This window comes from Butyricimonas sp. Marseille-P2440 (assembly GCF_900091675.1).
Lineage (GTDB): Bacteria > Bacteroidota > Bacteroidia > Bacteroidales > Marinifilaceae > Butyricimonas > Butyricimonas synergistica.
The window spans coordinates 57,672-115,342 of the sequence record NZ_LT594610.1; the positions used below are offsets into that span (position 1 = coordinate 57,672).

The window sequence follows — 57,671 nt, forward strand, 5'->3', positions numbered from 1 at the left end:
CACATAAAGGGGATATGCATATCGATCATGGAGAAGTGGCTAAGGCTGCAATGGTTGCTTTAAGACCCATTGAAAACCCTCAGCTAAAAGAAATTTACGTATATGAAACTTTATCTGAAACGGAGTGGAATATACCAACAGTCGATAATGTGTTTATACCTAATTGTTATAATGATATTTCAGGTTTTATTACATTGAAGAAGCAGGCAATGGAATGTTTTAAATCTCAATTAAAGGAATTTCCCCATCCTAGATCTTTAGAAGCAATAGAGTTTTTATCTCAATTGCGGGGATCTACTATTGGTGTGGCAAATGCGGAAAGTTTTATGTTGATTCGAAAAAGAATGTGATCGGATTTTTTGTTCATTGCTATTAATGGAATATAATTGTTAGAAGATGTTGGGAAAAACCAGTATTAGATTATTCAATGAACGTGATATTCCATGTAAGGTCCGATGGATAAACGATAGCGGGAATAATAAGTTTTTACATTATGACCTTCCTTTGGATGAGGATAAGACTAGAGTTTGGTTTCATAAGAATGAGGGTAGGTCGGATCGCTATGATGCCGTTATTGAATATGGTGATAAGCCCGTGGGTATAATAGGGTTATTGTCTATAATGGATGGACGGGCAGAATATTATATTACATTGGGAGAGAGCCAGTATAAGGGAAAAGGTATAGCACGGGATGCGAGTATCTTGTTGTTGAAATATGCTTTTGAGGAATTGAAATTGCGAGAAGTGTATTTATACACGGAAGTGGATAATATCCCAGCTCAAAGATTATTCGAGAAATGTGGTTTCGTGAAATATCGTTTGGATAAAAACTCTGCTGTTAATAGAGGAAAATCTGTGGACAGGTATTATTACGTTATTACAGCTTCTGAATTTCGTGAAAATTAATGAAGGAAAATAATATGACTCCTTTATATTTTTTGGTTGGAGATGCCAATAGGAACAATATTTATATAAAGCGTGATGATCTGCTTCCTATTTCCTTTGGTGGGAATAAAGCGAGGAAAGCTATAAACTTTTTTAGAGAAATAGATCAGGGTGGGTTTGATTGTGTTGTCACGTATGGAAGTAGCAGTTCCAATCATTGTCGAATTGTCTCGAATATGGCAGTTTCTAGAAAATTGCCTTGTTATATTATATCCCCGGAGGAATCGTCTTTGCCCACGTTTAATAGCAGGATGATGGAGTCGTTTGGTTCTTGTTTTACAATTGTTCCTGTAGATGACGTACATGATACGATCGAAAGATTATTGGCAACGTTAAAAGGAAATGGCAAGAATCCTTATTTTATCGCAGGTGGTGGACATGGTAATCTTGGAACGCAAGCTTATGTAGATTGTTACGAGGAAATTAAGGAATATGAACATGAAAATAAAATTCATTTCGATTCTATTTTTTTGGCATCCGGAACGGGAACAACTCAAGCTGGATTAATCTGTGGGCAATTGATAAATCGGGATACACGAAAGATTATCGGTATTAGTATCGCCCGGAAAAATCCCAGGGGAAAACAAGTGGTGTTGGATAGTTCTTGTGAATATTTGGCGAGTCGGGGAATACAAATATCAAGGGAGTCGTTAGAAAATGCCCTTGTTTTCGTTGATGATTATGTCGGATCGGGGTATGGAATGAAATCCCAGCGTGTGGATGACACAATTCATGACGTGTTGGTAAATTTTGGAATCCCGATGGATTCCACTTACACGGCAAAAGCATATACCGGTATGATGGGGTATATAAAAGAAAACCATGTGGCAGGAGAAAACATCCTGTTTATTCACACGGGAGGAACTCCTCTGTTTTTTGATGATTTGGTGAGATTAAAAAATATAATTTAGAAATGGGGATTAATATATTAATCTTAAGTGTCGGGACAAGGAATAAAATAGTCCGGTATTTTAAAAAAGCTTTAACGGGTCAAGACGGGAGTCGTCTCGGGTCCGTGATTGCTACAGATATGAGTAGCATTGCTCCCGCGATATATGAGGCTGATAAATGTTATCAAGTTCCTCGAATGACAGCTCCGGATTATATAGAGGTTATTTTTGATATCTGTAAAAAGGAAAAAATAACGGCTGTATTGAGTTTGATCGATCCGGAATTGAGTTTGTTGGCTAAATATCGGGAGAAATTTGCGGCTCTTGGTGTTACGGTAATCGGTTCTGATTATGCTTTGTGCGAGATGAGCCTCGATAAAATGCAGATGTATGAATGGCTGATAAGGCATGGCTACAGGACTGCCAGAAGTTACACGGATAAGGCGGCCTTTTTCTCGGATGTCGAATCGGGGAAGATTTCTTACCCGGTATTTGTGAAACCCGTTCGTGGCAGTGCCTCAATCGCTATAAGTAAGGTTTGGGACAAAGAGACGGTAGATTTACTTTTTGCCCATACTGATCATTTGATGATTCAAGAATTTTTGGATGGCCAAGAAATCGGGGCGGATGTTTATATCGATATGTTGAGCGGTGAAGTCGTTTCTGTTTTCACGAAAAGAAAAATAGTCATGAGGGCGGGTGAAACAGACAAGTCCGTTTCTTTTAAAGATGAGAAACTATTTTGTTTGATCGAGAAGTTCGTGAAAGAGGCCGGATACAGAGGGCAAATAGATATTGATATTTTCGAGATAGGAGGGGAGTATTATATATCGGAAGTTAATCCCCGGTTCGGGGGAGGTTATCCTCATGCTTATGAATGTGGGTGTAATCACATGGATTTGATCGTGAATAATTTGAAGGGTAAATCCAATCCGGTGAATATCGGGGGTTATTCAGAGGGTATTCATATGATGAAATATAACGAGGTGATGATTCGATAAGGCGAAAAAATGGAGTAGATATGAGAAGTGGCATACGTAAAAAATGGGATAACCTGAATTTTAAGGTCGAGTCTATTTACCGGAAATACGAGTATAGGAAGAAAGCCAAGATTCGTTTAAAGCGGATGAATGGCGGGTACAAGTGTACCAAAGAATATAATGAGATTGTTGTTCCTTTTTGGAAAAAATACGGATTGAAGCCGAATAAGATGTGGTATCAGATTTTTTGGGATCGAACTCATGAACCGGATCCGCGCTATATTCCGGATGATTTGTGGTATGGGGTTATCGTCCCGTATTTCAGTAATTCACAATTTCGGCGTTTGGGTGAGGATAAATGTTTACATGATGTTTTTTTCAAAGATTTGATTCGACCGGAAACGATCGTGAAAAATATAGCCGGAGTCTTTTATGATACGGATATGCATATCATTACCAAAGAACAGGCGGTAGAGAGATGTATAGCGTATCAGGGTGAGTTTTTGATTAAGCCGTCAATAGATAGTGGAGAAGGAAGATTGATAAGTTTTTTTGACTCCCGGGCGGTGGATCAAAAGTCATTATTATCGGCTATGAATGGATTGAAGGCGAACTTTATTGTTCAAGAGGCAGTGAAGCAGCATCCGGTGTTAGCTACCTTGAATCCTTCTTCGTTGAATACGATTCGTGTTGTGTCGTTTTTATTTGAAGGTACGGTTTATATTTTATCTTCTATTTTGCGTATGGGGGCGAGTGGACATAAGGTGGATAATATCGGTGCGGGAGGATTCGCTTGTCCGATTCAGGCAGATGGTCGGTTGACAGAGAAAGGTGTTAACCGGAAAGCCGAGTGGGTTACGGAAAACCAGCATGGTATTCGTTTCGCGGATGTTATAGTGCCTTCTTACGATAAAATCATCGCAGAGGTGAAAGAACAGCATTTGAAATTGGCTCATTTCAAGTTGATTGGTTGGGATTTTTCCGTGAATGAGAGTGGAGAGCCTGTTTTTATCGAATATAATGTTTGCCCGGGATCCAATCAGATTACTTGTGGTCCAACTTTCGGAGATTTGACAGAACGTGTGTTGGAGGAAGTCTTCGTGAAGAAGACCTTGAAATATGCCCAGAATTAAATGAATATACAATAATTTAGGTAAAGGAAATTAGATATGAAAATTGCTATTTTAGGAGCAGGAAATGCAGGATGTGCGGTTGCGGCTGATTTGACATTGAAAGGCCATGAAGTCACGTTGATTAAAACATCCCACGCGATGCATGATGATAATTTCGAGTATTTACAAACGCATCATGGAGAAATGACTTTGAATGAGTTTGGAGAAGTATCAACCGCCTATATTCACCGGGTTACGCGTGATGTGAAAGAACTGCAAGGCACCGAAATCGTAATTATATATATTCAGACGAATTTTCATGAACAGTTAATAGAACGAATTGCTCCATATTTACAAAAAGATCAGATTCTTTTGATTAATCCCGGCTATTTATCCACGGCGTATGTGCTTAAATATTGTCAGGACAAACCGATTATCGTGGCAGAAGCGCAAAGTTCTTTTATTGATGGTCGTATTATGGAACCCGGGCAATTTAAAGTTGGTTTTCGTAATGTAAGGAATCCGATCGGGATTTATCCTTCGTCGAGAAGGGAAGAAGCAATAGAAAAGTTGGATCAATTACAAGAGCGATTTGTTTATCTGGATTCCGTGGTAGAGGCTGCTCTTCATAATCCTAATTTGGTAGTGCATACCGTGGGATCTGTGATGAGCATACCTCGTATAGAGAAATCTCATGGTGATTTTTGCATGTATCATGAAGCGTACACGCGGGATAATCCTGCAACTTGGAGAGTTTTGGAGGCGATGGATGCGGAAAAGATGAATGTTTTGGAAAAATTAGGTTTTGCAAGGTTAAGCTACGTGGAAGCTTGTAAATACCGGAATTCTCTGGATGACGATAAAGATGCGAAAGAGGTTTTCTTGGATTATGCGGAGATGGATACGCGTGCTAAAGGACCCACCAAAATAGATTCCAGATATATTTCGGAAGACGTACCTCAAGGATTAGTGATGTTAGAGGCTTTAGGTAAATCACTTGATGTTGCTACTCCTATTGTTTCCGGTTTGATTGAAATAGCGAGTGCCGCTTTGGGGCGTGACCTTCGTGCGGAGGGAAGAACTCCGGAGAAGTTGGGTAGGGAGAATATAAAGAGAATACTGGAGGACTGTTGATCCAACGAGAAATTATGAAAGAAAGTATTTTGCAGAAATTTATTCGTTTGTTTCGAGATATTGATAATGAAGTTCTTCCTAAAGCGAGTCTTTTAGAACGAGTTAGAATAGTTTTCGATTTTTTGTGGGAAAAAATAAGATATGATATTGAATTGATAGATTATGTTCAATATCGTTTTTATTTTAAAAAGAGAATTGAAAGGAATCGATTTATCACGCATGGGAAATTGTTGAAGATCATTAGAATATGTAATGATTCGAAATCAAGAATATTTTTTGACCAAAAGCCATTGTTTAATCAGGAATTTAAAGACTATTTAGGAAGAGATTGGCTTGATACGAAGATTTGCTCAAAAGAAGAATTCTTTTCTTTCTGTAAAAGAAATCCCGTACTTTTCTGTAAATCTCCTGACGGAATGTTTGGAAAAGGGATTAATATAGTTCATTTGGCGGATATAAGTAATTTGGACCTTTTCTATGATACATGTAAAAAGGATAAGCTTTTACTAGAAGAAGTGTTGGTGCAAAATAGTGAGTTAGCAGCATTTAATGATACTGCTGTGAACACACTTCGTATCGTAACGTTGATTTGTGCGGATGATACTGTTCGAATTATGGCTGCAGTTTTACGATTGAGCAGAAAAGGTAAATTTGCCGATAATTTCCACCATGATGGAATTGCTTCGTTGATAGACATAGAAACCGGAATTGTTAATACTGTAGGTGTGGATCGTAAATGGAACCGATATACGGTGCATCCAGATTCAGGAAAACCGATTGTAGGATTTCAAATTCCTAAGTGGATTGAAATTATAGATACGGTAAAAAAAGCCGCTAAAGTCCATCCTGAAGTTAGGTATGTGGGATGGGATGTAACCATAAAAAATAATGGAGAAATCGTTTTGATAGAAGGTAATCCGGGTGCAGATCCTGATGTGACGCAAATTGAAGATCAGATTGGGAAATGGCCATTGTATGAACCTTTGTTATTTGAAATAGCGAATTGTAAAAAATGATTTGAACCTATCATTATCATGCATAAAATTACTTTTATTGGAGATATTACTTGTGATAGACCCTTATTGAATGCTGCACATAATCGAGATATTGGCAATTATAACTTCTCTCCTGTTTTTGGAAAAGTTAAAAGATTGTTTGCAGATTCTGATTATGTGATAGGCAATTTTGAAACAGTATGTGCGGGAGATAAGAGTGGGTTTCAAAATCAGTATATGTTATGTAATGCTCCGGATGAATTGATACAAGCCATGGTGCAAGGTGGAATCAATTGTGTCACTACGGCCAATAATCATTGTTTAGACCAAGGAATCAAGGGACTTATTCGTACAATCGATGAATTAGACAAAAATAAAGTTTTACATACGGGTACGTTTAAATGCGAAGATGCTTCAAACCGGATTTTATATTTAGATTTAGATGATATTGTTGTCGCTATAATATCGAATACTTATTCGACGAATGAGTCTAATACAGGGATCGTTCTGAGTGATCGAAATGACTATCACGTGAATCTGCTCAAGAAGCCATGTGAATTGATCCTTGTTGGCAAAAGGAAGTGGGCTAAAAGGCTTTTTTTTAAATTCATTAGTGCGAGGAATCGGAGAGCTATAAATCGAATTGTGGCAAGACTGAAACTGAGGAAAGGGAAAGTATTTTTAAAACCAAGAGTTGATGTTATTATGGATGGCGATACTGATAATAAATATTTAAGTTCGCTGGTTGAAGATTTGAAAGTCGCCAAAAATAAAGCTGATTATGTGATAGTCTGTCCACATATCGGGGGGCAATTTAATGAAATTCCTGGGTCATATAGTACATTTATGGCTGATTTTGTTTTAAAACATGGAGCTGATATGTTAATCGGGAATCATCCGCATGTTATCCAGAAAGTTGAAATAGATAAGGGAAAAGTTGTCGCTTATTCTTTGGGTAGTTTCAATCAATCTCCGAGTGCTGATTATATTATTCATGATGCTTTACCAGAGTATTCATTGGCTGTTCATGTTTATTTTTCGAAAAATCAAGATAAAGAGATAAAAAGGATCACATTTTCTATTTTGAAAGCGGTGGAAGATACTAACAAGATGCTTGTTGTTTATCCCATTGATGAATTATATGGGGAATTGGATGAAGAGCAACGAGTCCAATTGGAGGAAGATGTGAAGGTTGTTTACAAAAGAATCACGGGGAATGTGATTCTCAAGGATGTGATACAACGTGAATATGTATTAAAGTAATACGATGGAAGATTATTATAAGATAAGCTTTACCGGAGATATCATGTGTGAGCTTCCTTTACTGAAAGCTTCAAAACGTGATAAAATATATGATTTTGAATTTGTTTTTCATGGCGTAAAAGATAAATTGTCAGAGTCTGATATTGTTATCGGTAATTTAGAAACTGTATTTGCGGGAGAAACAGCTGGATATACGAATGATGTATATTCTTTTAATACCCCGGATAGTTTTGTGTCTGCGATGAAAAAAGCGGGGATTAATTATGTGAGTACCGCAAATAATCATTGCCTTGACCGTGGCATCGGAGGAATGGTTAGGACATTAGACTTGTTAGATCAATGTGGGATAAAGTATTTTGGAACTTATAGGAGTAAAGAAGAAAGGATACCCTATGAACTTTTAGAGATTGGTGATAAGAAAATAGCCTTAATTGCTTATACGTATGGAACAAATGTCGTGGAGAATGGAATTGTCTTTAAAGATGATGAAGAGTTCTATGTTAATCTTTTGAAATCTCAAAAACATGAATGGTTGAAATTTGAGAAAACTCTAAATACACCGGGTATTCGTAGTAAACTCTCACGATATATACGAAAAGTGACCACTTTGGAACAACGAATGCGACTCAAAAAACGACTTGGAATGTTGAAAAACACTCCTAAATTGGATGAGTTGTTAGAAGGTGATCTCTATCCGCAATATTTAGAACGACTTAAATCTGATGTGGAGAAAGCCAAAAGTGAAACGGATTATGTTTTTGTTTGTTTGCATTCCGGTGGTTTATTTAATATTAAGGTGGGGGCATACACGGAGTATATTGTGGATTTTATCGCTCGTGCGGGAGCGGATTTTATTGTGGGTAATCATCCGCATGTTGTTCAAAAATTTGCAGACAAAGGTTGTTTGGTTGCTTATTCGTTAGGTAATTTTAGTATATCTCCCAGTTCACTTTACTTGGTGAGAGAAAATTTACCTGAGTATTCAATCTTGTTACATTTCTATTTTGACAAGGGTGATCAATCGCTTCGTAAAGTGACATTCTCTATATTAAAGATTGTGGAATCTCGAAATGGAAGTTTAAGTGTATATCCAGTTAATGTGTTGTATGACAAGTGTATTATTGCTAGTGAACGAGATCAATTGATGAAAGATTGTACAAGAGTGTATAATATTTTTACTGATAAACAGGAGATGTCGATAGACATCTTGGATGAGTATGTGTGCTTTAAAAGAAATTAAGAACGTATTATGAAAGTTTGTTTTTTTGCGCATTACAGTTTTACCAATAGTGATGGGGCAACTCTTTCGATGTATAATATCATTGATGAAATGATGCGTCGGGGAATAGAGGTTGTCGTCGTTTTAGCGAATACGAGAAATTTAGAAGATAGAATCGCTGAAGGAAGAATCAAGTTTATAATCGCTCCTTTATATGGGATGAGGATGGATTTGAATAGGAGTACTCCGATGACAAAAGTAAAATTCTTCATGAAAAGTATCTGCAATTCTATACATAAAAGAAAAATAGAAAAGGTGCTTAAATTGGAAAATATTGATATTATTCATATAAATGGACTTGACAGTAGTATCGGTGCTGAAATCGCACAAAAATTGAAAATTCCATATGTTTGGCATATTCGCCAATTTATGGAGGTTGATTTGGGTAAGAAATTATTTCGAGAAAAATACGTGTACAGGTTGGTTGCCAAGGCTTCTTCTGTTATAGCGATATCTAAAGATGTGCAAAATAAATTTGAGCCGATTTTAGGGCGCAAAATGGACCTTGTATATAATGGGGTCCCTATTGAAAAATATAGAATTGAGGATGTCTCTAGATTTGAAGCTCCGATAACCCGTATCCTTTTAGCGGGAAGGATCTCTGTACAAAAAGGTCAAATGGATGCCGTTAAAGCTGTAGAGTTATTAATACAGCGTGGTATTGATAATATTTTCTTGACATTGGTAGGGCAAGGAGAAACAAGGGAGTATTTGGAATACGTGAAATCGTATATAAAAGAGCATGGACTTGAAGAAAAGATTTGTATTCAAGAACATTTGGATGATTTGAGGGAATTGCGAAGGCAATGTGATATCGGTTTGACGTGTTCTAAAAAGGAAGCGTTTGGACGGGTTACCGTGGAGAATATGTTGGCTAAAATGCTTGTTATTGGGGCTAATACAGGAGGTACCGCAGAGATTATCAATGATGGTGATAATGGTTTGTTGTACGAGGAGGGGAATCCGAAAAGTTTAGCCGATCAAATAGAATATGCCGTGTCGCATAGAGATAAGGCTCAACAAATGATAGAACAAGGGTTTATTCAAGCTATAGAAGATTATTCCATAAGGAGAGTTGTAGATCAAATATTGAATTTGTATAAATTAATTGATAATCGTTTTACCATTTGATATAAGTAAATATGCAGTTGCCAATAATAATTGTCATACTATCTCTCGTGGGAGGTGTATTTTTCTGGAGAAAAAGAAGGGATTTGTGGAATCCGGCTTCTGTATTTTTATTTCTATGGGCCTTGGTCGTTTATTTGGCTTCCTTGCGATTGTATAATCTGATTGACATTAGTACGAAAGCATATGTTTTTGTATTGATTGGAGTTGTTTCTTTTTTTATTGGTTCTTTGTTTGGAGATAATTTACGATTGAGTAAAAAAAGAGTAAATCAATGGTATGAAATAAACTACAATCGAATGAATATAGCATCAATTATTATAATTGTGTTTAGTTTATTCCGAATATTATTTATTCTTAAATTGTTGTCTGGTGGTTATTCTTGGTGGGAGATTCGGTTAATGTCAACCTCGGAAGAAGGAGGTCTAGGAACTTTGAAAGGTGGAAACGTGTCGATGTTTGTGCATGATTGCATAATTGCTCCGTTAATGTATTTGATAGTTCCTACGTTATTTGCAGAATTGTTAGTCGGTGCTAGAAATAAGAAGTTTATGATTTTAGCTGTAGCTGCAATGACCTGTTATTCTATATCGACTGTTTCAAGAGCTGTATGGGCTTTTTCTATTTTGTATATATTGTTTATTGTTCTCCTGTATAGGAGAGAATATAGATTTTCAAAGAAAGTGAAACGAATGATGAAATATGGTATTTTTGTTGTTTTTCTTCTTTGTATTATAATATACAGGATTACCTTGATGCGTAATGTTGAGGCTGATGTTCTTACAAATATGTATTCGTATATAACAGGATGTATGCCTTTGTTAACACTTCATTTGGAGGAAATGACATCCTCGATAAGAACTTATGGTGCTATGTCATTAAATGGCTTTTTATATCCAATATTTTTTGTTTGTAATTACTTGCATATATTCCCTTATCCCGAGGCTTTTGTTGATGCTCAGTTCGTTAAGAATTCATTAGAAGTTTTTATGCCTTTATCTCCTCATATTACAATGAATGCGTATGTAACATTGTTCTATTATTTCTATATTGATTTCGGGTATTTCGGGATTTTCTTAGGTTCCTTTACTTTTGGATATTTGTGTATGAAATCTTATAAATGTTTCAAACGGGATGGAGATATAAGAAGTCTTGTTCTTTATTTGATATTAATGCAATTTATTGTGTTCTCTGTAGCCAGAATATATACAGGACTTTCAACGAGGGCTTTATCTTTAGTTTGGATTATGTTTATGTTTTATGAAGTACGAGTTAAGATGTCTAAAAAAAGCGGTGAGGTGATTGTTTAGTTGCGATATAAGTGCGAATTATATTTAACATGTTGTATTTGCTGTTGATGAATAGAAGTCTATGGGAATAATAAAGAAAAATTTGATATATAACGTTACTTATCAAATATTGGTAATAATACTTCCATTTATTACCGCTCCATATATATCAAGAGTGTTAGGGGCTCATGATGTAGGAGTTTATTCTTACACCCAAGCATTTGCAAATTATTTTTATCTTTTTGCAATGTTAGGTGTAATGAATTATGGTAATAGAACTATTGCGGCAGTCAGAGATAACTCGGATGTGTTGAGAAAAACTTTTTGGGAGATTTTCTCTTTTCAGTTTTTTGTGGGGATGTTAGTTTCCGTGGCGTATATTTTTTATTGTATATATTTTGTGGAAGAAGACAAGCTTATATATTATATGCAGTTTTTCTATGTGATCTCTGGTGTTTTTGATATTAATTGGGCTTGTTTTGGATTGGAGAAATTTAAATTAACAACTATTCGTAGTGTTGTGGTGCGTTTGGGAATGGTAGTTGCTATTTTCTTATTTGTGAAAGAACGATCTGATTTAGCTGTTTATACAGGAATTCTTTCTGTTGGAAACTTAATTGCAGCATTTGCGGTATGGCCATTTGTGCTAAAACGTATAGGATTTAAGATGCCAACATTAGAGGGTATATTGAAACATCTTAAACCAAATCTTATTTTGTTTTTTCCTGTAATTGCTGTTAGTATATATCATCTTATGGCAAGATTAATGCTTGGAGGGCTCAGTACAGAAGAAGAAGTTGGTTTCTATACTTATGCGGAGCGGATTACTCAAATACCAAATACTTTAATTTTGGCATTGAATTCTGTAGTTATGCCAAGAATGGCGAATTTATATGCTAAGAATGATCAGAGTACCACAAGAAATCTTATGGATAAGGTGATGTTGTTTGCTATGTTTATGAGCGCATTAATGGCGTTTGGGTTAGCAGGTGTGGCCCCAATTTTTGCCCCTTGGTTTTATGGTAATGAATTTACTCGATGTGGTTTATTTATAGTACTACTTTGTCCAATTATTATATTTAAAGGATGGGCAGGAGTGTTGAGAACCCAATATATTATACCTAAAGGGAGAGATAAGGTTTACATTATCTCTTTAACTACAGGTGCTATTGTTAGTTTGCTTCTTAATTTCTTATTGATACCTAAATATTGTGGTACTGGGGCTGTTATGGGAACATTAGGTGCTGAGTTATCTGTTTGTTTGGTTCAATTTGCGTTGATACGAAGAGAAATTCCATTTGCAATGTATTTGAGAGATGGTTTGGTATTTTGTGGTTTTGGTATTGTAATGTATCTTGTGATAAGTTATATGAGTCGCATCGAAATGTCTCCATTTTTCTTAATGCTTATGCAAATTGTAACAGGAACTTTGATTTTTGTTATTCCCGCAGTTTTTTATTGCGTCAAGGTAAAAAGATTTGATTTTAAAATGTTAAAGAGAGTGTTCTAAATAAATTGTTAAAATGAACAAGCAATACAAAATAGCAGTAGCCGGTACCGGCTACGTCGGTTTATCAATGGCCACTTTGTTGTCGCAACATCATGAGGTGGTCGCCTTGGATATTATTCCGGAAAAAGTGGATTTGATTAATAATAAGAAATCACCTATTCAGGACGATTATATTGAGGAGTATCTGGTTAATCGTAAGTTGAATTTGAAAGCCACGTTAGATGCGGAAATGGCTTATAAAGATGCTGATTTTGTCGTGATAGCGGCTCCGACAAATTATGATAGCCAGAGGAATTTCTTTGATACATCTGCGGTTGAGGCGGTGATAGAGCAAGTTCTTCGTTATAATCCCGACGCATTTATGATTATTAAAAGTACGATCCCGGTAGGTTATACGGTTTCTGCGCGTGAGAGGTATAACATGAAGCGTATTCTTTTTAGTCCGGAATTTTTGCGGGAGTCTAAGGCTTTGTATGATAATTTGTATCCAAGCCGGATCATCGTGGGTGTAGACTTATCAGATGAGGAATTAGTGGAAGCTGCTCATGTTTTTGCAGGGTTGTTGCAAGAAGGGGCTATAAAAGAAAATATAGATACTTTGTTCATGGGATTTACGGAGGCGGAGGCTGTAAAATTATTCGCAAATACATATCTCGCTTTGCGTGTTTCTTATTTTAATGAGTTGGATACGTATGCGGAAATGAAGGGGTTGGATACCCAAGCAATCATCAATGGCGTGTGTCTGGATCCCCGGATCGGGAATTATTATAATAATCCTTCTTTTGGTTATGGAGGGTATTGTTTGCCGAAGGATACGAAACAATTACTCGCTAATTACGCGGATGTACCCGAAAATTTGATAGAGGCGATCGTGGAAAGTAACCGGACAAGGAAAGATTTCATAGCGGATCAAGTGCTTCGTTTAGCGGGTTATTATGCTTACGGGGAGGAAAATGAATGGAGTAGCGTGCGGGAACATCCCGTTACAATCGGTGTGTACCGGTTGACAATGAAGTCTAATTCAGACAATTTTAGGCAGTCTTCTATTCAAGGGGTAATGAAACGAGTGAAAGCAAAAGGGGCTACTGTAATTGTTTATGAACCGGCGTTACCGGGTAACACGACATTCTTTGGATCGGAGGTCGTGAATGATTTGAAGCTCTTTAAAGAACGTAGTATGGCTATTGTTGCCAATCGATATGATGTGGAGTTGGATGACGTGAAGGATAGGGTATATACACGAGATGTGTATAGAAGGGATTGATCGTATGTAATTTTAAGAGAAGGGTATTTCGAGAGGAAAGGCGTTTGAAATTTGGGAATGTTTGTGTATCTTTGTTCGTGAATTCATGATTAATTTTTATTGGAGATGAAAGAAAAAGATCTACTTAAAATCAAAGCTGTTCTTCTATACTTGCTCAAAAAGTTTGGTAAAGAGGTTGATTATATTAAGATCTTTAAGTTATTATATCTTGCCCAAAAAGAACATTTAAAACTTTTTGGACTGCCTTTATTCAAAGATGATTTTTATGCTTTTGTTGCAGGTCCCGCTCCTAGTGTGACTTATAATATTTGTAAAGTCGCTGAAGGTAGTCTACATGAGCCTGATTTAGACTTAATCGCGGCTTCAATACATGTTCAAGAGAAAAAAATTGGCAATAATCGAATTAAATATGTAAGTGCATTGGAGGAGCCAGAAATGATTCGGTTATCTAAATCAAATATTAAAGTATTGGATATCATATTTGATAAATATCACTCGTATTATTCAAGTAGATTATCAAATATCACCCATAATGATAATGCTTGGAAATATGCCAGGGAAAAAGGGAATGGTAAAGTTGAAAAAATGCCTTTAACTGAAATAGCTAAAACTGCTAATATTCCCCAGGAAATGATGGAATACGTGAATGAAATGATCATGATGAACGGAATGGCATAGTATAATGAAGAAATCGGGTCCATCATCTGTATCGTCAGCGTCTAACGCTTTGCAAATCGCGAAAGAAAAATTAATGCTTGAATATGGATGTATTCATCTTATAAAGATGGATGAGAAGGATGGATTAGTTCTGCCTAAAGGTAAAGAGTTTCATAAGAAGTTTGTTGTAATTATAGGAAATACAGCAGATAATATTTGTTACGGGGCGGTGTTAATTCAGTCTAAACCGAACTCTTGGATGATTTCGTCCGAGCATATAAAAAATGATTTTCATCCATTATATCGGGAGGATTATGATTTTATTAAGGATGAAGAACATAGTCCCTCGTACGTGGATTGTGGGCAAATATTTTCTTTTGACCGGGATAGAATAATTTCAGAAAATGCTTACAAGGGGAAATTGCAAGAGGTCGATTTACAAGCTGTTGTTGCTAAAATAAAATCATCAGAAAGAATAGATGAAATTGATAAAATAGAATATGGATTGGTAGATTATCAATAGTCCTTCCTTGTAATAAAGTTGTATTTATGTAAAATATTTCCGACGGGGTAGTTCTGCCGGGTTGATGTTATATTAATTTCCGATTTATGAAAGATAGAATTTGGCTTTCTCTCGCTCACATGGGTGGACGGGAGCAGGAGTTTATACGTGAAGCGTTTGAAACGAATTGGGTGGTTCCGCTGGGACCGAACGTGAACGCTTTTGAAAAATCTCTTCGAGATTTTTTAATTGAAGATGGAAAATTGAAAGTTGAAAATGAAGGGAAGCAGGTGGTGGCGTTGAGTGCCGGGACGGCGGCGTTGCATTTGGGGTTGATACTTTTAGGTGTAGGTGAGGGGGATGAGGTGATTTGCCAGAGTTTCACGTTTTCGGCTTCGGCGAACCCGATTGTTTACCAGGGGGCGACACCCGTGTTCGTGGATAGCGAGGCGCAAACTTGGAACATGGACCCGGTGCTGCTGGAGGAGGCGATCAAGGATAGATTGGAGAAAACGGGGCGGTTGCCCAAGGCGATTATCCCGGTGCACTTGTACGGGATGCCGGGAAAACTGGACGAGATTTTGGAGGTTGCCTCGAGATACAAAATACCCGTGCTGGAGGATTCGGCAGAGGCGTTGGGTTCGGAGTATAAGGGACGGATGTGCGGGACGTTCGGGGAGTACGCGGCGTTGTCGTTTAACGGGAACAAGATCATCACGACGTCGGGTGGCGGGGCTTTGGTTTGCCCTTGTGAAGAACGGGCGAAACGGGCTTTGTTTTACGCCACGCAGGCGAGGGAACAGGCGCCGCATTACCAGCACGAGAAGATCGGGTATAATTACCGGATGAGTAATATATGCGCTGGGATTGGGCGGGGACAGATGCTCGTGCTGGAAGAGCACGTGAGGAGAAGGCGGGAGATTCATGATTTGTACGTGCGGTTGTTGAAGGGCGTGAAGGGAGTACGGGTGATGTGCCAGCCGGGGGGAGGAGATTTTAACTCGAACTACTGGTTGACGTGTATCACGGTGGAGCCGGGAGAGGCGGGGTTCACGCGGGAAGACGTGAGGCTGGTGTTGGAGGCGAATAATATAGAGAGCCGCCCGTTGTGGAAGCCGATGCACTTGCAGCCGGTGTTCAAGGATGCGCCGTTTTACGGGAACGGGACGAGCGAACGGTTGTTCGAGGTGGGGTTGTGCTTGCCATCGGGACCGATGTTGACGGATCAGGATATTGAACGGGTGGCGCAAGTCATTAAACAATTGAAAATTGAGGGTTGAAAATTGGAAATGATGAAAGTTGAGGATATGCCCCGGGCAGAGTGTGCCCGGGGCTTTTTGTTTTATAATATTAATTGAAATTTTTATGATTGAAAAGTTAGAAAACGCGAGATTGTTCTCTTGGTTAGAGGATACTCGTGGCGAAATGGCAAGAGCCGAAATTGAGGCAATGGTGCGGGAGTTCATGATGGATTTGAAGGGCTGGATTCGTGAGGAACAGGATTACGAGGTGGTGTGTCGAGGGTTGGAGAGTGTTCATATCCGGTTACAAGTTTTGGACGAGGTGATTCGAACTACTGGCGTGACGGGGAAAAAAAGAAGTAGCGGGTTGGTGCGTGCGTGCCGTATTGTGGTACGTGGAGGTCGAGATCCGGCTGGTTCACAAGAGATTGGTGCATCCGGAATGGTTCGTCCGGCGTTCGGATGATTTTCCACTTGTTATCTGGAGATCGGGGAATGCTAAAATGGAAATCGCCGAGATGGCGTTAGGAATTTGTTTGGCAAAAGTGCTGTGGACTCCAAAGGGGATGTTGATGGAGTATAACGACATAATTCGGCTTGCAGAACAGATTTTTGGGATAAAGCTTCCGAATCACGGTGAATTGAAACGGGATGTGTTAAAGAGAAAAAAGGATTTAGTGGTGTTTCTAAATAGATTGATATTTTTGATAGAACAGGCACGAGATGAAAAAGATGCTTGATAAGCGTTAGCGTTTAGGTGGAGCAATGATTTAAATACATTTGTTCCACCTTTTTTTGATCAGAAAAGGTGGATTGATAATCAGTGCCTTATTTTTTATTTTGTCCATATGTGTGGAGTGTGTAGTAAAGGAATTTCGCGGGTGCAGTAATTTTGTTGCCGAAAACGAGAGAGAATTGAACGTTAGTATTCATTTAAAATGTAAGCTTATGGCAATAGTAAGAAATTATTTAGGAATTAGAGGACGAATCGGTGGTTTTGTCTTGTATCGCTTGGGTGATAAAACTTTTTTAAGAAAGTGGGTGAGGAGGAATAAATCCAGTACCGAGGAGCAACAAGCGGTGAGGGCGAGGTTCCGGGCGGCTGTCCGGTTTTACCAGAAAGTGCAGGATACTCCTTTGAAGAGGATGTTGGACATTTCGGCTCAAGGGATTTGTGTTAGCGGGTATGCTTTTCACATGAAGGTGAATTTGAAAGCCTTCCGCCCGGACGGGAAGATCGGGGATTTTTCACAACTTCAATTTACGGCAGGGAAACGAGAGCAGGGGTATAATTGGAAGGGGTGGATTGACAAGCAGGGTGAGGTGGCATTGGAATGGGAAAATAGTGTGAAAGGCAATTTGAAGGGACGGCGGGATCGGTTGATGGTCGCGGTGTTGCACGAGGGGCGTTCGTTTTCGCCCGTGTTGGCGGATGAGGTGAATGCCCGGCGAAAGGATGGGAAAGCTACGTTCAGGGTGCGGCGTGTGAAGAGGGAGAAAGTGCACGCGTATTGTTTCTTTATGTCCCCGGACGAGAAACAGTTGTCGGTAAGCCAATATGTTTGCCTGGAGGAGAGGGAATGAAACCGGTGACAGATGTGGTTAACGCGGTCGGCGAGTTGATCGGTCGGTTGACTCTCCCGGGGAGGGAGAAGAAAGAGTTGGAGGCGGAGATTTTGAAACTGGTGTACGATCGGGAACGGGAGATGGCAGAAGCACAGGCAAGCGTGTTGCGGGAGGAGGCGGCCGGTAATTGGTTGCAGAGGTCGTGGCGACCGTTGGTGATGTTGACGTTCGCGGTGATTGTCCTGGCGGGGGCGTTTACAAGTTTGCCGATCCTGGAGGATTCTTCCCGGTTTTGGGATTTGCTGGAAATCGGGTTGGGCGGATATATTGTCGGGAGAAGCGGGGAGAAAATGTTGTGGGCTATCGCACAAAAACGACGCTAATTTAGTGATTTACGATTTATTAATTTAAAGATTTTGGTTATGGCATTTTCAATTGAGAATGATTGGTTAGAGGGTGACGGGGTGGTTCACCTGAGTTGCGTGAAGAATACGCGGGCTATTGTCGGACCGGACATGATTATTTTGCATTACACGGCAGGAGCGGGTTGCATGTCGTCTGCTTATTACCTGACCCGACCGGATGTGGCGGCTTCGGCTCACCTCGTGATCGGAAGGGCGGGGGAGGTGGTTCAACTGGTGCCGTTTAACATTGAGGCTTGGCATGCCGGCAGAAGCTGGTACGCGGGACGGGGAGAGTTGAATCATTATTCTATCGGGATCGAATTGGATAACCTGGGGCAACTTCGTTTGGAAGGAGGAAAGTTTGTGGCGGAGTGTGGAAGGGTGGTTCCTTTCAAGGAGGTGTACATGGATGATTCCGGGGAAGGACTTACTTACTGGCACAGGTACACGGAAGTACAAATGGAGGTGTTACGGTATGTGTGCCGGTTACTGAAGAAGCGTTACCCGATAAAGTACGTGGTGGGGCATTCGGACGTGACGGTGAGGAAGGTGGACCCGGGACCGGCGTTACAATTTAGTGATTTATGATTTATGATTGGGGCGGTGCGCAACGCTTCAATCGAGAGAGTGAGTTTTTTATTTATTAACTATTTAAATTTTGTTGTTATGGCAATATTTGATTCTAATTTACTGGGAAAAGTAACGAAGTCCGTTGGGAACGTGACGATGTGTTACACGAATAAGAAGAATATCGCGAAAGCGAAGGTCTTCAAGAGGAAAGATAAACCAACTTCGGAGATATTGGATCAGCGGGCACGGATGAAGGTGTTGGTGCAGTTGGCTCGTCGGTTGTTAGCGGTTATCCGGAAAGGATTTGAAGGTACCGGGAACGGTACGACTTCCAATGCTTTTGTCAAGGAGAACATGGGTGCCGTGAGCGTGGCAGAAGGACACGTGGCGACGATAGAGTTCGAGCAGTTGAAGGTGGCATCGGGGATACTTCGTGTGCCGGAAGTTACGGCAACGTACAGTGCGGAGACGAGCAAATATCTGTTCGAGCAGGCGGGAGATGAAGACGAGGATGCTTTTTCGTTGGTGAATGATAAGGTGTATGCCGTGTTGTTCGAGACCGCGTTGAAACGGCTGAAGATTGTCGCGTTGAGGGACAGAGGCGAGAGTGGCAGTACCAGTTTCCCTCTTCCGAAAAATTGGGATACGACGAAAGTGGTGGCATATTGTTTTGCCACGTCGAAGAACGGCAAGTTGGTATCGGATAGTGACTACTTGAGTATCGAGTGATTTAATGATTTCCGATGAAGTGATTTATGATGGGCGCTTATTTCACGCAACTGGCAGATAATTTGGTGGTGGAAATTTTGAGTGTAGTGGGAGGTGTGATCAGCTCGGTAGTGGTGGTTTGGTGCAAGTGCCGATGGGAACGGAAGCGTTCCGGGAGGTGAGAAAAGGAGGTAGCTACGGCTACCTCTTTTATTTTAAAGTGGCTATCTTGAAATAAGTTTTCAGTATGATGAAAATTTATGGCTGATTGGGGAAAAGTTTTCATTATAATGAAAATGGAGCCCGTTACAGGCTCCATTTTTTATTAGTTTTATTTTTTCAATCGCTCTGTGAGAAGAGGGACAATCTTGCGGACATCACCAACGATACCCAAGTCTGCCACGTTGAAGATGGGGGCGAACTTGTCTTTGTTGATGGCGATGATGTAGTCGGATTCTTCCATACCGGCAAGGTGTTGGATCGCTCCGGAGATACCCATGGCGAAGTACAAGTCGGGACGTACGGTTTTACCGGTTTGTCCCACCTGGCGTTCGTGACCGAGTACGCCGGCATCCACCATTGCACGGGATGCGGATACTTCCGCACCAATGGCGCCTGCCATTTCGCGTAACATGTCGAAGCCTTCGGCATTACCTACTCCACGACCACCGGAAACGAGAACGTTAGCCTCGGTGATGTCGATCAGGTTTTTCGTTTCTTTCACGGTTTCGATCACCCGTACGCGGAATTTAGATTGGTCGAAGTTGATTTTCACGTCTTCGATAGTTCCTTTCCGGTTCAAGTCACGCTGTCCCATACGCATTACCCCCGGGCGAACGGTTGACATTTGCGGGCGGTGTTCTTTACAAACGATGGTTGCCATCAGGTTACCCCCGAATGCCGGACGAGTCATTAACAGACCTCCGTCTTCACCGATTTCCAATCCGGTACAGTCTGCTGTCAAACCGGTTTCTACACGTGCGGACAGGCGAGGTCCCAAGTCACGACCGATCGTGGTGGCACCGATTAACACGATGCTCGGTTTGTTCTCGGTGATGATTTGATAGATTGCTTGCGCGTAAGGTTCCGTGGTATAAGTCGCGAGTTCCGGAGCGTCTACCCGCAACACGGTGTCGGCGCCGTAAGCAATACATTCCTGTGCTTGCGTGGAAAGGTTATGTCCGAGTAACATGGCATATACTTTCTCGTTCAAGGCATCAGCTAATTCTCTGGCTTTGCTCAACAATTCCAGAGCCACGTTTTGAAGCACGCCTTCTCTTTGCTCAACGAAGACGTAAACGTTTTTATATTGTGCTTTGTCCATTCCTGATATTTTAAATAATAAACTTCTCTTTTAGCTTGTTGATAATGATGTCTACGGCTTCCGCTGGTTCTACTTCGTAGATTTGTCCTGCAGCTTTCACACCTTTCGTGAATGATTTGAATACACGGGTGGGTGAACCGTTCAGACCGATCTTCTTATCGTCAACAGTGATGTTGTCGTAAGTCCAAGTTTCGATTTCCTTATCGTAAGCTTCCACGATTCCTCTCACGGACATGTAGCGGGGTTTTACGCCTGATGCCAAAGCGGTGAATACGCATGGGGCATCGACTTCCACCATCTGGTAGCCTTCTTCCATGGATTTCTTCACGGTAAATGTCTTATTACCGTCGAAGGTCAGGCTTTCCACGTAGGTTACCTGCGGCAAATCAAGATGTTCCGCGATTTGCGGTCCTACTTGTGCGGTATCCCCGTCAATAGCCTGGCGTCCGGTGATTACCAGGTCGAAATCCAACATTTTCAAAGCGGCGGCAATGGTATGAGAGGTTGCCAAAGTATCGGCTCCTCCGAATTTGCGGTCGCTCAACAAGATAGCACGATCAACTCCCATGGCGTAAGCTTCTCTCAAGATGGCTTCAGCCTGTGGCGGTCCCATCGTGACAACCGTCACGTGTGCACCGTATTGATCTTTTAATTGGAGGGCGAACTCGAGTCCTCCTTTGTCGTCAGGATTCATGATACTGGGTACCCCGTCTCTGATAAGGGTTCCTGTAACGGGATCCAGTTTGATTTCCGTGGTATCCGGAACTTGTTTAATACAAACAACTATCTTCATTTCAATCGTCTTTTACTTTAATAAATTTGCAGCAATTACCATTCTTTGAACTTCCGAGGTCCCCTCGTAGATTTCGGTGATCTTGGCATCTCTCATCATTCTTTCAACCGGGTATTCACGGGTGTATCCGTATCCGCCGTGGAATTGTACCGCCTTGGTTGTTACTTCCATGGCTGTTTCGGCTGCAAATAATTTACACATGGCAGCATCCGTGGAATAAGCCTCTTTCTGGTCTTTCTTGTAGGCGGCTTGCCTTACCAGCAGGCGAGCTGCTTCGATTTTGGTTTGCAAGTCTGCCAATTGGAATTGCGTGTTCTGGAATTGACCGATGGCTTTCCCGAATTGTTTGCGTTCTTTCACGTATTTCACGGTTTCGTCCATGGCTCCTTGCGCGATACCCAAGGCTTGAGAGGCGATACCGATACGTCCGCCGTCAAGTGTTTTCATGGCGATACCGAAGCCTTTGCCTTCTTGTCCTAACAGGTTTTCTGCCGGAACGATACAGTTTTCCATGATTAATTCGCAGGTCGCGGAACCGCGGATACCCAATTTTTTCTCTTTTTTACCCACGGAGAATCCCGGGAAATCTTTTTCCACGATGAAGGCAGAGATACCTTTGGTCCCCTTGGATTTGTCGGTCATAGCCATGATGATGTACACGTGAGCGTAACCGGCGTTGGTAATGAATATTTTGGAACCGTTGAGCACGTAATGATCTCCCTCTTTCACGGCAATGGTCTGTTGCGCGGAGGCATCCGTACCGGCGTTAGGCTCGGTCAATCCGAATGCTCCGATCCATTCCCCGGAGGTCAGTTTGGGAAGATATTTTGCCCGTTGCTCGTTGGTTCCGTGTTCCATGATCGGGGCGCAGCACAGAGAGGTGTGTGCGGACACGATCACACCGGTAGTGGCACATACGCGGGATAACTCCTCTACAGCCATCGTGTAGAGAATGTTGCTACCTCCGGCTCCGCCATATTCCACCGGGAACGGAATACCCATAATACCCAATTTCGCCATTTTTTCAACGGTTTCGATGGGGAATCTTTCCGACTCGTCCACTTCTGCCGCCAAGGGTTTTACCTCTTTTTCCGCGAACTCTCTTATCATTTGTAAGAAGAGTTGCTCTTTTTTTGATAGACTGAAATCCATTATTATTAATGTTTTTTTAATTGATTGAAGCTAGTTGTAATCCTAAATCAGCATTTTTTTAAAATCAACGCCGTTCCCATACCTCCCCCTATACAGAGGGAAGCCATACCTACTTTAGCTTCACTGTTTAGCATTTCATATACAAGTGATACGATGATGCGGTTGCCCGATGCCCCGATGGGGTGACCCAGTGCAATAGCACCACCGTTTACGTTTGTACGTTCGTTTATCCATTCCCTCGTTACGCCGTGTTGTGCCATCAGTTCATGAATTACTCCCAGTGATTGTGCTGCAAACGCTTCGTTCAGTTCGATCACGTCAACATCAGATAGTTTAATGTTAGCGTTCTTCAGCGCATTGGCGATAGCTGGCACGGGTCCCATACCCATGATGGCGGGATCCACACCGCCTTGCCCGACACCGATAATCTCGCATAGGGGAGTTAAATTGTTCTGTTTAACAGCCTCTTCCGACGCGATCATCACGAATGATGCTCCGTCGTTGATTCCGGAAGCGTTACCGGCTGTCACGGAACCCTCTTTCTTGAAAGCGGGACGCAAGGTCGATAATTTTTCCAGGGATGTCTTTCTGTTGGGGAATTCATCCGTATCGAATTGTAAAACTTCTTTTTTCATTTTATATTCGATAGGCACAATTTCGGCTTTGAATTTACCATTATCGATAGCAGCGATAGCACGCTTCTGCGATTCCATGGCAAATTCGTCCTGTTCCTCGCGGCTGATGGAATATTTTTCTGCAATATTCTCTGCCGTGACTCCCATGTGGTACCCCTCGAAAGCATCCGTGAGACCATCGAATACCATGTGGTCGATGACGGTTACGTCTCCCATGCGGTGTCCGTCACGGACGTGCCCGGGGAGAATGTAACCGGCTTTTGACATGGATTCGGTACCTCCCGCGATGATCAGGTTCGCCAATCCCGCTTTGATAGCGCTTACGCCGTTGAGTACGGCTTTCATGCCGCTACCGCATATCATGTTAATACCGTAGGCCGGTACTTCCTGGGGGATACCCCCTTTGATAGATGCCTGACGGGCTACACCTTGACCCTGTCCGGCGGATAGTACGTTACCCACGATTACCTCATCGATATTGGCAGGATTAACTCCGGTTTCTGCAATAATATTTTTGATTACCGCTGCACCGAGGTCTGCTGCTGATAAAGAAAGAGTACTTCCCAAAAATTTGCCGATCGCTGTTCTTTTTGCTGCTACGATATATGTCTTCATTATTGAGGCATAGGTTTTAAGTCTTTAGAAACTATTAATTCACAGCCTGTTGCTGCTTTGATGTCATCCAATGTAAATTCACTGTTTAATTCTACTAGTTCGATACCTGCCGGGGTAACGTTCATCACACCCATTTCGGTGATAATCATGTCGACCTCACCGGCTGCCGTCAACGGCAGGGTACATTCTTTTAGTATCTTGTGGCTTCCTTTTGCCGTGTGTTCCATGGCAAGGATTACTTTTTTAGCACCGACCAGAAGATCCATGGCTCCACCCATACCCGGGGCTTTTTTGCCGGGGATGATCCAGTTTGCCAAGTTCCCTTTCTCGTCTACCTGTAAGGCACCAAGAATGGTTACATCCACGTGTCCACCCCGGATGATACCGAAGGAAGTGGCACTGTCAAAGCTGCATGCCCCGTCAATAGCCGTGATGAAACCACCGCCGGCATCCGTCAGTTCCGGATTTTCTTTTCCGGCTTCCGGTTTCGGTCCCATGCCCAACAATCCGTTTTCGGATTGCAGTACCACGTGTACGTCACTCTTCAAGTAGTTCGGAACCATTGTCGGTAATCCGATACCCAAGTTTACCACGTCGCCGTCTTTTAATTCGAGAGCTACTCGCTTGGCGATCACTTCTCTTACTTGATCTTTATCCATAACCGTTTTGATTTTTGATCGTGAATTTAATTATTTATTTCTTCTTCTAACAAATTCTTGTGCAACAAATGAAGCCACGTCGTCGGCGTAGGTGTTCATCCCGAATCCGGCGTCGTAACCCAATTCTTTTGCTAACTCGTGGGAAATACGGGGTCCGCCGCAAGCAAGGATAACCTTGTCCCGCAAGCCTTCCGCCTCGAGCATCTCCACGAGTTCAATCATGTTGTGAATATGCACGTCTTTCTGTGTAACGGTCTGTGAAACCAGAAGGGCGTCCGCTTTCAGTTCGATGGCTTTGGCTATAAATTCTTCGTTGGGAACCTGGCTACCCAAGTTGTGGGCTTCGATCATGTCATATCGTTCCAAGCCGTAGTGTCCCGCGAAGCCTTTCATGTTCATGATGGCGTCGATACCCACGGTGTGGGCGTCGGTTCCGGTGCTGGCTCCCACGACGATTAACGGGCGTCCGATGTTTTCACGGATAAACTCGTCTGTTTCGTGCATATCCCATTTCGTACCTTCCACTTTCGGCACGTGGATATTCGTGTAATCCACGGTGTGCGTGCAGCTCCCGTAGCAATTGAAAAAGGTGAATCCCTTGGTCAATTCCTTGTGATACACGACTTGCGGGTTCTCGAAACCCATTTTCTTCAACAATTGTTTTGCGGCTTCGATAGCCTCGTCCCCGGCGGGTACGGGCAACGTGAAACTCAATTGAGTTTTCCCGTCGTTCATCGTGTCGCCGTAGGGTTTTATTTTTTTCAGATCCAGCGTCTGGTCGAAATCATTTTTCTCGGTAGAATATAATCCTCCACTCATAGTGTCGCTCCTTTCTTTTCAATTCTCAATTTTCAATTTTCAATTGTTGTTGAGCATTAGCTCAATAAACGGGTTGTAGTAATTGGCTCCCTTTGCCGCTACACCGTCAAGTCCTTTACCGCCATTCTTCGGGCGTTTCACGTCTCCGAAGATACCTTTTTCAAGTGCGGTGAAAAGTCCTTCCCGCTCGATGTTCTCGAGTAGCGCGATAGCGTTGTCCAATACCTCTTTGGCACGACTTTGGATGATCCCGTCCTTTTTGAATTCTACCTCGTCGCCGATGTTTTTCATGTTACCGAAAATGTATTTGGCATTCTCGATAGAAAGGTAACGGTCGGACATGAAAGGCGTGTGGATAGCTTCCGTCGGCATTCCCAATAGTTGGATACCTTGTGAAGTCCATATCCCGATCATGTTGAAAAGTGCATCCTGTATGTGTCCGCGGAAAATGTTTCCCGTCATGAATTTGGTCGGAGGCATATATTTTAAAGTGGCTTTCGGGAAGATCTCCCGGGTCATTTGTGCTTGGGAAAGCTCCAGCAGGAACCCGTTTTCCAACGAGGGGTCCATTTCAAAAGCGTGTCCCAATCCCATTTGTTCTTCTTTCAGCCCGGCGATTAAAGCCAGTTGTTCGTTAATCAGGTCGGAAGCCAGCACGGTATGGGCTTGTTCCACGGCGTCGGCGGTAGTCAGGTAGTTATCCTCACCTGTGTTGATAATGACTCCGGCGAATCCGTTGATGACCCGTGACATGAATTGGTCGACCAGTGTACGTTGCATATTAATATCGCGGAACAGGATACCGTAAAGGGCATCGTTCAGCATCACGTCCAAGCCTTCCAAAGCACCCATGGCGGCAATTTCCGGCATACACAACCCGGAACAGTAGTTACACAAGCGGATATAACGTCCTACTTCTTCACCCACTTCGTCCAGTGCTTTACGCATGATGCGGAAGTTTTCCTGGGTGGCGAAAGTTCCCCCGAAACCTTCGGTGGTAGCTCCATAAGGCACGTAATCCAACAAACTCTGCCCTGTTGTACGGATTACGGCGATAACGTCGGCTCCCTGGCGTGCGGCTGCTTGAGCCTGTACCACGTCCTCGTAGATATTTCCGGTTGCCACGATCACGTATAGGTAAGGTTTCGGACCTTCGCCTATCGTTTGCAAGTAATTTTCTTTCTTGGCGCGGCGATCACTGATGCGTTTGATACTTGCGTCCACGTAAGGTTTCAAGGCTGCCTTGATCTTGTCCATCGGGTGAACGGGCAACGTGGTCATATCCAGCTGTCCCTCTGCAACTTTCTCTGCTATTTGTTGCGGGTCCATTCCGGTTTCCACGATCGTGTTACCCAAGAAAAAGAGAATACCTTGACTTAACACTCCTTTGTCTTTGATCTCGTCTACCAAGACGTTGGGAAGCGGCACCGTGTTGGCATCAACGCCATCAATGCCGAGCAAGCGGCATAATGTACGCTCAACGGCAACGGTAGAGTACTGCTCCACGAATTTCTGTACATCGTCGGCTATCTTTCTAGCCACGTCTTTCGCGTGTGCTACTTTGTTGAAATCTAACCCTAATTTACTGTTCTGCATATTTTTGTTCTGTTATAAATTCTGTTCCAAATAATTCTCTGCCTTATCCAGCAGTTCGTCGTCTACACCCAGGATGCGGGCAATGCGCATCGCTTCCTGCGGGACGGAGTTTTGAGTATCCTCGACCAGCGAGTAATCGATAAACTCGTTTATGTTATTAATGGTCAGCTGACCGTTTATTTTATCTTTTATAAATCCTTTTACCCGCATTTTCCTGCATCCGGCTTTTATGCCGCTGTAATGCGAGGTAATCAGGGAACGGGCACCCTTGTCCGTCAGGAAGTCGAGCGTCGCGTTGACAATCGCTTTCCCTTCCGCGGGATTGGTCGTCCTTGCCAGTTCGTCGATCAGGATAAGGGCGTTTTTGCCTGCTTTCACGTCCTGAACGATGGTGTTTAGCCTTAACATTTCCGAAGCGTAGGAGGAAAGACCGCTCAGCTCGGATTGCTCGTCACCGATGCACAAGAGTACCTCGTCAACCAGCGCGATTTCCGCGTGTTCTGCCGGCACGTAGAAACCGAATTGGAATAGGGTTTGGGCTAAAGCAACCGTCTTTAGAATAACGCTCTTGCCTGCCATGTTGGCTCCGGTGATCAGGCACGCCCCGGGGGCGATGTCTATATCGATAGCCTGGAATTTCTTCCCCTCTTGCCGCAGAACTTCCTTTACCTGCGGGTTGAAAATATTTTTGTAACGAGTGACCGTTTCCGTGATCTCCGGTTTGCACAGTCGCATCTCGATAGCCTGCTTTGCCTTGGCAAGTAAAATATCGAGCGTTGCCACTTGCGCGATAGCCTCGTTAATTTCTTGTTTGTACGGATGTATTCGTGTAGACAATTCTTCCCGGACACGATCTTCCAACATCGTATGCTCGAATTGCAATTGATCCAGCTGTTTGTCTTCGGTCTTGGCATCCATTTTCAGAGCCTTCATTTTTGCCCGTAGGGCTACCAATTCTTCGGAATAAACATCATAAACGTAGAAATGAGGGATACGCATTCTCTCCGGGTCAAGGATGTTGACGACCGGTTCCAAGTCCGGAAGTACTACCACATCAATGCGCGCGGCAAGCAATAATTGCCTGATCTCCATGACGAGCAACGAGAACGATTTTAATTCAAACAATTCAATGTCATCCAATGCTTGTGATTCGGTTATCCGGTTTGCTGTACCCCGGATATCTTTCACCTGCATAAGTTTCACGTTGATTTTGGTGATGGTGTCGGTCAACAGGGAATCACGCAGGAGGTTGACAGCCGCTTCCGTTTTGTCCAGTTTGGCGACAATCTCTTCTTTCGTGTGTAAATAGAGTTGTGTATTCAATACACGTTTTGCCAGCCCGGATTGAATCTCCAGTTGGTCGATCATGTACCTGAACCCGTTTACTTCTTCTATCGCGCTACGTAAAAACACCTTACTATTTATTTTGTGATTTAATAATCACTGAATTTTTAAATTTTCAATTCTTTTCACGTCATACACCGGGATGCCCAGGCTTTCCTGCATGGCAACCCGCAATTCGTCCGAATCCAGGCAGTATCCATCCGGTGATTGGGGATTTATACAGACTGCCAGTAGTTTACTTTTTTGCAAAACCCGTATGGTACCGCCTTTTTTCACGAAAGCGTAATAGGTTTCCATGGAAGCGAACATTTTCGTGAAGTCCCGCATGATTAGCGTGATCTCCCGGATTTGTTTCTGCTGCCGGAGGAAATGCAATAATTTGTCACTAATGGCACCTGCCACGTACAACGTGTTCCCGTGCTTGAAGACATCTTCTTTTCTGTTTTCAAGCATAAACACGGAGGGAATATCCAGATCGTGGACGTTTCCTTCCTCGTCAATCGACCACACGCCTTGCTCGATGCCCGTCAGCTTCCGGATAATATCGGGAGCCGCTTCATCCAGGCATATGAGGTCGTAGACGTATTTTGTCTTTCTTACCAGTTGAGGAATATTGCAGGACAGTGCGGCTCCCGTGGCTAATACCATGGCTTCAGTCACCGCCGGAGAGCTTAGGCTGAGGCGGGAGAGGGCGCCGTCTACAATCGTCGTGTCGACATCGAAACGCTTCATTTCATGGATCAAGGTTCGCAGCGACCCCGTGTCGGCGGGACCGGATAATAGCACTTTCCCCGAAGAGACGGCTCTAGCTGTAACCAGTCGTCCTAAAGAGGTTTGTTGTGTGCTGACATCCATGATCTCTGCCACCAGCCTCTTGCTCCGGTAGTGCATCTCGGATGTGATGAATATCATATCCTCGAATATCTCTATTTCCGGTTTCGGTGTCTGGCAGACTTGATCTTTGCTTTCCCCGTCAATGCCTATGGAGGTTAGGGCAAAACGCTTCCCCGTATTCTTCACGTGCCGAAGAATATAGTTCAAGCATTCTGTTTTCCCGGCGTTCTTAGCCAGTCCCACGATTGCAATACTGTTGTATTTTAATATTTCCTCGATAAACACAATCAATTGTTGATTTAGAGATTAAATGATTCGGTGATTTCCGGAGAAGCGATGAATCACTTAATCGGAAATCACAGAATCATCGAATCGATTTATTCGTGGTGATTTCTCTCGTTACGAGCCAAGTGTTTCGGTTCGATAGAGAGGGCGTCACCATTCAACAGAGCGGCTACGCCTTCTTTGCGGGCTTTTTCGCATTCCGGGCAGTGGCACTCTTCTTTATAGTTTTCCGGTTCCGTGTAGGTCGTGATAACACCTTCGTAGTTTCTCAATATAACACGTTTCGGTGACTGAGAAAGAACATAATTCGGCATTACCGGTGTTTTTCCACCTCCTCCGGGAGCGTCTACCACGAACGTGGGAACTGCATATCCGGAAGTATGACCGCGCAAGTTCTCGATGATCTCGATACCTTTGGATACGGGAGTACGGAAATGCTCGATACCCATGGAAAGGTCACATTGATAAATGTAATACGGGCGAACGCGCATTTTCACCAACCCGTGCATCAATTGTTTCATCACGTAAGTACAGTCATTGATGCCTCTCAACAGTACGGTTTGATTCCCCAACGGGATACCCGCATCGGCAAGACGTGCACAAGCGGCACTTGATTCCGGCGTGATCTCGTTCGGGTGATTGAAGTGGGTGTTCAACCAGATCGGGTGATACTTCTTCAACATATTAACCAGCTCCGGGGTGATTCTTTGCGGGCACACCACGGGAGTACGGCTTCCGATTCGGATAATCTCCACGTGCGGGATGGCTCTCAATTTGCTGATAATATATTCCAAACGTTCGTCGCTTACCAGCAACGCGTCTCCTCCCGACAACAGTACATCCCGTACTTGCGGGGTTTGGGCGATGTACTCGATACATTTATCGATACGTTCGGTCGGGGAAGCACTATCTTTTTGTCCCGCGAAACGCCGGCGGGTACAATGACGACAATACATGGAACATTGGTCCGTGATCAGGAACAACACGCGATCCGGGTAGCGGTGAGTCAAACCCGGTACGGGAGAATCACTGTCTTCGTGCAAAGGATCCAACAGGTCGGCTTCCGATCTGTGCAGTTCTAAAGCGGAAGGAACAGCTTGTTTGCGAATCGGGCAATACGGGTTATTCTTGTCAATTAAGCTCAAGTAATAAGGGGTAATCGCCATTCTTAAAGTCTTCAAAGACTCGCGGATACCATCCTCTTCTTCTTTGGTCAACTCGATGTACTTCTTTAATTGCTCGAGTGTTTCAATTCTGTTTTTCACTTGCCATTTCCAATCGTTCCATTGTTCGTCGGTAACTTCTGGGAAAAACTCTTTTCGTCTGCTTTCTGACATCACTTGTAATATTTTAGATTTTAGATTTTGAATTTTAGATTTTAGATTGCCTCGCGCAAATCCGCCTTTTTGTTGAGTATTAAATTTGTTAGAGGTTATCAATTTATTTCACATACAATTTTTCAAACAACTCCCGGATCTCGGCAGATTCCCGAATAATATTCAGGGTTAATTCTGCGTGTCCTTTCGCGTAACCGTTTCCCACGATTAAATTTATATCTTTTCCTACTCCCTCGGCTCCCAGTGCTGCTTTCGTGAAGCTGGTAGCCATAGAGAAGAAGTAAACACATCCTTGTCCTTTTGTGACTAGAATAGAGGTCATTTCGGTCGAGGGAACATTCACGTTATTGATTGTCACCTCGCAACCTCTTTCTCCCGCGATAGCGGTCACTTTCTTGTACACGTCCATCACTTTTGTCGCGTCGGCAACAATCACGTGAGTGGCGAGATTCATGTCTTTTATCCTTCGGGCATTCTCTTCCGAGTATTCTACCACGATAACCTTTCCGTAAGGTCCTACGTTTTTCATTGCCTGGTAGCAGCAAAGTACTCCGGACTTTCCGCCTCCCCCGATGATACAAACCGTATCACCTTCTTTTACCAGACGTGCCACTTGAGCCGGTGCTCCTGCCACGTCCAACACTGCCAATGCCAATTTCTCCGGTATGTCATCCGGCAGTACGGCATATAAGCCGCTTTCGAAAAGAATCGCTTGCGCATCCACGTCAACTTGATCGGATGCGGGGTCGAGATTCTTGATTTTATTGATTTTCAAAGGTGTCAGGGAAAGGGATACCAGCGTCGCGATCTTGTCACCCACTTTCAATGATTTATCCGGGAATGCTGGACCTATTTCTTTTACCGTACCAATCAGCATACCCCCCGAACCGGTCACCGGATTTTGCATCTTGCCCCGTTCCTCCACGATCGAGAGAATCATCTCTTTCATTTTTGACGCGTCCCCGCCGCAAGCACCCTTGATCTGCGTGTAACTGGCAGAGTCAATATTCAGTGTTTGCACGTCTATCAACAACTCGTTGTCGTAAATGCTCATCGTGTTATCCAGCTTCAGTGCCGGTTGGGGAAGTGTTCCTTCCGGGGTGATAACCCTATGTGTACCGTATCTACAACCTTTGTCCATCGAATAATTTTAAATTTTAGATTTTAGTTTATGATTTACGATTGACAATTACCGTGTAAGCAATCATAAATCGTAAATCATAAGTCGTAAATTAATTAAGCGTAAAGTTCTGTAAAGATCTTTCTTAAGGCTTCTGATTCTCTCAGTTCTTGAAGAGTGATCTCTGCATGACCTTTCGTGTAACCGTTACCCACGATCATCGTCACGTCGCTTCCTACGCCTTCGGCGCCAAGAGCGGCTTTCGTGAAGCTGGTTGCCATAGAGAAGAAGTAAACGATACCCGTGTTCTTCGTGCAAAGGATAGAGGTCATTTCCGTGTCAGTGATGTTCACGTTGTTGATCGTTACGTCACACATCTCACCATTCGTCAATTCAGAGATTTTTTCCATTACCGGAACGGGTTGAGTTGCATCGGCCGAGAATACATAGTCGCAGAAACCAAGTTTCTGTAAACGTTCCGTACTCTTCTGGCTGTGGCACAAACCGATTACTTTACCGGTAACGCCTGCACGTTTTTTAGCCTCGTAGCAGCACAGCATTCCGGATTTTCCACCTGCACCGATGATCAATACTGTATCGCCCGGTTTTACAAGTTTGGCTGTTTGTGCGGGAGCTCCGGCAACGTCCAACGCGGACAAGGCAAGGTTCTCCGGAAGGTCGGCCGGGATCTTAGCGTAGATACCGCTCTCGAAAAGGATAGCCTTACCATCGATGTCCACTTGGTCGATGTCCGGACGGATATCTTTGATCTTGTCGATACGAAGCGGGGTCAAAGAAAGAGAAACCAAAGTAGCGATTTTGTCACCTTCTTTCAAATCGATTTTGCCTTTCAGTGCATCACCGATTTTCTCAACCGTACCTAACAACATACCACCTGATCCGGTTACCGGGTTGCGGTGTTTACCTTGTTTTTCCACGATACCCATCATGATCTCGGCAATCTTAGCTTTGTCGCCTCCGGCTTGTTGCTCGATTTGGGTAAAGCTGGCTGAGTCGATATTCAAGGTTTGAACGTCAATCAAGATCTCGTTGTCATAGATCTCGTCCATGTTGTTGTCAATCTTGTTAGCGGGTTGTGGCAATACGCCCTTCGGTTCGATTACACGGTGAGTTCCGTATTTGTTTCCTTTCTTTTGCATAATATTTTGGATTTAGAAATTTAAGAAATCGATGTTATTTTAATGGTTTTAATCCTAGAATTACTCTTGCTTCAGCCGAAGTTGCAACTTCGCGTCCCAACTCTTTTGCCAGACGGACTACTTTCTCAACTAATTCTCCGTTTGACTTCGCCAGCACGCCTCTTTCGAGATAAAGATTATCTTCAAAACCTACTCTCACGTTACCGCCCATGACGATAGCGGCGGCTGCAAGGGGGAAGGCATGGCGACCGATACCCGTTGCGGTCCATGTGGAACCCGCGGGAATGGCGTTTACCATCCAGCTAAGATTTTGAACCGTGGCGGGAGTACATCCGGGAACGCCAAGAACGAAATTGAATTGCATGGGAGCCCCCGGAACTTGTCCTTTTCTGGCCATATTTAATATGGTATCAAGATGTCCCATTTCAAAGCACTCGTATTCCGGTTTGATGTTGTTTTCCAGCATTCTTTTGCCGAAATCTCTCATCATGGGCATGGTGTTTTCAAACACGTCATCACCGAAGTTACAAGTACCGCAATCGAGGGTTGCCATCTCGGGGAAAAGCTCTGTCGGTTGCAGACGTTCTTCTGCGGTCATACCCACGGCACCTCCGGTTGAGGGAATAATAATCACATCGGGACATACTTTATAAATGGCGTCAAGACACTCTTTGAAACGAGCTTTGCTTTGGGTCGGAGTACCATCATCTTCACGAACGTGAAGGTGAACAATGGCAGCACCTGCGTCTACAGCAGATTTGGCTTCTCTCACGATTTCTTCTACTGTATAAGGAACGGCGGGGTTTTGTTCTTTGGTAACTTCAGCCCCGCAAATGGCTGCTGTGATAATTAATTTCTCCATAATGATAATTTATTAATTTTTTCTCTGGTCTTCCTTTTTGACAACACAAGTCCCGCTGGCACGGCAAACCACGATGGGTTCTTCCAACACGTCGGCAGCAGAAGGAGAGATGTCCGGTCTGGAAACTACCACTTTCTTCGCTTCGAAAACCATCTTGCGGGAAGTGTTCCCTACTTTCACGATCTCCCCGGTTGCCTCGATATAGTCCCCGGCGTAAACGGGTGCAAGAAATTCGATATTGTCGTAAGCAACGAACAGCCCTTCATCCCCGTCATGCATGATTAACAATTCCGTGGCAACATCACCAAACAAGTGTACCATGTGTGCGCCGTCTACTAAATTCCCACCATAATGAGCATCCTTTGCGCTCATTCTTAAACGTATCATTGATTTTTCCATCTTGCTTTTAATTTTTAATTTTATTCTTCAATCGTAAATCGTAAATCACTTAATGATATAGTCTACCATAATAGACGGTGTCTTCACGTTCTCGGCAGCGATTTCGCCTACTTCCACGAGTTCGTTCACTTCTGCGATCACTAGGTCGGCTGCGGCAGCCATTAGCGGGTTGAAATTTTGTGATGTCCCCCGGTAAACCAAGTTTCCTGCTTTATCTCCAAGGCTTGCACCCACGAGAGCAACGTCAGCTCTTAACGGTTTTTCCAGCAAATAGTCTTTACCGTCCACGTTGATGATTTGTTTTCCCTCGGCAACGATCGTGCCCATTCCGGTTTGAGTCAGGATTCCGCCCAATCCGCAACCGCCCGCGCGCACGCGTTCGGCTAAAGAACCTTGCGGGCAGAACTCGATTTCCAGTTCTCCGCTATTCATTTGCTCACTCGTGCAAGGATTCGTGCCGATGTGTGACACGAAAAGTTTTTTTACTTGCTTGTTAGCGATCAACTGACCTACACCTCTGTCTGGGAATGCCGTGTCGTTGCAGATCAATGTGAGGTTCTTCACGCCTGATTTTGCCAAAGCGTCCACGATCTTGTTAGGGGTTCCGTTCGCTAGGAAGCCGCCTACCATAATGGTCATACCATCTTTTACTTTTGATATAGCCTCTTCGATAGAAATAAATTTACTCATAAGGAAGCATTTTTATATTGATTCAGTTAAATATTTAACACATTCGCATTGATTTGTCAAATTTATATCATTTCGGGCAATAAATGAAATATTTTCAACACAAAAACGGAAAAAATTCTTTATTGAGAATCATTTTACGTAGTTGAATTTGAATTCTAGTTGTTGCCGCATGATTTCCGGTAGAAAATTAGAATTTTTTAAGATAAAATCCAATCTTTCAAGTGAAAAAGATTCGGGATTTACTTGAAATTTGTTTTTAAAAGGAGTGTCAACGCTTTCGCCTGTACTCATCGGGCGTACAACCCGCTAGTTTTCTGAATAGATAGAAGAAAGACGGTGTGTCGCAAAAGCCTAAATCGGATGCAATGCCGGAGAGCGTTTTTCCGGATTTAAGTAAAAGATATTTAGCGATATCGATCCTTTTGAAGCAGATATATTCACGAAGTGTTTTCCCGGATTCGATCCGGGTCAAGTCGTTTAGATAGGCGGGTGATTGAGGCATTTTTTCATGAATGTACTTGATGGATCGCGATTCTGTTTTGAGTTCTTGTCCTGATTGGAAATATTCTTCCAGGAATTGGTCTAGTAATTCTAGCGTGTTGGTGTTGAGGTTGGTGCGGGTAATAAATTGGCGTTCGTAAAAACGCAGGCAATAATCCAGGAGCAATTCAAGATATATGGTTGTTAACCTTAGACTGAACTTGTCGATATCCCGTTCTAACTCTTTTCGGATGTTTCCCATGCATTCCAGTACGGTCTGTTTTTCTTGTTCGGACAGGTGGAGGGATTCATTTTCCCGGTACGAGAAAAAGGTATATTCTGCTTTTTTATAGGCGAGTAGCGTGTTATTCAATAAGTCCGGGTGAAACAGGATACCGGGGTGTCCCGGGAGGGCATCTATGTCGACAAGTGTTCCGGGTGCTTTGAATACCAGCGTCCCGGATTGGAAGTCATGGCTGCGCCGACCGTATCTGAAATCCCCGCATTCCACTTGTTTGAAAAACAGCGCGTAAAAATTGCCGCTGACGGGGAGGCGTTTGAATTGTTGCGTCCCGGACGGATCAACTACACTTATTAGCGGGTGTAATGTTTTTTGCCCGATCAGCTTGTTGTATTGATTCAGCGTTTCTATTTTTAGCGTACGTCCTGTCATGGTGCTCATAACTTCCTTCCGGCACACGGGTATGATTCCTTTTATTTAATGATGTCGATTTCCCGTAACCATTTCTCGACTTGAGGACGGGCTGAACTTGCCATTCCGCCGCCGGTAAGAAATCCTTTCTTGTTTGTAGCTTTGCTTGTGTTTTTCACGAAATCTTTGAAGCAATTCTGCTCGCCTCCTCCGCCGTGAGTGCAGAAAGGAATGACGATTTTGCCTTCCAGTTTATAACTTTCGAGGAATGTCAGGATCGGCATCGGCATTGTCCCCCACCAGTTCGGGAATCCCACGAATATTATATCGTATTCTTCCATGTTCTTAACCTTCGTTTTTAACTCCGGTCGGGCGTTTGTTTCTTTTTCTTTCTTGGCGACTTCCGTGCAGGTATGGTAGTCTGACGGGTAAGGTTTGGCGACCTCGATTTCTAACAAATCTCCGCCTGTCAATTCTTTGATGTGGTTTGCCACGGCTTTCGTGTTCCCGCTCCGGGAAAAATAAGCGACCAAAACTTTTTTGCCGCTAGTGGTTTTCTGTGCTTCTACGTTCATGTTGAGTGTCATCATCATTGTCGCGATTATAAAAAAATACTTTGTTGCCATTTTAATAGGGTGTTATGTTTGTTACTTTGTTTTCAAATCTCGAATTTCGTCGTTCCCAGCCATTTGGCAATTTCCGGGTCATAATGGTCGAGGAATAGACTTTTATTCATGTCCAGAGATGCTATTGCCTCTATATCTGCCGCATCCAGTTGGAAATCAAAAATCCGGAAATTCTCGATGATTCTTTCTTTGTGCACGGATTTCGGGATGGCGACAACGCCCCTTTGTGTCAGCCAGCGAAGTATGACTTGCGCCACGGACTTGTTGTGTTTCGCGGCGATGGAAACAAGCGCAGGATTCCGGAACATATCGTTGCGTCCTTCCGCGAAGGGTCCCCATGACTCGATGCGTACCCCGTACTCATCCATCAATATTTGGTCTTTCGTGCGCTGGAAGAATACGTGAGTTTCTATTTGGTTGACGGCGGGGACAATTTTGTTGTGAAGAATCAAGTCTACCAGGCGGTCCGGGTAGAAATTGCAGACCCCGATAGCCTTAATTTTTCCTGCCGCGTACAATTCTTCCATGGCACGCCATGCCCCGTAGTAATCGCCAAAAGGCTGGTGGATCAGGTACAAGTCGAGATAATCCATTCCCAGGCGGTCGAGGGATTTTTGGAAAGCAGCCTTTGCCCCCTCGTAACTCGCGTCCTGTACCCATAGTTTTGTCGTGATAAAGAGCTCCTCGCGGGGTACCCCGCTACGTTTGACCGCCTTGCCGACGGCTTCTTCATTCACGTAGGCTGCTGCCGTGTCGATCAGGCGGTAGCCCGCCTGTATGGCATCAAAAACACTGCGCTCGCATTCATTCACGTCGCTGATCTGGTAAACGCCGAATCCCAGAATCGGCATCTCTATACCATTATTTAATACTGCTTTTTCCATGTCCGTGTTGTTTTATTTGTTTTTGTATTACAAAATTACGGACAGAAAGCGGAAAGCGTGGAATACGAATTACGGATATGCTTACCAATATTACTGATTTATCTATTCCGGGATATTGGTTCGAATAACTTAATTATTTTTTCACGCTATCTCTGTATTCCAACGGGGACATCCCTGTCATTCTTCGAAAAAAACGGCACATGTAGGGCGGGTCATCAAAATGCAACTCTGCCGCGATATTCTTGATGGATAGGTCTGTATTTTGGAGAAGAATTTTTATGGAAACTATAACAAACCGGTCGATCATCTCTTTGGGAGAGATATTTTCAATCCGGTGGAATAATTTATACAGGTAATCCGGTGTTATGTGCAGTTTGTCGGCATAGTATTTCACGTCGTGGTGTTTCGTGTGGTGCCTGCTCAGCAGGGTGTAGAAATCATTGTACAGTTTCCAGCTTCTGTTCTTCGAGAAATTGCTGACTTCCTCGATTCCCGTTCTTCTCATTTCATTGTCGATGGCGACGAACAGGTTGTAAAAGTTGTTTCTCACGACATCTTTCGCTTGTTCTGTATCGCAATGGTTGATAATCCAATCGGTTTGTATGAACCAATGTTTTAGTAGTCGGTCCTGTTCGGGGGTCGTGGGAAGCACGGGATGCTTGTAGAGCAGGTCCCAGAAAGAGGAGGCCACTTTGTAAAACGTTTCGTCGGCAAGTGCCTTGGGAACGGAAATGTAATACGCGTGGAAATCTCTTGACAGTTCGATGGGGATGAATGGTAAATCCCCCGTGAGAACGACCAGGCAGCCGGCGGATACTTTCATCTCGCAAAAGTCGATGCTGACCACTCCATGTCCTTGGGTGCACCGGAGCAGCGTGCAGCCGTTGATGTCGACAATTTTACCTATTCCTTCTTTCAGGTCCGTTTCTCCCGATATGCCGTATCGGGTTATTTCCCATAGTTTGTATTTAGCTTTATTCATATCTTCTGCAAAATTATTACTTTCTTTTCAAACGACTCTCTTGTTGTCCGAAAAAGTACCCGACTTGTCGGGATAAAAGTATATTGTTGCATGGAGGAACACGGTAATTTTGCGACCGTGATTTCGATTACAAATTAAAGTTAGATATATGCGATTCAGAACAGTTGTTTTATCGGCTTGCCTGGCACTCCTGACGGCGTGCGGAAACGAGCGTCCCGCCCCGGGGAGAGAGCGGGTTTATCCGGTATTTAAGGTTACGACCACGTCGGTCGATATTGTAGAGTCCTACTCGGCCACGATCGAGGGCTGTCAGGACGTGGAGATTTACCCGCAGGTGTCGGGAACGATTTCGAGTTTGATGGTAAAAGAGGGTGAAAAAGTGAAGAGGGGGCAGTCTCTCTTCGTTATCGATCAAGTGTCCTATCGGGCGGCGTTAAGGACAGCGACGGCCAGTGTCCACGTTGCCGAGGCTCAGGTAGAGACCGCGAAGCTTGAGTATGACAGCAAGCGGATTCTATTCGACGAGAAGGTCATCTCCGAGTACGACCTTTCCATGGCAAAGAATGCTTTGACCATTGCCGAAGCGAACCTGGAACAAGCTCGAGCGCGGGAAACCAACGCGAAAAACGATCTGTCATATACCGAGGTGCATTCCCCCGTCGATGGGGTGGTTGGAACACTTCCTTTCCGGGCAGGTGCATTGGTTGGCCCGTCCATATCCAAACCGCTGACAACGGTGTCGGACACGAGACAGATGTATGTCTATTTTTCCATGAGCGAGAATCAGATCCGCAACCTTATCCGTCAATACGGATCGCCCGATGAAATGATCCGCAAAATGCCGGATGTAGAGCTGCGACTCAACGACGGGTCCATTTACGAAAGCAAAGGTCGGATTGAAACGATTAGTGGGATCATCAATTCCCAGACGGGTACGGCGTCTGTCCGCTGCGTGTTCCCGAATGAAAAACGCCTGTTGTTCAGCGGTGGAGTGGGAAGCGTGATTCTGCCCCATGAAGAACGGGGCGTGATAGTCATCCCTCAAGGAACAACTTACGAGATTCAGGACAAGATATATGTATATAAGGTCGTTGACGGTATGGCAAAGTCCACCGAGATCAGCGTGGATAAACTTAATAACGGTAAAACATACCTTGTCCGCGGCGGTTTACAAGAGGGAGATGTTTTGGTTCGTGAAGGTGTGGCTATGTTGAAAGACGGTGCCCCCGTATCCATAAAAAATGATTAAAGTATAAAGGAACAAGTTATGAATCTGAAATATTTTATAGACCGTCCCATTCTCTCTGCCGTGATTTCCGTGGGAATGGTATTGATGGGAGTGTTGGCTTTGTTCTCGTTGCCTATCGAGCAATATCCGGATATTGCGCCTCCGACCGTGGCTGTTTACACCAATTATCCCGGAGCCAACGCGGAAACCGTGCAAAAAGCGGTTGTCATACCCTTGGAAGAAGCTATCAATGGCGTGGAAGGCATGACTTATATCACATCGACCGCGTCCAACAGCGGTGATGTCGAACTGCTTGTTTATTTCAAGCAAGGGACGAATCCCGATATGGCGGCTGTCAACGTGCAGAACCGGGTGGCTACCGCCCAAGGTTTGTTGCCTTCCGAGGTGGTGCAAGTGGGTGTAACTACCGAAAAACAGCAGAATGCCGAGCTGAAAACTTTCGGCATATATGATCCTGAAGGTCGCTATGATAACAAATTCCTCGACAATTACATGAAGATCAACGTAGAGCCTCGCGTCAAGCGTATCAGCGGGGTGGGTAAGTTCATGTTGTTCGGGGCCAATTACAGTATGCGTGTATGGCTGAAACCCGATAAGATGGCTCAGTATAAACTGGTGCCGTCGGACATATCCGCGGTTCTTGCCACGCAGAATATAGAGGCGGCAACCGGTTCTTTCGGGGAGAATAACGATAACGTGTTTCAATACACGATGAAGTACAGGGGCAGGCTGTCGACACCCGAAGAGTTTGAAAACCTCGTCGTTCGTTCACTGCCTGACGGCGACGTACTCCGCTTGAAAGAAGTGGCGGATGTCGAACTGGGCAGCGAAGCCTATAATTTCCATTCAACCATTAACGGTAAGCCTTGCGCTTTAGCCCTGACCTATCAGACTGCAGGTTCCAATGCTTCGGCAGTCATCAATGAAATCGATGCGGTTCTCGAAGATATGGGCAAGGATCTTCCCGAGGGGCTTGAATTTGTGTCTTTAAGTGATACCAATCGCTTTCTTTATGCCTCTATTAAAGAGGTGATTGTGACGTTGTTATTGGCTATCGTGTTGGTCGTGCTCGTCGTGTATCTGTTTTTGCAGGATATACGCTCTACCTTGATTCCCGCCATATCCATATTCGTTTCGATTATCGCGACATTTGCTTTTATGGCAGTGGCAGGTTTCTCCATCAATTTGCTTACGCTTTTCGCGCTTGTACTTGCCATCGGAACGGTGGTGGACAATGCCATTATCGTGGTGGAAGCGGTACAAAGCCGTTTCGATGCAGGGTATCGGTCGGCTTATCGGGCGACGACCGATGCGATGGGCGGAATATCGTCGGCCATCATTGTCTCTACCATGATTTTTATGGCGGTATTTATCCCTACGTCATTCATGGGCGGAACTTCGGGTACGTTTTACACGCAGTTTGGTATTACCATGGCCGTTGCGGTCGGATTGTCGGTCATCAACGCTCTTACTTTGTCTCCGGCTTTGTGCGCGTTGATGCTGAATCCTTACGTGGATGAGAACGGTGAAGCCAGGGACAATTTTGCAGCCCGTTTCCGCGGGGTATATAACCTTGCTTTTAATACCTTGCTTCATTACTATAAAAACGGTGTTCTCTTTTTTGTTCGTCGCGGGTGGGCCGTGTGGGTAACGCTTGCGGCGGGTCTGGCGGCGTTGGTGTTCTTGATGAACTCCACCCCCACGGGGCTTGTCCCGGACGAGGATGTTGCCACTCTGATGATTAGCCTCGACACGAAGCCGGGAAGTTCTCTGAAAGAGACCAACCGTATCATGCAAAGGATTGACGAGAAGCTGGCGGAGTTTCCTGAAATCGAGTATTCGAGCGGAATATCGGGGTATTCATTTAACGGTGCTGGCCCGTCGATGGGTATGTACTTTATCAAACTGACCGATTGGGACGAGCGTAAAGGCGTGGGACAATCGGCAATGGAACTGTCGGAAAGGCTTTACGGTATTGCTGCCGATGTACCGGACGCTAACATGTTCGTGATGGCGCCTCCGATGATTCCGGGTTACGGCATGGGAGGAGGTTTCGAACTCTATTTGCAGGATAAGGTTGGTGGCGATTTGTCCGAGTTCAAGAATGTATGCGACCGATTCGTGGAGGCTTTGAACGGGCGTCCTGAAATCGAGGCGGCGTACTCGTCGTTTGCAAATAATTACCCGCAATATTGGGTGGATCTTGACGCCGCGCAGTGCGAACGCGCGGGAATCACGACAGCGGAGGTCTTGGACGCACTGTCAGGATATTACGGTGGTAGTTATGTCTCGAATTTCAACCGTTTCTCCAAACTGTACCGTGTGATGATTCAGGCCGATCCGGCAAAGCGTGTCACGCAAGAGTCGCTTAATCATTTCTACGTGCGTGTGGGTGGTGAGATGGCTCCGTTATCGCAATTCGTGAAACTCACCAAGACTTACGGTCCTCAATCCCTCTCTCGCTTTAACCTCTATAACTCCATAGCAATTAACGGTAACGCTGCTGCCGGGTATAGTTCGGGCGATGCACTCAAAGCCATAAGGGAGGCTGCCGATGAAGTGTTGCCCAAAGATTACGGCTACGAACTTGGAGGTATTTCACGGGAACAAGCGACCACGGGCAACAATGTGATCATTATCTTTGCCGTTTGTATCGTGCTCGTTTATCTCATCCTGAGCGGTATGTACGAGAGTTTGATACTCCCTCTTACGGTTATTCTCTCCGTACCTTGTGGTTTGATGGGAAGTTTTTTGTTTGCCAAGTTGTTCGGGCTGGAGAATAACATCTATTTACAGACGGGACTGATCATGCTTATCGGTTTGTTGGCAAAGACTGCCATCCTCATTACAGATTACGCGGGTGAACGCCGCCGCGGCGGAATGTCTTTGAAGCAGGCTGCCGTGGGAGCGGCGAAGAATCGTCTGCGTCCTATTCTGATGACCGCGTTGACGATGATATTCGGTATGCTTCCGTTGATGTTCGCTTCGGGCGTGGGTGCCAATGGTAATTCCACGCTCGGTACCGGTGCCGTGGGGGGGATGTTGGTGGGAACGTTGGTGCTATTGTTTATCGTGCCCGCCCTGTGGATGTTTTTCCAATCCATGGAGGAATGCGTTAAGCCGATAGAGTTCAAACAAGCAGACCCGGTTATAACGGGAGAGAAGGAAAAAGTGGCTTTGTTGAAGCATTTGAAAGAAATGGATCAAAAGGAGGAACAATGAAACAAATAATTATAAGTATATTGATATTGACCGTGTTGTCAGGTTGTAGTGTTTACAAGAAATTTTCGCAAACGGTAGAAGTCGATAGTAATATAGCGACATTTTCGTGGAAGGAGTTGTTTCAAGATGCATACTTGCAACAGTTGATAGATACGGCGTTGACGCGTAATACGAATTTAAGGACAGCACGCTTACGTGCAGAGCAAGCCGAAGTTGCATTGCTTGCTGCCCGTCTGGCTTATCTGCCGTTCGTGAATCTCGGTGCGGAAGGCGGACTGAACAGTTGGGACGGTTCGACGGCTAAAACGTACAATATAAGCGGTGCCGCGAGTTGGGAAATGGATATATTCGGCAAAGTTACAGCCGCCAAGCGTGAAGCCCGTGCTTCATTGGAGAAGTCTTATGCCTATCGGCAGGCGGTGCAGACCTCGCTCGTGGCATCGGTCGCTTCAACTTATTACACGTTGCTGATGTTGGATGAGCAGATAGCGATTGCAGAACAGACATTGCGGAACTGGCAGCGGACGGTTTCGACGTTGCGGGCATTGATGCGGGCGGGAAGTGCCAATGACGCGGCAGTTCTTCAAGCCGAAGCGAACAGGGCGGCACTCGAAGCCTCCTTGTTGTCCATGCGTAAGAGTTTGAAAGAGACTGAAAATGCGATGTGCCTGTTGTTGGCGCAAACTCCTGAAGGCATAGAGCGGGGAAAATTTGCCGATCAGATTTTTCCCGATTCCATGTCAATGGGGATCCCCGTTCAGCTATTGGCAAATCGTCCCGATGTCCGGGAGGCTGAAATGTCGTTGGCAAAGGCTTTTTATGCCACAAATGTGGCAAGGGCAGCTTTCTATCCCTCTATTAATCTATCGGGGAGTGCGGGATGGACGAACAACGGAGGTGGCGTTGTGCTCAATCCCGGACAATGGCTGCTTAATGCCATCGGTTCGCTGACGCAACCGTTGTTCAATCGCGGAACGAACATCGCTAACCTGAAAATAGCCAAGGCGGAACAGGAAATAGCAGCGTTGGCATTTCAACAGAAATTGCTTGAGGCTGGCAGTGAGGTAAATAACGCGCTGGTATCTTTGCAGACTGCACGGGAGAGGCTGGCGATAAATTCTAAGAGTGTCGTCTCTTTACAGGAGGCAGTCCGAAAGACGGAGCTGTTGATGCGTCATTCCTCGGTGAACTACCTGGAGGTGCTTACCGCGCAACAGTCCCTATTGGATGTCCAGAAATCATTGGCACAGGACAAATTCGATGAGATACAGGGCATCATAAGCCTGTATCACGCGTTGGGTGGAGGTCAATAAGTCTGGCGTTTGCTTGCCTTTTGTTTCGAGAAACGGAATCTCCACTTCTATGTTAACAAATGCGGATTCAAAATAGTGGCGTTTTTAAATTAGAATTGTTATTTTTGTATCAAACAAAAGTTCCGAACGTTATGGGTGAGATATTAAAAATGAATACGATTCATGATTATCATGAATTCCTGGAAGTGGAAACATTGAATCCGCTCGTGAGTGTTCTCGATTTTTCAAAAATACCGCCGATAAGGCATAGTCGCATCAATTTCGGTTTTTATACCATTTTCCTGAAGGATATCAATTGTGGGGATTTGCGCTACGGGTGCGGGGTTTACGATTATCAGGAAGGTACGCTGGTGTTTATCGCTCCCGGGCAAGTCATCGGGGTTGATGATGACGGGACCCGGGTTCAGGGGAAAGGGTGGGCTTTGCTTTTTCATCCCGATTTGCTGCATGGCACGCTGCTGGGAAAGAAGATGAAGGAGTACACGTTTTTTTCTTACGAGGCGAACGAGGCTCTCCACATGTCGGACCGGGAACGGGAGATCGTTATTAATTGTTTTCTTGGCATTCGGGAGGAATTGGAGCACGCGATAGACAAGCATAGCCGTTCCATTATAACCGCTAATATCGAGGTTTTCCTGAATCATTGCGTCCGTTTTTATGACCGCCAGTTTATTACGCGCAAGGATGTCAATAAGGATATTCTTACCCGGTTTGAAGATTTATTGGTCAATTATTTTGATTCGGAAGCCCCCGAAATCTACGGGTTGCCTTCCGTCGCCTATTGTGCGGATAAACTGCACTTTTCTGCTAATTATTTCGGTGATTTGATAAAGAAGGAAACCGGGAAATCGGCTCAGGAGTGTATTCAATTGACGGTAATCAATCAAGTCAAAGAGCGTTTTGCCGATCTAGATAAGTCTGTCAGCGAAGTTGCTTACGAGATGGGATTCAAGTATCCCCATCATTTGAGCCGCTTGTTCAAGAAAGTGGTCGGTTGTTCTCCTAACGAGTATAGGGCGGCGCTGGCCGGATGATATCCATTGTATGCGGGAAGTAATGGTTCAATATCTGCAGCACAGTTTGTTGCGATGGTTCGATGAGAACCAGCGGGTGTTCCCGTGGCGGGAGGATCGGGCGACGAAGTACCAGCAGATCGTGTCCGAGATTCTGTTGCAGAGGACGAAAGCGGAAACCGTGGCGAAGTATTTCGATACTTTTTTCTCGAGGTTCCCGGATTGGGATGCGCTTTGCAACGCTTCGCTGGAGGAGTTGGAGGAGGCGATGAAACCCTTGGGGTTGTACCGGCATCGGGCCCGACGGCTGTATAAGCTGGGGGAAGACTTGCGTCGTCGGGGAGGGCAGTTGCCGGGTGATTCCAACGAGTTGCGTGATTCCGGTTTTATCGGGTTGTACGTGACGAATGCTTTTGAACTATTTATTTTGAAGAACCGTAAGCCGTTGCTGGACGTGAATATGTCCCGTTTGCTGAAACGCTATTTTGAACCGGGCGATTTTATCGATGTGCGTTTTGACAAGGAAGTACAGGAATTGGCAAATGATATTATCGAGGTGCGGCGTTGCAAGGAATTGAATTGGGCAATCTTGGACTATGCTGCTATGGTGTGCCGGAAAAGAAACCCGTTGTGCGGGGAGTGCGTGTTGAACAAGTTTTGCAAGTATTACGCGCAGAACCGGGAGAAGTCAGATCAGCCCGGTAGTGGTAAACACGAAGTAGGATAGTGCCCCGAGTGATTTTTTTAATTTTTCGATACCGAGTGCTTTCAATCTTTTCACGTTGGCGACGGTAACCTCCATTTGTTCGGCGATTTCCTCTTGTTTCAGTCCTTCCAGGCTGAGGCGGATGACCTCTGCCATACGGGGCGGAAGTTGTTCGATTGATTCGTTCAGAAGACGTAGAGCTTCTTCCTGTATGATATAATTTAAAGTGGAGGTTTCGTTTTCTGCTGCAAGGTGTTTATAGCGTTCGTTTTCTCTTTTCGCGGAACGGATATAGTTGTATACCAGGTTTCGGGTGGATACGTAGAGTAGGCTTTTCGTGGACTCCCCGAAGGTGATCTTTTTCCGGTTCAGCCATAGATTGACAAATACATCTTGTACGATGTCTTCTGCTGCCTCTTTGTCTTTTAGGATATTGAAAGCGAAAGCATTTAACGATTCGTTGTATCGCAAAACGAGCTCGTTAAAGGCTTCTCGGTTATCCTTTTGTATTTCTTGTAAGAGGGTATCCAACTCCATAGCACGAGGGGATTGTAAATATCACAATACAAATGTATAAATTTTTTTTATTCGATGTATACTTTTTTGTCGTGGTGGTGTTCTAGTGATAAAAAATAAGATATGGACTATTTGGATGGAATAGATATAGCCGAGATTATGGTGAAGAAGGTGGTAGGGGATATTTCCCCGGGGGAAGAGGAACGCTTGCAGCGTTGGCTTGATGCTTCGCCGGAGAATCGGGAGATGTATGAGGCGTTTGTTTCCGGGAGAAGTTTAGCGGAGCGCAAAAAGAATTTCGGTCATCTGAACTACGAGAAGACGATAAAGGCAATCCATGAAAAGATTCATCGAAAGGTACGTCGTAGGTTGTACATGAGGATTTCTTCGGTGGCGGCAGTATTGTTGGTGGCAGTTTTAAGTACGGTCGTCATCTTTTCGCTTCGGACGGAAAAAAGGGAAGGGGTGCCTTTGCCCGAAGTCCAAGGCAAATATTATGCATTTCTATCCGTGGATGACGGGTGCAAGGTGGTGTTGAAAGAGAATAACACGGGTACGGAGTGGAAAGAACACGTGAAGGAAAAGGTTGCCGAGAACGTGGTTGCAAAAGAAAAGGTGCAGATGATTCGTGTAGAGGTTCCGAGGGGAAGCGAGTACTGGTTACGGCTGAATGATAGTACCGAGGTATGGTTGAATTCGGAAACGGTATTAATGTACCCGGATCGTTTCGCGGAAGATAAACGGGAGGTTAGATTATGCGGGGAGGCTTTTTTTAAAGTGAAGACGAATCCTACCCGACCTTTTGAAGTGCACACGAACGGGAGTTTGCAGATATGGGTGACGGGAACGGAATTGAATGTACGGGATTATGCCGATGAGCAATTTTTGAAGGTGACCTTGCTGAAAGGCGTCGTGCACGTGGGGAATGATTCGGTATACAGGATATTATCTCCTCGTGAGCAAGCTGTGTTTGACCGGGGAACGGGAGATATGAAAGTGGTGGAACTTGAAGACCCGTCGACCTGTGTCGCTTGGCGGGAAGGAATGTTTGCCTTTGAAGGAGAGCCGATAGAGGTTATTTTTTCCGCTATGGCACAATGGTATGATGTAGAATTTGTTATCGAGAATAAGGTTGGCATGCCTGGGGGTAGTGTGACTTTCCACGCCATGCGTGACGAGAGGGTGGAAGAGTTATTAGGAGTGTTGCAAAGTTTAATTGATTTTAAATATAGAATAGAAGGAAAGAAAATATATATCCGTTTCTAAAGATATAATCAAAAACAAGGAAGAGTCTTGCACACTCTTCCTTATGTTCAAGATTATTTGTGTATCGTTATTTAATAACCTTAAAAACAAAGGTATGAAAAAAAATCATTTTACGAGAGAGAAAGGACGAAAAAAGATGGTTTGGAAGAGCCTTTTTCTGGTCTTTTACGTTTTCGCGAGTAGTTTCGGGTCTTCGGGAATGCTTTCCGCCCAAACGGAACAGCGTGTCACGCTGAGCATGAAGCAGGTGTTAGTAGAACAGGTGTTCAAGCGCTTGCAGGAGACGACTCGCTATCGGTTTACTTATCTGAAGGAGGATTTGCCTAATTCTCCCCGGAAGGATTACGAGTTCAAGGATGCTTCGATTAGCGAGGTGATGGACGAGTTGTTGAAAGGAACGAAATTGCAGTGGAAGTTTCAGAGTGGTGCTATCGTGGTGAGCAAGGCGAAAGGAATCCCGGTAGCTAGAAAGGTGATTCAAAGAGTACGCGGTCGGGTCGTGGATGCCAAGAACGTGTCGATCCCCGGGGTGACAGTACAGGTGCTTGGCGAATACCGGGGCACGACATCGGATACCAGCGGGCATTTTGTGTTGAAGGATGTGTTCGAGGGGAGTAAAATAGAATTTAGCTTTATCGGTTACGAGAAAAAGACATTGACGGCAAAATCGGATATGGGCACGGTGATCTTGGATTCTTTGGCTTATGCCATCGAGGAGGTGACGGTGATTAATAACGGTATTTTTACCCGCCCGAAAGAGAATTTTACGGGAGCCGCAACCCAGTACACGGGCGAGGATATTCGAGCGATCAGTAAAACAAGTATCTTGAGTGCCTTGAAAGTGTTGGACGCTTCATTCCAGATGCCGGACGACGTGGTGAACGGTTCGAACCCGAACGTGTTGCCGAAGGTGCAATTGCGGGGAACGAACAGTATTATGCAGACGGATATGGAGAGCGAGTATGGGTATATCAGCAACCCGCCGTTGATTATTATCGACGGTTTCGAGTCCGATTTGCAGACTTTGTTTGACATGAGTCCCAATATCGTGAAGTCTGTCACGTTGTTGAAGGATGCCGCCGCAACGGCGATTTACGGTTCCAAGTCCGCGAATGGGGTTTTGGTCGTGGAAACGATTCAGCCGGAAGAGGGGGCTACTCAGGTCTTTTACACGGGTACTTATGGCGTGAATATACCGGATTTGTCCAGCTTTAACTTGATGAATGCCCGGCAAAAACTGGAAGTGGAGGAGATTGGGGGATATTACCGTAGCCGTAATTTCACGGAGCAGAAACAGTTGGATGATTTGCATAACCTGGTGAAGCATAATGTAGCCCGGGGAATTAATACGTATTGGTTATCCCAACCTTTGCGCACGGAATTCACTCATTCTCATACGGCACGGGTTTCTTACGGTACCAAAAAAGTGTTGTTACAGGGGACGGTGAATTATTCCAATAACGGCGGTATTATGAAAGGTTCTTACCGGGATGTGCTCGGTGGTGACGTACGAGTAAAATACACGACGTTGAACAAAAAGTTGAGTTTCCAATATGCCGTGAAGATTAATTCTTCCAAGGGGTCGGAATCGCCTTACGGGGATTTCGGTCAGTATGCCCGGATGAATCCCTACTGGCTACCGAAGGATGAAAACGGCAATGTCACGAAATACGTGGATATTTATCCCACGGAGGGAAGCAATGGCTTGATTTCTTCCTCTCATACTCCTGCCGAGAAAAATCCGCTTTGGAATGCTCATTTGAATATGGTAAATACAAATTCCAGTCTTTCTATCGGTAACGAGTTTTGGTCGGAAGTGACTTTCGTGAAAGGGCTGAAGTTGAACACAACGTTTACTTATACATACGGGACGACGGAACGGGATAATTTCATACCGGGTACGGCTTCTGAATTTTTCACGTCGTCTTTTTCCGAAAGGGGATCGTATACCAAGAATAATGGAAAGACGAAAAAGTGGCAGCTGACTTCCACGTTGAATTACGGACGGAACTTTGGAAATCATACGATTTATATTTCCGCAGGAGCACAATTGAATCACGAGGAGTCCAATTCTTATGGTTTGGTTGTCAAAGGTTTCCCGAATGACCGTTTAGATGATTTGTTGTTCGGATTACAATATAGTAACACGAAACCGTCCGGGAGTTATAGTATGAAACGAACGGCGGGTTTTTACGGGAACTTGAGTTATGCGTACGGCAATCGTTATTTGTTGGATGGTTCTATCCGGGCGGATGGTTCGTCCGTGTTCGGAAGGAAAAAGAGATTCGGGGATTTAGGTTCTGTCGGTATCGGTTGGAATTTCCATAACGAGAAATTTATGCTGGGGCAGAACGTTATCAGCCAGCTGAAGTTTCGGGTTTCATGGGGATTTACCGGGAGCGTGAATTTCCCGGCTTATGCGGGTGCTACAACGTACAAGTATCAAACGGACGGACGGTATCTTGATTTTATCCCGGCTACATTGATGGGGTTGGGAAATACGGCATTGAAGTGGCAGCAAACGCAAAAATGGAATTATGGTGTGGATTTGGGGTTGTTCAAGGGACGAGTAACGGCAAACTTTAATTATTACCGGGAAACGACGGATGATTTAATCATGTCGACTTCCACGGTTCCTTCCAATGGTTTTGATTCTTATCATGATAATTTGGGCAAAAGCCAAAACGTGGGCTTTGACCTTGGGGTTCGGGTCGTGTTGTTGCAGGCGCCTAAAAGAGAGTTGTACTGGTCGGTAGCCACTTCATTTTATCATAACGAGAATAAGTTATTGGAGATCACGGATAATTTGAAGGCTCAGAATCAGGCAGCTTTGAATCAACAGATAACAAACGGAGCCACGACTCCGGTGCTTCAATACGTGGAAGGAGCCAGTGTCAGCGGTTTGTATGCCGTACGCTCTTTGGGGATTGATGCGAGTAACGGTTATGAAGTATTCCTGACGAAAGATGGTCGGCAGACTTATGTCTGGAGACAGGAGGATATGGTGTACATGGGCGATATGCAACCGAAATTGAATTTCACGATTTATAATAATTTCCAGTACAAGTGGATTCGTTTGAACTTCGGGTTGACATTCCGCACGGGAGGCGTATTGTATAATAGTACGTTGGCAAGCAAGGTGGAGAATTTCAATTTGCAACAAAACATGGACAAACGGGTGCTAAAAGATCGTTGGACTACACCGGGAAAGCCTGCCGATTACAAGGGATTGGTGGATTTGGAAGGTTATACAAGGACGGAGAAATCGACGAAAGTGACTTCCCGGTTCGTGCAAAAGGCAAATTCGTTCGAGATTACGGGATTAACGATAGATCCGGGAATTCTGGTGGAGCGTTGGTTGAATCGGATGGTGAACAAGGCTGTGCAAAAGGTGAATGATGCTTCAAGAGAAGTTATAGACAGCGACCGCTTCAGCGTGAGTTTCTCGATGCAGAACGTGTTACGCATTTCAAGTATGAAGCGGGAAGCAGGTACGTCCTATCCGTTTAATCGTAGTTTTTTGTTTACGCTGTCGGCTAGATTGTAGTGTTTATGTAGAATAAAATGATAGATTATGAAAAAATATGTTTTTTATATCATGTTGGTTTTCGGGCTTTCCTTGGGGGCGTGTAACGATTGGTTGGATGTACCTTCGAAGACGGAAGTGATCGATTACGAGATGTTTGAAACGGAGCAGGGATTTATGGATGGCATGGCGGGGGTGTATTACCTGATGGCGGACAATGCTTTGTACGGGGATATGCTGAGTATGACTTATTTGGATGTGTTAGCTCGACGTTTTAAAATATTCGATACTTATAATGTCAGTGGTTTGGGAAAAGATCTGGATGCTGCCAATTATTATCAAGGTTCTGAAGTTGTCGGTGCGATTGATAAAATTTGGAGCAAAGGTTATAATGTCATTGCTAACGTGAATAGTTTGTTGGAACAGATTGAAGACTACAAATCGATATTTACTTATGACAATTACCGGATGATAAAAGGGGAAGCGTTAGGTGTCCGTGCTTTTATGCATTTCGATTTGATGCGGATGTTTGGGAAACCGTATGCGTCGGCAGGAAATGAATTAACTATTCCTTATGTGACTAAATTATCCGGGCGGGAATGGCCATTGTTCAATACCGAGGACGAGGTGATCGGATTGGCTCTTCGGGATTTACAGGAGGCGGATAGTTTATTGTCGGTAGACAATATGTACTCGTCTTCCGTGGAGAACAGTTGGTTGAACAGTCGCCGCTCTCATTTTAATCGTTGGGCGGTATATGCAACGATGGCTCGAATTTATCACTGGAAGGGGGATACGGAAAACGCTTTGCTGTATGCCCAAAAAGTGATCGAGTCTGAACAATTCAGGTTTATGGATCCGTTAGTGGATTGTCGTGATTTGCAAAGTAGAGATATTGCTTTCTACACGGAGTGTATTTTTACCTTGAATAAAACCAATTTGAAAGACGTGTATGACAAAAGAATGGGATTTGATGTACATGGTTTGCGTAACGACGTGACGGATATAGAGAAGCTTTATGGAACGACGTCAGGAGGAGGGACGGATTACAGGTTTATCTATTTGTGGTATCTTGCTGCAACCGACCAAGTCGGTGGGCAAAGGTATATGTTTTACCGGTATAATGGAAGTGTTGCCAGTAGAGGGGATTTGGTTACTTTGATGCGTTGGTCAGAGATGTATTATATCGCTGCCGAATGTTGTGGTAATACAGCGGAGGGACGTGCTTATTTGAATGAGGTGTTGGTGAACAGGGGATTGAAGAAGGTGGAAGATTCCATATCGGACGAGGAGTTCCAGAATGAGATCCTGAATGAATACAAGAAAGAATTTTTTTGCGAAGGACACTTGTTTTATTATTATAAACGGTTGAATATAACGAAGGTTTTGGATCACGATCAGGAAACATACGTGGATGTATCGACTCCTGGTTATGTCTTCCCTGTACCGGAGAATGAGCTTGAATTAAGACGTGGAATTACAGAGTAATTAACGAGAATAGTTATGAAGATGAAAACGTTATATAATATAAGAATTATGTTGGCGGTGATGTTGTTGGGGATTGTTGCCGCTTGTGAAGATGATGATAAGATTCCCGGAGCCTCTTATGACGCGGGGGTGTGGTTCTATGGTACAGGTGATGTGATTGTTCAGGGTAAATTTGACATGGACGAGTACAACAAGATATTCAGTGGCTTTTATTCCTTCTATTTTTACCCGGGGGTGGAAGAACATATTTTTGAACTTCCGGAAATTCGTTTGATGGGGAAGCCCGTGGATTATGACCGTAAAGTAAATCTAGTTGCGGGAGAGGGAAGTACTGCCGTGGAGGGAGTGCATTTTGTAATCGAGGATAATGTGTTGCCTGCTAATGCAGTTTCATTTACTCCAAAGGTGTTGTTACTTAAAAAGAACTTGGGTGATGAAGAGAAAATGGTCAAGTTCGTGCTTGAACCTTCCGAAGAATTTCCGGCACAGGTGTTCGGGGATACGGTATCAGACGACAAGACGTTTTTAATATCTCTGCGTTACGAGTTGAAGTTTTCAAACTTGGTGTCAGAGCCGCCTTATTGGTCGCAGTGTGGTATTTTTGGTGATTGGAGCCGGGTTAAATTTGATTTCATGTACGAGAAGTTGGGAAAATACTGGGGAGTGGAACCGGTGTCCCCCGCAGACAGGAATTATATGTATGATGACTTGTTGCGGATGCGTCGTGAGTTGCAATTGTGGCAAACAGAACATCCCGGTGAAAAGATGCTGGATGAAAATGGAAAACAAGTTTCTTTTTAATTTAAACACGAAAGTATGAAAAATTGGTTTAGATATAGTCTTATCGGGATGCTGGGCGTATTGCTTTTGGCGTCGTGTTACCGGGATAAGGGGAATTATTCCTATCGGGATTTGAACGAGATTTCGATTGATTTACCGGATGTCGTGTCCGTGCAACAGGGAATGGTACTGGAAGTATCGCCCAAACTCTCTTTTGCCTTGGAAGAGAATGAAGAAAACTTGAGTTACGAGTGGGTGGTTTCTATTCCGACCTCCTCGGATTCCGTGAATGTCGTATTATCCACGGAGCGGAACTTTGCCGAGCAGATTGATTATGCTTCCGGTAATTCTTACCCGTTTAATTTTAAAGTAACGGATAATAGCACGGGAGTTACTTATCGTAAAGGAATGAAACTGGAAGTGCGGACAAACTATCAGCCCGGTTATTTTGTCGTGGAGCAATATGACAATTATTCGGATATCAGTTTTTATAACACGTCCACGGACACCGTGTTTCATGGTATATTCTCGGAGGTAAACCCGGATGTTGTGTTAAAGCCGAATGTAACGGATTTGTTTACGGTAGATTTTAGCGGGTATTCATCTCCGGACGGGAAGGTCGCCGCGGGTAATATGACGATGATTTTCGGGGAAGACTGGGGGTACGTGATAGATTATCGTTCTTGCCGGGTGCTTGCCGATATCGAGCAGATGTTTGCTACGCGTCCGGCGGTTATTCGTCCGCAAGTTTTGGCAAATTATATCGAGAAGAATTCTACATTTGTTTTGATAAATGATGGAAAGATTTACCGGATGCATCAGGATCAAGGGCAAACTTTATTTGGCGAACCGATGGTCGCATCCGATGGTTTGGAAACCGGTTGTGCTTCCTTTATCGGTTCGGGGATGAATTATAGGGGACAGTTGATGGGGATCTTGTATTTTGACGAAGCGAATCATCGTTTTTATTCCCGGTATCAGGCAACTAACGTGGTGCTTCAAGATGTGACCGGTTCTTATGTTTCAGGGGGAGTGACATTGTTCGATGCGGCAAAGGTGGATGAAGACTGGGAACTGATTGGAATGCCAACCGGAGGTGCGGGAAATTACTATTACAATATAGTGTTCCGGGATGCGGACAATGTTTACGTGATACGTTATACGATGGCGGGAGTAGGATTTAGCAGCGGACCTTTTCATGTAGTTAGCGAAGAGGAGTGTCCCGGCATGAAGGATAGTCCGGTGTTTGTTTCCCCGTATGGCAGGCAGCAAATATACTATGCAAATGGGAACGAGATCCGCCTGTATGATGCGGATGCGAATACCTCCCGGTTGCTGTATGCTTTCCCGTCGGGAGAAGAGGTGGTATCAATTGTCTTGCCGACGAACGATGGACTAAGCCTGACGGCAGCCACGTATAATGGGAGCAAGGGATCGCTCTATGCTTTCACGTTGGTGAATACCGGGGACTTGAAAGATGCGGCTCCTCGGCTGTTGGCTACTGATTTCGGTAAGATAAAGAAAATCGTGTACAAAAAGTAGTTTAATGAATGTATTGAGATTTCGTGTAATGGGAAGGAAAACATGGTTTTCCTTCCTCTTCCTCCTTGTTTTGCCTTTTTTTTCGGAAGGCAAGGGAAAAGGTAAAGCATATTTTCGGATTTATCGGGAAGGGGATAAGGTGATTTGGGAATTGTCAGAGGCGTTGATCGGGCGGGAATGGTTGTTGGTGAATCAGCTGGCAGCCGTGGGGAGTGGGTGTACGGCTCAGGCGGGAGATATGGTGGGAGAATTGCAAGTTTTGCAATTACGGGAACGGGAAAACGGACAGATGGCTTTGATGCAAAAAGCATCGATCAGTAAGAATGCGGGTTCTAATATGATCGGTCCCCCGAAACCGCCTTTTGAGATAGCTAGTTTCTCGAAGGAACGGGGCAGAAAAGGAAACGTATGTTTGGATATTACCTCGTGGGTGGTTTGTGACACGGGTGTGGTGAATGGAAAATTACAAATGTCGACGTTGAAGGCGATTTCTCATCCGGATTGCCAAGAGTTGGTCGGTTGGCGGGAAAAGAGGGACGGGAATGTACGGGTAAGTAGTTGTCTGTTGTTGATGGACGAGGAATTGATGCGGTTGAGGCATGAGGATCAACGGGTGGGGTACTTCAGAAGCAAGCATTTGGTTTGCGGGGATACAATGGCCAGGGAAGACGATTTCTATTGTATTTCCCGGTGGCGGTTGGAGCCTCGGCCGGAGGATATGAAAAAGTACCGGAAGGGTATTTTGGTAGAACCTCGGCAGTCGATCGTGTTTTATATTGATCCGTTGACCCCGAGGAAATGGATCCCTTATATTGAAGTGGCAATCAATAATTGGAATTCCGCTTTCGAACAGGCAGGGTTCCGGAATGCGATTCAAGCAAGGGTGGCTTCGCCTGCCGATTCGACTTGGACGCTGGAGTCTTGTCGGGCGGCAATCGTGTATCGACCGACCACGGAAGAGAACGCTTTCGGGGAGCGGTATGCCGATCCGAGAAGCGGACAGATTTACCATGCCCGTATTATGTGGGGGCATAGTCTGGTGGAATGGTTGAAAGGGAATTATCTGGTACAGGCAGGACCAAGTGATCCGGAGATATTTTCCAAGGGAATATCGGACGAGTGGTTGGGGCAATTGTTGTCGGTGATTATCTCGCACGAGGTGGGACACACGCTGGGATTGACGCATAATATGGGGGCAAGTTCCGTCGTTCCGGTCGAGAAATTGAGGGATAACGAATGGTTGACACGAAACGGGATTTCCACTTCGATCATGGATTATTCGCGTTTTAATTATGTGGCACAACCCGGGGATGGTGTCGATCGGTTGAATCTGATTCCGAGGATAAACCTATATGACCGTTGGGCTATTGAATGGGGCTATCGTTTATTTCCGGAAATAAAGACCTTGGAGGAGGAACGTGCCCATGTGTCGGCTTGGGTCGGGGAGGAGCAGAAGAAGTGGGGACAGTGGTACGGGGCTCAATCCAACGTGAGCGACCCCCGGTCGCAATCGGAGGATGTGGGTGATGACCTGGTGGTTGCAAATACCTACGGGATGGAAAATTTGAAATGGGTTTTGGCACGGATGGATCAGTGGGAGCCGGATCAAGATGGTAGTTATACGACTTATCGGGGAATCTATGACCGGATTGTTTCTATAGGAGAGCGAAATGTGCCTTTGGGACAATACCATTATTATATGAAACAGGTTATAAACATCGTGGGAGGATGTTATTGGGATTATGATGAGAAAGAGCAACTCGTGAAGACTTTGGTGGAACCAGACTATCAACACCGGGCGATGATGTTTTTGGGGAAATACGTGTTTACCGCTCCCGAATGGTTGGTGAGTCCCATGTGTGCAGGAAAAATCGAGAATGATCCGATTCAGTTCATGGAATTGATTCATACGGGGGCATTAGCTTGGTTATTGCCCAAAGCGGGTTCTTTGCCAGTAAAGGATTCTGTCGGGGTTTACGCGTTGAATGATTTTTTTGAGGATTTGCACCGAGTGGTTTGGCAGGATGTGTTGGACGGGGAGATGCCGGGTATTTACAGGCAAAATTTACAAAGGCTTTTCTTCCAGCGGGTCAGCGCTTATTGTTCGAGTACCGGACCGCAGGGAGTCCGGTTGTACAAGCAGTACGTGGGTGACTTGAAGAAGAGAGTGGAACAGGCTCTGGCGAAAAATAACGAGGAATATTTCGGTATCTATTGCCGGGATTTGATTCGGACGATGAATAAGTTTTTAAAATAAAAATGGATGTATTGTATGTATCAGAAAATATTTTGTATTCTATTACTTATTCAAGTGATATGGTCGCATGATGGTTGTGCGTCGACTTTCCGCGTGTATCCGTCCGAG

Annotated in this window: 55 protein-coding genes (2 of these 55 cut by a window edge); 35 read left to right on the forward strand and 20 right to left on the reverse strand. The window is 44.3% G+C overall.

Annotation, left to right across the window (positions count from 1 at the left end):
• The 23 genes from BN8899_RS11290 to BN8899_RS21290 all read left to right on the forward strand — a co-directional run.
• Positions 1-350: the 3' portion of a PIG-L deacetylase family protein gene (locus BN8899_RS11290; protein ID WP_065219512.1), read on the forward strand. It extends 304 nt beyond the left edge of the window; only the last 350 of its 654 coding nucleotides appear in the window; its start codon lies off the left edge, out of view; its stop codon occupies positions 348-350.
• A gap of 46 nt (positions 351-396) precedes the next feature.
• Complete coding sequence (locus BN8899_RS11295; RefSeq protein ID WP_065219513.1) at positions 397-906, forward strand: GNAT family N-acetyltransferase; 510 nt, start codon at positions 397-399, stop codon at positions 904-906.
• Between the two features lie 14 nt (positions 907-920).
• Positions 921-1,856: a 1-aminocyclopropane-1-carboxylate deaminase/D-cysteine desulfhydrase gene (locus BN8899_RS11300; protein ID WP_065220699.1), complete on the forward strand. Its 936-nt coding sequence runs from the start codon at positions 921-923 to the stop codon at positions 1,854-1,856.
• Between the two features lie 2 nt (positions 1,857-1,858).
• Complete coding sequence (locus tag BN8899_RS11305) at positions 1,859-2,836, forward strand: ATP-grasp domain-containing protein (RefSeq protein WP_065219514.1); 978 nt, start codon at positions 1,859-1,861, stop codon at positions 2,834-2,836.
• A 20-nt stretch (positions 2,837-2,856) separates the two neighbouring features.
• Positions 2,857-3,948 (forward strand): sugar-transfer associated ATP-grasp domain-containing protein, encoded by a 1,092-nt coding sequence (locus tag BN8899_RS11310; protein WP_065219515.1) that lies wholly within the window; start codon positions 2,857-2,859, stop codon positions 3,946-3,948.
• A gap of 36 nt (positions 3,949-3,984) precedes the next feature.
• The gene (locus tag BN8899_RS11315; protein ID WP_065219516.1) at positions 3,985-5,061 is read left to right on the forward strand and encodes an NAD/NADP-dependent octopine/nopaline dehydrogenase family protein; all 1,077 of its coding nucleotides are present in this window, start codon (positions 3,985-3,987) and stop codon (positions 5,059-5,061) included.
• 14 nt (positions 5,062-5,075) lie between these two features.
• A complete protein-coding gene (locus BN8899_RS11320; RefSeq protein WP_065219517.1) occupies positions 5,076-6,077 on the forward strand; it encodes a sugar-transfer associated ATP-grasp domain-containing protein in 1,002 nt (333 codons plus the stop codon).
• Positions 6,078-6,095: 18 nt separating this feature from the next.
• The gene (locus BN8899_RS11325; RefSeq protein ID WP_065219518.1) at positions 6,096-7,319 is read left to right on the forward strand and encodes a CapA family protein; all 1,224 of its coding nucleotides are present in this window, start codon (positions 6,096-6,098) and stop codon (positions 7,317-7,319) included.
• A gap of 4 nt (positions 7,320-7,323) precedes the next feature.
• Positions 7,324-8,559 (forward strand): CapA family protein, encoded by a 1,236-nt coding sequence (locus BN8899_RS11330; RefSeq protein WP_065219519.1) that lies wholly within the window; start codon positions 7,324-7,326, stop codon positions 8,557-8,559.
• Positions 8,560-8,568: 9 nt separating this feature from the next.
• Positions 8,569-9,729 carry a glycosyltransferase family 4 protein gene (locus BN8899_RS11335; RefSeq protein WP_065219520.1) on the forward strand — a complete coding sequence of 387 codons (1,161 nt, stop codon included), beginning with the start codon at positions 8,569-8,571 and terminating at the stop codon, positions 9,727-9,729.
• Positions 9,730-9,740: 11 nt separating this feature from the next.
• Complete coding sequence (locus tag BN8899_RS11340) at positions 9,741-11,036, forward strand: O-antigen polymerase (RefSeq protein ID WP_065219521.1); 1,296 nt, start codon at positions 9,741-9,743, stop codon at positions 11,034-11,036.
• A 61-nt stretch (positions 11,037-11,097) separates the two neighbouring features.
• Complete coding sequence (locus BN8899_RS11345) at positions 11,098-12,525, forward strand: flippase (protein ID WP_065219522.1); 1,428 nt, start codon at positions 11,098-11,100, stop codon at positions 12,523-12,525.
• 13 nt (positions 12,526-12,538) lie between these two features.
• Positions 12,539-13,789: a nucleotide sugar dehydrogenase gene (locus tag BN8899_RS11350; protein ID WP_065219523.1), complete on the forward strand. Its 1,251-nt coding sequence runs from the start codon at positions 12,539-12,541 to the stop codon at positions 13,787-13,789.
• A gap of 105 nt (positions 13,790-13,894) precedes the next feature.
• Entirely contained in the window at positions 13,895-14,467 is a 573-nt protein-coding gene (locus BN8899_RS11355) for a Panacea domain-containing protein (protein ID WP_065219524.1), read from the forward strand.
• Positions 14,468-14,471: 4 nt separating this feature from the next.
• A complete protein-coding gene (locus BN8899_RS11360; protein WP_065219525.1) occupies positions 14,472-14,969 on the forward strand; it encodes a type II toxin-antitoxin system PemK/MazF family toxin in 498 nt (165 codons plus the stop codon).
• 86 nt (positions 14,970-15,055) lie between these two features.
• Positions 15,056-16,228, forward strand: coding sequence for a DegT/DnrJ/EryC1/StrS family aminotransferase (locus tag BN8899_RS11365; RefSeq protein ID WP_065219526.1), 1,173 nt, complete (start codon positions 15,056-15,058; stop codon positions 16,226-16,228).
• Positions 16,229-16,313: 85 nt separating this feature from the next.
• Complete coding sequence (locus BN8899_RS11370; RefSeq protein WP_065219527.1) at positions 16,314-16,655, forward strand: hypothetical protein; 342 nt, start codon at positions 16,314-16,316, stop codon at positions 16,653-16,655.
• 52 nt (positions 16,656-16,707) lie between these two features.
• Positions 16,708-16,929: a hypothetical protein gene (locus BN8899_RS21140; RefSeq protein ID WP_040371314.1), complete on the forward strand. Its 222-nt coding sequence runs from the start codon at positions 16,708-16,710 to the stop codon at positions 16,927-16,929.
• Positions 16,930-17,137: 208 nt separating this feature from the next.
• Positions 17,138-17,773 carry a hypothetical protein gene (locus BN8899_RS11380; RefSeq protein ID WP_018337405.1) on the forward strand — a complete coding sequence of 212 codons (636 nt, stop codon included), beginning with the start codon at positions 17,138-17,140 and terminating at the stop codon, positions 17,771-17,773.
• On the forward strand, positions 17,770-18,138 hold the full coding sequence (locus tag BN8899_RS11385) for a 3TM-type holin (RefSeq protein WP_018337404.1): 369 nt from the start codon (positions 17,770-17,772) through the stop codon (positions 18,136-18,138). The genes BN8899_RS11380 and BN8899_RS11385 overlap by 4 nt, the downstream gene beginning before the upstream one ends.
• Positions 18,139-18,177: 39 nt before the next feature.
• Positions 18,178-18,747 carry an N-acetylmuramoyl-L-alanine amidase gene (locus tag BN8899_RS11390; protein WP_065219528.1) on the forward strand — a complete coding sequence of 190 codons (570 nt, stop codon included), beginning with the start codon at positions 18,178-18,180 and terminating at the stop codon, positions 18,745-18,747.
• A gap of 78 nt (positions 18,748-18,825) precedes the next feature.
• Positions 18,826-19,458, forward strand: a complete 633-nt coding sequence (locus BN8899_RS11395) for a hypothetical protein (protein WP_065219529.1) — start codon at positions 18,826-18,828, stop codon at positions 19,456-19,458.
• A gap of 26 nt (positions 19,459-19,484) precedes the next feature.
• On the forward strand, positions 19,485-19,619 hold the full coding sequence (locus BN8899_RS21290; protein ID WP_255366262.1) for a hypothetical protein: 135 nt from the start codon (positions 19,485-19,487) through the stop codon (positions 19,617-19,619).
• A gap of 149 nt (positions 19,620-19,768) precedes the next feature.
• Here BN8899_RS21290 and BN8899_RS11400 read toward each other — a convergent pair whose 3' ends face one another.
• The 19 genes from BN8899_RS11400 to BN8899_RS11490 form a co-directional block, all read right to left on the reverse strand.
• Positions 19,769-20,761 carry an electron transfer flavoprotein subunit alpha/FixB family protein gene (locus BN8899_RS11400; RefSeq protein WP_018337401.1) on the reverse strand — a complete coding sequence of 331 codons (993 nt, stop codon included), beginning with the start codon at positions 20,759-20,761 and terminating at the stop codon, positions 19,769-19,771.
• Between the two features lie 10 nt (positions 20,762-20,771).
• Positions 20,772-21,554, reverse strand: coding sequence for an electron transfer flavoprotein subunit beta/FixA family protein (locus BN8899_RS11405; RefSeq protein WP_018337400.1), 783 nt, complete (start codon positions 21,552-21,554; stop codon positions 20,772-20,774).
• Between the two features lie 12 nt (positions 21,555-21,566).
• On the reverse strand, positions 21,567-22,706 hold the full coding sequence (locus BN8899_RS11410; protein WP_018337399.1) for an acyl-CoA dehydrogenase: 1,140 nt from the start codon (positions 22,704-22,706) through the stop codon (positions 21,567-21,569).
• 47 nt (positions 22,707-22,753) lie between these two features.
• On the reverse strand, positions 22,754-23,956 hold the full coding sequence (locus BN8899_RS11415) for an acetyl-CoA C-acetyltransferase (protein ID WP_018337398.1): 1,203 nt from the start codon (positions 23,954-23,956) through the stop codon (positions 22,754-22,756).
• Positions 23,956-24,615, reverse strand: a complete 660-nt coding sequence (locus BN8899_RS11420; RefSeq protein WP_018337397.1) for a 3-oxoacid CoA-transferase subunit B — start codon at positions 24,613-24,615, stop codon at positions 23,956-23,958. The genes BN8899_RS11415 and BN8899_RS11420 overlap by 1 nt, the downstream gene beginning before the upstream one ends.
• A 30-nt stretch (positions 24,616-24,645) precedes the next feature.
• On the reverse strand, positions 24,646-25,434 hold the full coding sequence (locus tag BN8899_RS11425) for a lysine 5,6-aminomutase subunit beta (RefSeq protein ID WP_018337396.1): 789 nt from the start codon (positions 25,432-25,434) through the stop codon (positions 24,646-24,648).
• Between the two features lie 39 nt (positions 25,435-25,473).
• Positions 25,474-27,030: a lysine 5,6-aminomutase subunit alpha gene (locus tag BN8899_RS11430; RefSeq protein ID WP_065219530.1), complete on the reverse strand. Its 1,557-nt coding sequence runs from the start codon at positions 27,028-27,030 to the stop codon at positions 25,474-25,476.
• 12 nt (positions 27,031-27,042) lie between these two features.
• A complete protein-coding gene (locus BN8899_RS11435; RefSeq protein WP_065219531.1) occupies positions 27,043-28,443 on the reverse strand; it encodes a lysine 5,6-aminomutase reactivase ATPase KamC in 1,401 nt (466 codons plus the stop codon).
• 27 nt (positions 28,444-28,470) lie between these two features.
• Complete coding sequence (locus BN8899_RS11440) at positions 28,471-29,493, reverse strand: lysine 5,6-aminomutase reactivase subunit KamB (RefSeq protein WP_316244989.1); 1,023 nt, start codon at positions 29,491-29,493, stop codon at positions 28,471-28,473.
• Positions 29,494-29,585: 92 nt separating this feature from the next.
• Entirely contained in the window at positions 29,586-30,830 is a 1,245-nt protein-coding gene (ablA, locus tag BN8899_RS11445; RefSeq protein ID WP_065219532.1) for a lysine 2,3-aminomutase, read from the reverse strand.
• Positions 30,831-30,933: 103 nt separating this feature from the next.
• Positions 30,934-31,971: an L-erythro-3,5-diaminohexanoate dehydrogenase gene (locus BN8899_RS11450; RefSeq protein WP_065219533.1), complete on the reverse strand. Its 1,038-nt coding sequence runs from the start codon at positions 31,969-31,971 to the stop codon at positions 30,934-30,936.
• Between the two features lie 95 nt (positions 31,972-32,066).
• Entirely contained in the window at positions 32,067-33,110 is a 1,044-nt protein-coding gene (locus BN8899_RS11455) for an L-erythro-3,5-diaminohexanoate dehydrogenase (protein WP_018337390.1), read from the reverse strand.
• 34 nt (positions 33,111-33,144) lie between these two features.
• Entirely contained in the window at positions 33,145-33,972 is an 828-nt protein-coding gene (locus BN8899_RS11460) for a 3-keto-5-aminohexanoate cleavage enzyme (protein WP_065219534.1), read from the reverse strand.
• A gap of 12 nt (positions 33,973-33,984) precedes the next feature.
• A complete protein-coding gene (locus tag BN8899_RS11465) occupies positions 33,985-34,371 on the reverse strand; it encodes a 3-aminobutyryl-CoA ammonia lyase (protein ID WP_018337388.1) in 387 nt (128 codons plus the stop codon).
• A 45-nt stretch (positions 34,372-34,416) separates the two neighbouring features.
• Positions 34,417-35,061 (reverse strand): CoA transferase subunit A, encoded by a 645-nt coding sequence (locus BN8899_RS11470; RefSeq protein WP_018337387.1) that lies wholly within the window; start codon positions 35,059-35,061, stop codon positions 34,417-34,419.
• 268 nt (positions 35,062-35,329) lie between these two features.
• Positions 35,330-36,241, reverse strand: a complete 912-nt coding sequence (locus BN8899_RS11475; RefSeq protein WP_148375397.1) for a helix-turn-helix domain-containing protein — start codon at positions 36,239-36,241, stop codon at positions 35,330-35,332.
• Positions 36,242-36,255: 14 nt separating this feature from the next.
• On the reverse strand, positions 36,256-36,786 hold the full coding sequence (locus BN8899_RS11480) for a flavodoxin (RefSeq protein ID WP_065220700.1): 531 nt from the start codon (positions 36,784-36,786) through the stop codon (positions 36,256-36,258).
• Between the two features lie 65 nt (positions 36,787-36,851).
• Positions 36,852-37,703, reverse strand: a complete 852-nt coding sequence (locus BN8899_RS11485) for an aldo/keto reductase (protein WP_065219536.1) — start codon at positions 37,701-37,703, stop codon at positions 36,852-36,854.
• A gap of 133 nt (positions 37,704-37,836) precedes the next feature.
• On the reverse strand, positions 37,837-38,685 hold the full coding sequence (locus BN8899_RS11490; RefSeq protein WP_065219537.1) for an AraC family transcriptional regulator: 849 nt from the start codon (positions 38,683-38,685) through the stop codon (positions 37,837-37,839).
• A 148-nt stretch (positions 38,686-38,833) separates the two neighbouring features.
• Between BN8899_RS11490 and BN8899_RS11495 the strand changes: the two genes are divergently transcribed.
• From BN8899_RS11495 to BN8899_RS11515, 5 genes are all read left to right on the forward strand, one after another.
• The gene (locus BN8899_RS11495) at positions 38,834-39,934 is read left to right on the forward strand and encodes an efflux RND transporter periplasmic adaptor subunit (RefSeq protein WP_018337380.1); all 1,101 of its coding nucleotides are present in this window, start codon (positions 38,834-38,836) and stop codon (positions 39,932-39,934) included.
• Between the two features lie 18 nt (positions 39,935-39,952).
• On the forward strand, positions 39,953-43,156 hold the full coding sequence (locus tag BN8899_RS11500; protein WP_065219538.1) for an efflux RND transporter permease subunit: 3,204 nt from the start codon (positions 39,953-39,955) through the stop codon (positions 43,154-43,156).
• Entirely contained in the window at positions 43,153-44,469 is a 1,317-nt protein-coding gene (locus BN8899_RS11505) for an efflux transporter outer membrane subunit (protein ID WP_065219539.1), read from the forward strand. Before BN8899_RS11500 ends, BN8899_RS11505 begins: the two co-directional genes overlap by 4 nt.
• Before the next feature lie 131 nt (positions 44,470-44,600).
• On the forward strand, positions 44,601-45,503 hold the full coding sequence (locus BN8899_RS11510) for a helix-turn-helix domain-containing protein (protein ID WP_065220701.1): 903 nt from the start codon (positions 44,601-44,603) through the stop codon (positions 45,501-45,503).
• A gap of 22 nt (positions 45,504-45,525) precedes the next feature.
• Positions 45,526-46,209, forward strand: coding sequence for an HhH-GPD family protein (locus BN8899_RS11515; RefSeq protein WP_187376866.1), 684 nt, complete (start codon positions 45,526-45,528; stop codon positions 46,207-46,209).
• Here the strand turns inward: BN8899_RS11515 and BN8899_RS11520 are convergent.
• Positions 46,171-46,725, reverse strand: coding sequence for an RNA polymerase sigma factor (locus tag BN8899_RS11520; protein ID WP_065219541.1), 555 nt, complete (start codon positions 46,723-46,725; stop codon positions 46,171-46,173). The genes BN8899_RS11515 and BN8899_RS11520 overlap by 39 nt on opposite strands.
• A gap of 102 nt (positions 46,726-46,827) precedes the next feature.
• Between BN8899_RS11520 and BN8899_RS11525 the strand changes: the two genes are divergently transcribed.
• The 7 genes from BN8899_RS11525 to BN8899_RS11555 form a co-directional block, all read left to right on the forward strand.
• Positions 46,828-47,970: a FecR family protein gene (locus BN8899_RS11525; RefSeq protein WP_065219542.1), complete on the forward strand. Its 1,143-nt coding sequence runs from the start codon at positions 46,828-46,830 to the stop codon at positions 47,968-47,970.
• A gap of 94 nt (positions 47,971-48,064) precedes the next feature.
• Positions 48,065-51,517: a SusC/RagA family TonB-linked outer membrane protein gene (locus BN8899_RS11530; protein WP_187376873.1), complete on the forward strand. Its 3,453-nt coding sequence runs from the start codon at positions 48,065-48,067 to the stop codon at positions 51,515-51,517.
• 27 nt (positions 51,518-51,544) lie between these two features.
• Positions 51,545-52,984, forward strand: a complete 1,440-nt coding sequence (locus BN8899_RS11535) for a RagB/SusD family nutrient uptake outer membrane protein (RefSeq protein ID WP_065219544.1) — start codon at positions 51,545-51,547, stop codon at positions 52,982-52,984.
• Positions 52,985-52,999: 15 nt separating this feature from the next.
• Positions 53,000-53,785 (forward strand): DUF4843 domain-containing protein, encoded by a 786-nt coding sequence (locus BN8899_RS11540; RefSeq protein ID WP_082987028.1) that lies wholly within the window; start codon positions 53,000-53,002, stop codon positions 53,783-53,785.
• A gap of 15 nt (positions 53,786-53,800) precedes the next feature.
• Positions 53,801-55,306, forward strand: coding sequence for a PKD-like family lipoprotein (locus BN8899_RS11545; protein ID WP_082987029.1), 1,506 nt, complete (start codon positions 53,801-53,803; stop codon positions 55,304-55,306).
• A gap of 4 nt (positions 55,307-55,310) precedes the next feature.
• On the forward strand, positions 55,311-57,563 hold the full coding sequence (locus BN8899_RS11550) for a zinc-dependent metalloprotease (protein ID WP_065219547.1): 2,253 nt from the start codon (positions 55,311-55,313) through the stop codon (positions 57,561-57,563).
• 15 nt (positions 57,564-57,578) lie between these two features.
• Positions 57,579-57,671, forward strand: the beginning of a protein-coding gene (locus tag BN8899_RS11555) for a zinc-dependent metalloprotease (protein ID WP_187376877.1). Its footprint extends 2,154 nt past the window's final position; only the first 93 of its 2,247 coding nucleotides appear in the window; its start codon is at positions 57,579-57,581; its stop codon lies beyond the right edge, outside the window.

Bases quoted from the DNA above. Each gene is read 5' to 3' on its own strand.
- BN8899_RS11465 (WP_018337388.1), bottom strand. From the start codon at position 34,371: ATGGAAAAATCAATGATACGTTTAAGAATGAGCGCAAAGGATGCTCAT.
- BN8899_RS11315 (WP_065219516.1), top strand. From the start codon at position 3,985: ATGAAAATTGCTATTTTAGGAGCAGGAAATGCAGGATGTGCGGTTGCG.
- BN8899_RS11405 (WP_018337400.1), bottom strand. From the start codon at position 21,554: ATGAAGATAGTTGTTTGTATTAAACAAGTTCCGGATACCACGGAAATC.
- BN8899_RS11490 (WP_065219537.1), bottom strand. From the start codon at position 38,685: ATGAATAAAGCTAAATACAAACTATGGGAAATAACCCGATACGGCATA.
- BN8899_RS11395 (WP_065219529.1), top strand. From the start codon at position 18,826: ATGGCAATATTTGATTCTAATTTACTGGGAAAAGTAACGAAGTCCGTT.
- BN8899_RS11420 (WP_018337397.1), bottom strand. From the start codon at position 24,615: ATGGATAAAGATCAAGTAAGAGAAGTGATCGCCAAGCGAGTAGCTCTC.
- BN8899_RS11330 (WP_065219519.1), top strand. From the start codon at position 7,324: ATGGAAGATTATTATAAGATAAGCTTTACCGGAGATATCATGTGTGAG.
- BN8899_RS11450 (WP_065219533.1), bottom strand. From the start codon at position 31,971: ATGGACAAAGGTTGTAGATACGGTACACATAGGGTTATCACCCCGGAA.
- BN8899_RS11510 (WP_065220701.1), top strand. From the start codon at position 44,601: ATGGGTGAGATATTAAAAATGAATACGATTCATGATTATCATGAATTC.
- BN8899_RS11425 (WP_018337396.1), bottom strand. From the start codon at position 25,434: ATGAGTGGAGGATTATATTCTACCGAGAAAAATGATTTCGACCAGACG.
- BN8899_RS11325 (WP_065219518.1), top strand. From the start codon at position 6,096: ATGCATAAAATTACTTTTATTGGAGATATTACTTGTGATAGACCCTTA.
- BN8899_RS11360 (WP_065219525.1), top strand. From the start codon at position 14,472: ATGAAGAAATCGGGTCCATCATCTGTATCGTCAGCGTCTAACGCTTTG.
- BN8899_RS11460 (WP_065219534.1), bottom strand. From the start codon at position 33,972: ATGGAGAAATTAATTATCACAGCAGCCATTTGCGGGGCTGAAGTTACC.
- BN8899_RS11495 (WP_018337380.1), top strand. From the start codon at position 38,834: ATGCGATTCAGAACAGTTGTTTTATCGGCTTGCCTGGCACTCCTGACG.
- BN8899_RS11505 (WP_065219539.1), top strand. From the start codon at position 43,153: ATGAAACAAATAATTATAAGTATATTGATATTGACCGTGTTGTCAGGT.
- BN8899_RS11380 (WP_018337405.1), top strand. From the start codon at position 17,138: ATGGCAATAGTAAGAAATTATTTAGGAATTAGAGGACGAATCGGTGGT.
- BN8899_RS11390 (WP_065219528.1), top strand. From the start codon at position 18,178: ATGGCATTTTCAATTGAGAATGATTGGTTAGAGGGTGACGGGGTGGTT.
- BN8899_RS11535 (WP_065219544.1), top strand. From the start codon at position 51,545: ATGAAAAAATATGTTTTTTATATCATGTTGGTTTTCGGGCTTTCCTTG.
- BN8899_RS11340 (WP_065219521.1), top strand. From the start codon at position 9,741: ATGCAGTTGCCAATAATAATTGTCATACTATCTCTCGTGGGAGGTGTA.
- BN8899_RS11540 (WP_082987028.1), top strand. From the start codon at position 53,000: ATGAAGATGAAAACGTTATATAATATAAGAATTATGTTGGCGGTGATG.
- BN8899_RS11305 (WP_065219514.1), top strand. From the start codon at position 1,859: ATGGGGATTAATATATTAATCTTAAGTGTCGGGACAAGGAATAAAATA.
- BN8899_RS21290 (WP_255366262.1), top strand. From the start codon at position 19,485: ATGATGGGCGCTTATTTCACGCAACTGGCAGATAATTTGGTGGTGGAA.
- BN8899_RS11320 (WP_065219517.1), top strand. From the start codon at position 5,076: ATGAAAGAAAGTATTTTGCAGAAATTTATTCGTTTGTTTCGAGATATT.
- BN8899_RS11370 (WP_065219527.1), top strand. From the start codon at position 16,314: ATGATTGAAAAGTTAGAAAACGCGAGATTGTTCTCTTGGTTAGAGGAT.
- BN8899_RS11480 (WP_065220700.1), bottom strand. From the start codon at position 36,786: ATGATGATGACACTCAACATGAACGTAGAAGCACAGAAAACCACTAGC.
- BN8899_RS11310 (WP_065219515.1), top strand. From the start codon at position 2,857: ATGAGAAGTGGCATACGTAAAAAATGGGATAACCTGAATTTTAAGGTC.
- BN8899_RS21140 (WP_040371314.1), top strand. From the start codon at position 16,708: ATGGCGTTAGGAATTTGTTTGGCAAAAGTGCTGTGGACTCCAAAGGGG.
- BN8899_RS11410 (WP_018337399.1), bottom strand. From the start codon at position 22,706: ATGGATTTCAGTCTATCAAAAAAAGAGCAACTCTTCTTACAAATGATA.
- BN8899_RS11365 (WP_065219526.1), top strand. From the start codon at position 15,056: ATGAAAGATAGAATTTGGCTTTCTCTCGCTCACATGGGTGGACGGGAG.
- BN8899_RS11415 (WP_018337398.1), bottom strand. From the start codon at position 23,956: ATGAAGACATATATCGTAGCAGCAAAAAGAACAGCGATCGGCAAATTT.
- ablA (WP_065219532.1), bottom strand. From the start codon at position 30,830: ATGTCAGAAAGCAGACGAAAAGAGTTTTTCCCAGAAGTTACCGACGAA.
- BN8899_RS11350 (WP_065219523.1), top strand. From the start codon at position 12,539: ATGAACAAGCAATACAAAATAGCAGTAGCCGGTACCGGCTACGTCGGT.
- BN8899_RS11545 (WP_082987029.1), top strand. From the start codon at position 53,801: ATGAAAAATTGGTTTAGATATAGTCTTATCGGGATGCTGGGCGTATTG.
- BN8899_RS11500 (WP_065219538.1), top strand. From the start codon at position 39,953: ATGAATCTGAAATATTTTATAGACCGTCCCATTCTCTCTGCCGTGATT.
- BN8899_RS11355 (WP_065219524.1), top strand. From the start codon at position 13,895: ATGAAAGAAAAAGATCTACTTAAAATCAAAGCTGTTCTTCTATACTTG.
- BN8899_RS11520 (WP_065219541.1), bottom strand. From the start codon at position 46,725: ATGGAGTTGGATACCCTCTTACAAGAAATACAAAAGGATAACCGAGAA.
- BN8899_RS11400 (WP_018337401.1), bottom strand. From the start codon at position 20,761: ATGGACAAAGCACAATATAAAAACGTTTACGTCTTCGTTGAGCAAAGA.
- BN8899_RS11385 (WP_018337404.1), top strand. From the start codon at position 17,770: ATGAAACCGGTGACAGATGTGGTTAACGCGGTCGGCGAGTTGATCGGT.
- BN8899_RS11300 (WP_065220699.1), top strand. From the start codon at position 921: ATGACTCCTTTATATTTTTTGGTTGGAGATGCCAATAGGAACAATATT.
- BN8899_RS11485 (WP_065219536.1), bottom strand. From the start codon at position 37,703: ATGGAAAAAGCAGTATTAAATAATGGTATAGAGATGCCGATTCTGGGA.
- BN8899_RS11515 (WP_187376866.1), top strand. From the start codon at position 45,526: ATGGTTCAATATCTGCAGCACAGTTTGTTGCGATGGTTCGATGAGAAC.
- BN8899_RS11530 (WP_187376873.1), top strand. From the start codon at position 48,065: ATGAAAAAAAATCATTTTACGAGAGAGAAAGGACGAAAAAAGATGGTT.
- BN8899_RS11470 (WP_018337387.1), bottom strand. From the start codon at position 35,061: ATGAGTAAATTTATTTCTATCGAAGAGGCTATATCAAAAGTAAAAGAT.
- BN8899_RS11345 (WP_065219522.1), top strand. From the start codon at position 11,098: ATGGGAATAATAAAGAAAAATTTGATATATAACGTTACTTATCAAATA.
- BN8899_RS11525 (WP_065219542.1), top strand. From the start codon at position 46,828: ATGGACTATTTGGATGGAATAGATATAGCCGAGATTATGGTGAAGAAG.
- BN8899_RS11455 (WP_018337390.1), bottom strand. From the start codon at position 33,110: ATGCAAAAGAAAGGAAACAAATACGGAACTCACCGTGTAATCGAACCG.
- BN8899_RS11550 (WP_065219547.1), top strand. From the start codon at position 55,311: ATGAATGTATTGAGATTTCGTGTAATGGGAAGGAAAACATGGTTTTCC.
- BN8899_RS11430 (WP_065219530.1), bottom strand. From the start codon at position 27,030: ATGCAGAACAGTAAATTAGGGTTAGATTTCAACAAAGTAGCACACGCG.
- BN8899_RS11335 (WP_065219520.1), top strand. From the start codon at position 8,569: ATGAAAGTTTGTTTTTTTGCGCATTACAGTTTTACCAATAGTGATGGG.
- BN8899_RS11295 (WP_065219513.1), top strand. From the start codon at position 397: ATGTTGGGAAAAACCAGTATTAGATTATTCAATGAACGTGATATTCCA.